At 39.7% G+C, this 57,671-nt stretch carries 58 protein-coding genes (2 of these 58 cut by a window edge); 46 read left to right on the top strand and 12 right to left on the bottom strand.

All coding sequences use genetic code 11. The features are described from left to right. Positions 1-455, bottom strand: the 5' end (the start) of a protein-coding gene (gene gltX / locus ACXAFK_RS01840) for a glutamate--tRNA ligase (RefSeq protein WP_474956607.1). It extends 1,042 nt beyond the left edge of the window; the window shows 455 of its 1,497 coding nt (coding positions 1-455); the start codon lies at positions 453-455; the stop codon falls past the left edge of the window. A 261-nt stretch (positions 456-716) separates the two neighbouring features. Between gltX and ACXAFK_RS01835 the strand changes: the two genes are divergently transcribed. From ACXAFK_RS01835 to ACXAFK_RS01810, 6 genes are all read left to right on the top strand, one after another. Then, the gene (locus ACXAFK_RS01835; protein ID WP_474956606.1) at positions 717-4,043 is read left to right on the top strand and encodes a hypothetical protein; all 3,327 of its coding nucleotides are present in this window, start codon (positions 717-719) and stop codon (positions 4,041-4,043) included. Beyond that, a complete protein-coding gene (ybeY, locus tag ACXAFK_RS01830) occupies positions 4,036-4,455 on the top strand; it encodes an rRNA maturation RNase YbeY (protein ID WP_474956605.1) in 420 nt (139 codons plus the stop codon). The genes ACXAFK_RS01835 and ybeY overlap by 8 nt, the downstream gene beginning before the upstream one ends. 2 nt (positions 4,456-4,457) lie before the next feature. After that, on the top strand, positions 4,458-6,326 hold the full coding sequence (gene mnmG / locus ACXAFK_RS01825; protein ID WP_474956604.1) for a tRNA uridine-5-carboxymethylaminomethyl(34) synthesis enzyme MnmG: 1,869 nt from the start codon (positions 4,458-4,460) through the stop codon (positions 6,324-6,326). Between the two features lie 94 nt (positions 6,327-6,420). Next, positions 6,421-6,966 (top strand): hypothetical protein, encoded by a 546-nt coding sequence (locus ACXAFK_RS01820; protein ID WP_224835968.1) that lies wholly within the window; start codon positions 6,421-6,423, stop codon positions 6,964-6,966. Next, entirely contained in the window at positions 6,944-7,774 is an 831-nt protein-coding gene (locus tag ACXAFK_RS01815) for a class I SAM-dependent methyltransferase (RefSeq protein WP_474956603.1), read from the top strand. The genes ACXAFK_RS01820 and ACXAFK_RS01815 overlap by 23 nt, the downstream gene beginning before the upstream one ends. 238 nt (positions 7,775-8,012) lie before the next feature. After that, on the top strand, positions 8,013-8,519 hold the full coding sequence (locus ACXAFK_RS01810) for an OmpH/Skp family outer membrane protein (RefSeq protein ID WP_224835966.1): 507 nt from the start codon (positions 8,013-8,015) through the stop codon (positions 8,517-8,519). Positions 8,520-8,550: 31 nt separating this feature from the next. On the opposite strand, the gene ACXAFK_RS01805 is transcribed toward ACXAFK_RS01810, so the two are convergent. The 4 genes from ACXAFK_RS01805 to ACXAFK_RS01790 all read right to left on the bottom strand — a co-directional run bounded on the left by ACXAFK_RS01805 (position 8,551) and on the right by ACXAFK_RS01790 (position 11,637). Further along, on the bottom strand, positions 8,551-9,147 hold the full coding sequence (locus ACXAFK_RS01805; protein WP_474956602.1) for a DUF7010 family protein: 597 nt from the start codon (positions 9,145-9,147) through the stop codon (positions 8,551-8,553). Between the two features lie 57 nt (positions 9,148-9,204). After that, positions 9,205-9,927 carry a nitroreductase family protein gene (locus ACXAFK_RS01800; protein WP_474956601.1) on the bottom strand — a complete coding sequence of 241 codons (723 nt, stop codon included), beginning with the start codon at positions 9,925-9,927 and terminating at the stop codon, positions 9,205-9,207. 147 nt (positions 9,928-10,074) lie between these two features. After that, positions 10,075-10,470: a DoxX family protein gene (locus tag ACXAFK_RS01795; RefSeq protein WP_293298036.1), complete on the bottom strand. Its 396-nt coding sequence runs from the start codon at positions 10,468-10,470 to the stop codon at positions 10,075-10,077. 15 nt (positions 10,471-10,485) lie between these two features. Next, the gene (locus tag ACXAFK_RS01790; protein ID WP_293298033.1) at positions 10,486-11,637 is read right to left on the bottom strand and encodes a DNA polymerase III subunit; all 1,152 of its coding nucleotides are present in this window, start codon (positions 11,635-11,637) and stop codon (positions 10,486-10,488) included. Positions 11,638-11,818: 181 nt separating this feature from the next. Between ACXAFK_RS01790 and ACXAFK_RS01785 the strand changes: the two genes are divergently transcribed. From ACXAFK_RS01785 to ACXAFK_RS01775, 3 genes are all read left to right on the top strand, one after another. Continuing rightward, a complete protein-coding gene (locus tag ACXAFK_RS01785; RefSeq protein ID WP_474956600.1) occupies positions 11,819-13,009 on the top strand; it encodes a phosphoglycerate kinase in 1,191 nt (396 codons plus the stop codon). 119 nt (positions 13,010-13,128) lie between these two features. After that, a complete protein-coding gene (locus ACXAFK_RS01780) occupies positions 13,129-14,730 on the top strand; it encodes a lytic transglycosylase domain-containing protein (protein ID WP_474956599.1) in 1,602 nt (533 codons plus the stop codon). Between the two features lie 12 nt (positions 14,731-14,742). After that, on the top strand, positions 14,743-15,741 hold the full coding sequence (locus ACXAFK_RS01775) for a DUF4837 family protein (RefSeq protein WP_252081016.1): 999 nt from the start codon (positions 14,743-14,745) through the stop codon (positions 15,739-15,741). A gap of 76 nt (positions 15,742-15,817) precedes the next feature. Here ACXAFK_RS01775 and ACXAFK_RS01770 read toward each other — a convergent pair whose 3' ends face one another. The 3 genes from ACXAFK_RS01770 to tatA all read right to left on the bottom strand — a co-directional run bounded on the left by ACXAFK_RS01770 (position 15,818) and on the right by tatA (position 18,713). Next, positions 15,818-15,988 carry a DUF6747 family protein gene (locus ACXAFK_RS01770; protein ID WP_224835958.1) on the bottom strand — a complete coding sequence of 57 codons (171 nt, stop codon included), beginning with the start codon at positions 15,986-15,988 and terminating at the stop codon, positions 15,818-15,820. 248 nt (positions 15,989-16,236) lie between these two features. Beyond that, on the bottom strand, positions 16,237-18,297 hold the full coding sequence (locus ACXAFK_RS01765; RefSeq protein ID WP_474956598.1) for an OmpA family protein: 2,061 nt from the start codon (positions 18,295-18,297) through the stop codon (positions 16,237-16,239). A 218-nt stretch (positions 18,298-18,515) separates the two neighbouring features. Beyond that, positions 18,516-18,713 carry a twin-arginine translocase TatA/TatE family subunit gene (gene tatA / locus ACXAFK_RS01760; RefSeq protein WP_286037776.1) on the bottom strand — a complete coding sequence of 66 codons (198 nt, stop codon included), beginning with the start codon at positions 18,711-18,713 and terminating at the stop codon, positions 18,516-18,518. Between the two features lie 168 nt (positions 18,714-18,881). On the opposite strand from tatA, the gene ACXAFK_RS01755 reads away from it, so the two are divergent. From ACXAFK_RS01755 to purD, 26 genes are all read left to right on the top strand, one after another. After that, the gene (locus ACXAFK_RS01755; RefSeq protein WP_224835957.1) at positions 18,882-19,751 is read left to right on the top strand and encodes a M23 family metallopeptidase; all 870 of its coding nucleotides are present in this window, start codon (positions 18,882-18,884) and stop codon (positions 19,749-19,751) included. Further along, positions 19,752-21,251, top strand: a complete 1,500-nt coding sequence (locus ACXAFK_RS01750) for a GH3 family acyl-acid amido synthetase (RefSeq protein ID WP_474956597.1) — start codon at positions 19,752-19,754, stop codon at positions 21,249-21,251. Positions 21,252-21,301: 50 nt separating this feature from the next. Then, positions 21,302-22,990 (top strand): DUF6909 family protein, encoded by a 1,689-nt coding sequence (locus ACXAFK_RS01745; RefSeq protein ID WP_474956596.1) that lies wholly within the window; start codon positions 21,302-21,304, stop codon positions 22,988-22,990. Positions 22,991-22,993: 3 nt separating this feature from the next. Further along, positions 22,994-24,043: a hypothetical protein gene (locus tag ACXAFK_RS01740; protein WP_474956595.1), complete on the top strand. Its 1,050-nt coding sequence runs from the start codon at positions 22,994-22,996 to the stop codon at positions 24,041-24,043. Positions 24,044-24,105: 62 nt separating this feature from the next. Next, on the top strand, positions 24,106-24,888 hold the full coding sequence (gene rfbD / locus ACXAFK_RS01735) for a dTDP-4-dehydrorhamnose reductase (RefSeq protein WP_474956594.1): 783 nt from the start codon (positions 24,106-24,108) through the stop codon (positions 24,886-24,888). A gap of 31 nt (positions 24,889-24,919) precedes the next feature. Beyond that, on the top strand, positions 24,920-25,981 hold the full coding sequence (rfbB, locus tag ACXAFK_RS01730; protein WP_474956593.1) for a dTDP-glucose 4,6-dehydratase: 1,062 nt from the start codon (positions 24,920-24,922) through the stop codon (positions 25,979-25,981). A gap of 5 nt (positions 25,982-25,986) precedes the next feature. Beyond that, positions 25,987-26,856, top strand: coding sequence for a glucose-1-phosphate thymidylyltransferase RfbA (gene rfbA, locus ACXAFK_RS01725; protein ID WP_474956592.1), 870 nt, complete (start codon positions 25,987-25,989; stop codon positions 26,854-26,856). Then, complete coding sequence (rfbC, locus tag ACXAFK_RS01720; RefSeq protein WP_474958147.1) at positions 26,856-27,395, top strand: dTDP-4-dehydrorhamnose 3,5-epimerase; 540 nt, start codon at positions 26,856-26,858, stop codon at positions 27,393-27,395. Before rfbA ends, rfbC begins: the two co-directional genes overlap by 1 nt. Positions 27,396-27,412: 17 nt before the next feature. Next, positions 27,413-28,222: a 3'(2'),5'-bisphosphate nucleotidase CysQ gene (gene cysQ / locus ACXAFK_RS01715; protein ID WP_474956591.1), complete on the top strand. Its 810-nt coding sequence runs from the start codon at positions 27,413-27,415 to the stop codon at positions 28,220-28,222. Next, entirely contained in the window at positions 28,223-28,657 is a 435-nt protein-coding gene (locus tag ACXAFK_RS01710) for a DUF2061 domain-containing protein (RefSeq protein ID WP_474956590.1), read from the top strand. Continuing rightward, a complete protein-coding gene (gene cysC / locus ACXAFK_RS01705; protein WP_474956589.1) occupies positions 28,639-29,229 on the top strand; it encodes an adenylyl-sulfate kinase in 591 nt (196 codons plus the stop codon). Before ACXAFK_RS01710 ends, cysC begins: the two co-directional genes overlap by 19 nt. Beyond that, entirely contained in the window at positions 29,229-30,134 is a 906-nt protein-coding gene (gene cysD, locus ACXAFK_RS01700; RefSeq protein WP_474956588.1) for a sulfate adenylyltransferase subunit CysD, read from the top strand. The genes cysC and cysD overlap by 1 nt, the downstream gene beginning before the upstream one ends. 8 nt (positions 30,135-30,142) lie before the next feature. After that, a complete protein-coding gene (cysN, locus tag ACXAFK_RS01695; RefSeq protein WP_293297983.1) occupies positions 30,143-31,396 on the top strand; it encodes a sulfate adenylyltransferase subunit CysN in 1,254 nt (417 codons plus the stop codon). 84 nt (positions 31,397-31,480) lie between these two features. Continuing rightward, positions 31,481-32,752: a flippase gene (locus tag ACXAFK_RS01690; protein ID WP_474956587.1), complete on the top strand. Its 1,272-nt coding sequence runs from the start codon at positions 31,481-31,483 to the stop codon at positions 32,750-32,752. Beyond that, the gene (locus ACXAFK_RS01685; protein ID WP_474956586.1) at positions 32,749-33,576 is read left to right on the top strand and encodes a sulfotransferase family protein; all 828 of its coding nucleotides are present in this window, start codon (positions 32,749-32,751) and stop codon (positions 33,574-33,576) included. The genes ACXAFK_RS01690 and ACXAFK_RS01685 overlap by 4 nt, the downstream gene beginning before the upstream one ends. A 103-nt stretch (positions 33,577-33,679) precedes the next feature. Continuing rightward, complete coding sequence (locus ACXAFK_RS01680; protein WP_474956585.1) at positions 33,680-34,438, top strand: polysaccharide deacetylase family protein; 759 nt, start codon at positions 33,680-33,682, stop codon at positions 34,436-34,438. Then, entirely contained in the window at positions 34,408-35,673 is a 1,266-nt protein-coding gene (locus ACXAFK_RS01675; RefSeq protein WP_474956584.1) for a hypothetical protein, read from the top strand. Before ACXAFK_RS01680 ends, ACXAFK_RS01675 begins: the two co-directional genes overlap by 31 nt. After that, positions 35,654-36,688 (top strand): glycosyltransferase family 4 protein, encoded by a 1,035-nt coding sequence (locus ACXAFK_RS01670; protein ID WP_474956583.1) that lies wholly within the window; start codon positions 35,654-35,656, stop codon positions 36,686-36,688. The genes ACXAFK_RS01675 and ACXAFK_RS01670 overlap by 20 nt, the downstream gene beginning before the upstream one ends. Next, positions 36,685-37,194 carry an acyltransferase gene (locus tag ACXAFK_RS01665; protein WP_474956582.1) on the top strand — a complete coding sequence of 170 codons (510 nt, stop codon included), beginning with the start codon at positions 36,685-36,687 and terminating at the stop codon, positions 37,192-37,194. Before ACXAFK_RS01670 ends, ACXAFK_RS01665 begins: the two co-directional genes overlap by 4 nt. Before the next feature lie 125 nt (positions 37,195-37,319). Then, positions 37,320-38,138, top strand: a complete 819-nt coding sequence (locus ACXAFK_RS01660) for a sulfotransferase (protein WP_474956581.1) — start codon at positions 37,320-37,322, stop codon at positions 38,136-38,138. Then, the gene (locus ACXAFK_RS01655) at positions 38,135-39,322 is read left to right on the top strand and encodes an O-antigen ligase family protein (protein WP_474956580.1); all 1,188 of its coding nucleotides are present in this window, start codon (positions 38,135-38,137) and stop codon (positions 39,320-39,322) included. The genes ACXAFK_RS01660 and ACXAFK_RS01655 overlap by 4 nt, the downstream gene beginning before the upstream one ends. Before the next feature lie 53 nt (positions 39,323-39,375). After that, positions 39,376-40,302: a polysaccharide deacetylase family protein gene (locus ACXAFK_RS01650; RefSeq protein ID WP_474956579.1), complete on the top strand. Its 927-nt coding sequence runs from the start codon at positions 39,376-39,378 to the stop codon at positions 40,300-40,302. After that, on the top strand, positions 40,302-41,039 hold the full coding sequence (locus ACXAFK_RS01645; protein ID WP_474956578.1) for a WecB/TagA/CpsF family glycosyltransferase: 738 nt from the start codon (positions 40,302-40,304) through the stop codon (positions 41,037-41,039). The genes ACXAFK_RS01650 and ACXAFK_RS01645 overlap by 1 nt, the downstream gene beginning before the upstream one ends. 80 nt (positions 41,040-41,119) lie before the next feature. Then, a complete protein-coding gene (locus ACXAFK_RS01640) occupies positions 41,120-42,430 on the top strand; it encodes an undecaprenyl-phosphate glucose phosphotransferase (protein ID WP_474956577.1) in 1,311 nt (436 codons plus the stop codon). Positions 42,431-42,436: 6 nt separating this feature from the next. Beyond that, positions 42,437-43,408, top strand: a complete 972-nt coding sequence (locus ACXAFK_RS01635; RefSeq protein WP_252081035.1) for a UDP-glucuronic acid decarboxylase family protein — start codon at positions 42,437-42,439, stop codon at positions 43,406-43,408. 63 nt (positions 43,409-43,471) lie between these two features. Then, positions 43,472-44,743, top strand: a complete 1,272-nt coding sequence (purD, locus tag ACXAFK_RS01630) for a phosphoribosylamine--glycine ligase (protein ID WP_474956576.1) — start codon at positions 43,472-43,474, stop codon at positions 44,741-44,743. On the opposite strand, the gene ACXAFK_RS01625 is transcribed toward purD, so the two are convergent. Beyond that, positions 44,738-44,959, bottom strand: coding sequence for a DUF6341 family protein (locus tag ACXAFK_RS01625; protein ID WP_224835937.1), 222 nt, complete (start codon positions 44,957-44,959; stop codon positions 44,738-44,740). The two genes, purD and ACXAFK_RS01625, sit on opposite strands and share 6 nt — an antisense overlap. 39 nt (positions 44,960-44,998) lie before the next feature. Between ACXAFK_RS01625 and ACXAFK_RS01620 the strand changes: the two genes are divergently transcribed. Genes ACXAFK_RS01620 through ACXAFK_RS01610 form a run of 3 tightly spaced genes read left to right on the top strand, consistent with a single transcriptional unit; the run spans position 44,999 to position 47,606 of the window. Further along, entirely contained in the window at positions 44,999-45,928 is a 930-nt protein-coding gene (locus ACXAFK_RS01620; protein ID WP_474956575.1) for a DUF6427 family protein, read from the top strand. A gap of 39 nt (positions 45,929-45,967) precedes the next feature. Then, a complete protein-coding gene (locus ACXAFK_RS01615) occupies positions 45,968-46,573 on the top strand; it encodes a DUF4254 domain-containing protein (protein WP_293297938.1) in 606 nt (201 codons plus the stop codon). Continuing rightward, positions 46,557-47,606, top strand: coding sequence for a glycosyltransferase family 9 protein (locus ACXAFK_RS01610; protein WP_474956574.1), 1,050 nt, complete (start codon positions 46,557-46,559; stop codon positions 47,604-47,606). Before ACXAFK_RS01615 ends, ACXAFK_RS01610 begins: the two co-directional genes overlap by 17 nt. Here the strand turns inward: ACXAFK_RS01610 and arsS are convergent. Continuing rightward, the gene (arsS, locus tag ACXAFK_RS01605) at positions 47,603-48,691 is read right to left on the bottom strand and encodes an arsenosugar biosynthesis radical SAM (seleno)protein ArsS (protein ID WP_474956573.1); all 1,089 of its coding nucleotides are present in this window, start codon (positions 48,689-48,691) and stop codon (positions 47,603-47,605) included. The genes ACXAFK_RS01610 and arsS overlap by 4 nt on opposite strands. A 102-nt stretch (positions 48,692-48,793) precedes the next feature. Next, on the bottom strand, positions 48,794-49,129 hold the full coding sequence (locus ACXAFK_RS01600) for an arsenosugar biosynthesis-associated peroxidase-like protein (protein ID WP_252081040.1): 336 nt from the start codon (positions 49,127-49,129) through the stop codon (positions 48,794-48,796). Positions 49,130-49,328: 199 nt separating this feature from the next. On the opposite strand from ACXAFK_RS01600, the gene ACXAFK_RS01595 reads away from it, so the two are divergent. Continuing rightward, positions 49,329-50,102 (top strand): patatin-like phospholipase family protein, encoded by a 774-nt coding sequence (locus ACXAFK_RS01595; protein WP_417370248.1) that lies wholly within the window; start codon positions 49,329-49,331, stop codon positions 50,100-50,102. A 6-nt stretch (positions 50,103-50,108) separates the two neighbouring features. Here the strand turns inward: ACXAFK_RS01595 and ACXAFK_RS01590 are convergent, their stop codons facing one another. Next, positions 50,109-51,155 (bottom strand): 2Fe-2S iron-sulfur cluster-binding protein, encoded by a 1,047-nt coding sequence (locus ACXAFK_RS01590; protein ID WP_474956572.1) that lies wholly within the window; start codon positions 51,153-51,155, stop codon positions 50,109-50,111. Between the two features lie 117 nt (positions 51,156-51,272). Between ACXAFK_RS01590 and ACXAFK_RS01585 the strand changes: the two genes are divergently transcribed. The 7 genes from ACXAFK_RS01585 to atpB form a co-directional block, all read left to right on the top strand. Continuing rightward, on the top strand, positions 51,273-52,742 hold the full coding sequence (locus tag ACXAFK_RS01585; RefSeq protein WP_338197555.1) for a DUF5687 family protein: 1,470 nt from the start codon (positions 51,273-51,275) through the stop codon (positions 52,740-52,742). An 18-nt stretch (positions 52,743-52,760) separates the two neighbouring features. Further along, positions 52,761-53,456, top strand: a complete 696-nt coding sequence (locus tag ACXAFK_RS01580; RefSeq protein WP_474956571.1) for an ABC transporter ATP-binding protein — start codon at positions 52,761-52,763, stop codon at positions 53,454-53,456. 100 nt (positions 53,457-53,556) lie between these two features. After that, on the top strand, positions 53,557-56,088 hold the full coding sequence (gene porW, locus ACXAFK_RS01575; RefSeq protein ID WP_474956570.1) for a type IX secretion system periplasmic lipoprotein PorW/SprE: 2,532 nt from the start codon (positions 53,557-53,559) through the stop codon (positions 56,086-56,088). A 21-nt stretch (positions 56,089-56,109) separates the two neighbouring features. Next, the gene (locus ACXAFK_RS01570) at positions 56,110-56,532 is read left to right on the top strand and encodes a bactofilin family protein (RefSeq protein WP_293297917.1); all 423 of its coding nucleotides are present in this window, start codon (positions 56,110-56,112) and stop codon (positions 56,530-56,532) included. Then, positions 56,510-56,743, top strand: coding sequence for an AtpZ/AtpI family protein (locus tag ACXAFK_RS01565; RefSeq protein ID WP_224835926.1), 234 nt, complete (start codon positions 56,510-56,512; stop codon positions 56,741-56,743). The genes ACXAFK_RS01570 and ACXAFK_RS01565 overlap by 23 nt, the downstream gene beginning before the upstream one ends. After that, positions 56,740-57,129, top strand: coding sequence for a hypothetical protein (locus tag ACXAFK_RS01560; protein ID WP_252081046.1), 390 nt, complete (start codon positions 56,740-56,742; stop codon positions 57,127-57,129). The genes ACXAFK_RS01565 and ACXAFK_RS01560 overlap by 4 nt, the downstream gene beginning before the upstream one ends. Positions 57,130-57,248: 119 nt before the next feature. Next, positions 57,249-57,671: the 5' end (the start) of a F0F1 ATP synthase subunit A gene (gene atpB / locus ACXAFK_RS01555; protein WP_252081047.1), read on the top strand. Its footprint extends 717 nt past the window's final position; 423 of the gene's 1,140 nt are visible here — the first part of the coding sequence; its start codon is at positions 57,249-57,251; its stop codon lies off the right edge, out of view.

Below are 57,671 nucleotides of genomic sequence, written 5' to 3'. Positions count from 1 at the left end.
GATTTTACTTCTTCCGGGGATAGAGATAGGGAATTGGTCAGTTTTAGACGGTTATGCCAATTATAAATAAATGTTTTGCCTTTGGCCTCATGGTCTTTTCTGTGATGATCTAAGGTTTCCGGGGTATCAAAAGCGTAATAGGCTTTATCTTTTGCAATAAGATCAAGAGCATATTGTTTGTAGAGATGTTTTCGTTCACTTTGACGATATGGACCAAAAGCACCTTCTTTGCCTGGACCCTCATCAAAGGGAATTCCGGACCAGTGTAAGGAGTCTATAATATACTGTTCGGCACCCTCTACGAACCTGTTCTGATCGGTATCTTCTATACGAAGTATAAAATCACCATTGTTTTTTTTGGCGAACAAATAATTGAACAATGCGGTTCGCAGGCCTCCTATGTGAAGGGGGCCGGTGGGACTAGGTGCAAAACGGACACGTACTTTCTGACTCATAACAGTGTTGGATTTGCTCGCAAAGATACGTTCCCCCACACGAATTGGAAAGATTTTGGATGTTTGCTTTCTGTAGTTGGGATAATTGGAAAAGAGTAAGGTTTAACAAAATTTTTCTGTTGGTTTACTAAGGATCAGGTAATTTGGTAAGACAAATGCATTATTGTGAATGGATATCAGCACATATTAGATAAGTTAGAGGACTTCACTAAACGATTTTATACTAAAGAATTGATTAAAGGTTTGTTCTTGTTTTTAAGCTTGGGAACAATTTTTTGGTTTGTTGTTGTTGGATTTGAATACTGGCTCTGGTTGGATAATGCTTGGAGAATGGTGCTGTTCTGTGTTTTTATTTTGGTGGAGCTGTATTTATTGTACCGTTATATAGTGGTTCCTTTGCTTTATCTTTTTAAAATCCGAAATGGAATTGATACAAAAGACGCCTCTAAACTTATTGGGTCACATTTTCCAGAGGTAGGAGATAAACTCTATAATTTATTGGAACTATCGGATAACAATGAAAAAACAGAATTGTTGTTGGCAAGTATTGATCAAAGAGCCGAACAACTAAAGCCGGTACCCTTTACAAAAGCAGTGGATTATAGAGAAAGCTATAGGTATGCAAAATATGTGGTAATACCCCTGATGCTTTTAGTTTTTATTTGGTTAACAGGAGATTTGGTATCGTTTTTCAACTCCCATAAAAGGGTTGTGCAATACGACACCGCCTTTGAGAGACCTGCACCTTTTTCATTTGTTTTATTGAACAACACATTAGAGGTTATGGACAGCCAAGCCTTACTAATCCAGGTTAGAACGGTTGGCGAAGTTCGTCCCGATCAAGTGGAGATCGTTGTTAATAATGAGCCGTTGTTAATGCAGAAAAAGAACGATTTTTATGAATATACTTTTCAAGCGCCAGTATTAAATTCAAAGTTCTATTTTTCCGCTAATGGATGGAATTCCAGAACATACACTGTAAATAGTTATAGGACTCCAACATTGGTGGATTTTACGTTGGAGTTGGATTTTCCAAAATATTTAAACCGGGTGTCTGAGAAGGTTAGTGGTACTGGGAATGCTGATATCCCGGAAGGCACCAAGGTGACATGGAATATTTTAGGAAACTATGTTGAAGACATAAAGATGATAGCTATGGATACAGTCCTTGCTTTTCAAAAAGATGGTGATCTATTTAATATTGATAGAAAAATATTTAACGATTATGATTATGAGCTGCGTACATCCAATGGGAGGGTTAAAGATTTTGAAAAACTCTCGTATCGTTTAAACGTGGTCAAAGATCAAAAAGCTACGGTACAAGTAGATCAAGTATTGGATTCATTGAACCCGAACGAATCATATTTTATTGGGGAAGCGGCCGATGATCATGGGATAAGTGATATTCGTTTGGTGGTTTACCCAACGGATGATTTAGAAAACCAGCAACGCTTGTCTTTGGAAAAGCCAAATAGCAATGTATATCAGTTTTACTACACTTTTCCTTCTGGATTGGCATTGGAAAGTGGTAAACAGTACAAGCTGTTTTTCGAAATTGTTGATAATGATGGAATTAGAGGCGGCAAGGTGACAAAAAGTGCTACGTTTAATGCCACTATATATAGTGATAAAGAGTTGATAGACAGGGAGATGGAGCATCAGAGCACTACTTTGAAAAAGTTGGATAATACATTGGAAGAATATAAGAAACAAGAAGATAAACTGTCCGAGATTTCCAATTTACAAAAGGAGGAAAAGGCGCTTAATTATGAAGAGAAAAACCATATAAAGAATTTTTTGAACAAGCAAAAACAACAGGAAGAGCTGATGCAAAAATTCAGCAATGATTTGAACAAAAGTATAGAGAGAAGTTCGCAGGATACTGAGCTTAAAAAAATGCTTCAGGAACGTTTGGAACGACAAGAGGCAGAGGCTAAGAAGAATGCCGAGCTTTTGGAAGAATTAAATAAAATCGTTGAAAAATTAGAAAAGGAAGAGTTTCAGAACAGGCTGGAGGAGCTAGGTAAAAATCAAAGTAAGAATACAAGGAACCTCGAACAGATCTTGGAATTGACCAAAAAGTACTACGTTACTGAGAAAGCCAATCAAATAGCCAATAATCTTGAACAACTAGCTAAGAAGCAAGAAATATTGTCGGAATTAAAATTGGGTCAGGATTTTAGTGACAATGAGCAGAACAAATTAAATGATGAATTTAAGGAGCTGGAAAACGAGATACGAGACCTGGAGAAGGACAATGATAAGCTTCAAAAACCATTGGACTTAGGTACGGATAAGAAAAAGACAGATGCTATAAAACAGGATCAAGAGGAGGCGCTAGATGAAATTAATAAGCATCAAGGCTTGGAAGAATCTTCTCAAACGGAAGAGAGACAACAAGCTGGAAGCAACGCTTCCAAAAAGCAAAAGTCCGCAGCCCAGAAAATGAATGAAATGAGCCAGTCCATGAAATCCAGCGCCAGTTCCGCCGGAGGTGAAACAGATGCTGAGGACGCAGAAATGATAAGGCAAATATTGGATAATTTGGTAACATTTTCTTTTCAACAAGAAAATTTATACGATAACATTCAGAATGCCGATGTTGACATTTCTCAATTTTCAAGAACAGTAAAAAACCAACAAAACTTACGTAGGTTGTTCGAACATGTGGATGATAGTCTATTTGCGCTTTCACTGCGCAGGGCTGAATTGTCTGAATTTGTCAATGAGCAAATAACCGAAGTGTATTATAACATAGACAAATCATTGGAAAGTATAGCCGAAAATCAGATTTATCAAGGAGCATCTTATCAGCAATATGTTATTAACGCCACAAATGCATTGGCTGATTTTTTGGCCAATGTGCTGGATAATATGCAACAAAACATGCAACCCGGACAGGGTAAGGGGTCTGGTCAGGATTTTCAATTACCGGATATCATTCAAGGGCAAAAGGATATCCAGGAAAAAATGAACGGGAGTGGTAAACAGGGACAACAATCCCAAGGTGAAGGCCAGGAGCCCGGTAAGAATAGTGGCGGTCAAGAAGAGGGGAATACTGGCGGCCAAGGTAGTGGAAACAAAGGAGAGAAAGGAGAATCTGGTTCTACGGGAAGTTCTGATAGGAAAGAGCAAAAAGGCGAGCAAGAGGGAGGCAATGGTATTGGTGAAATGGACTTGAACGAGGTTTACGAAATTTATAAGGAACAGCAATATTTAAGGGAAAAGTTGGAACAGCAATTAGAGGATATGTTACAAGAATCTGATAAAAATCTCGCTAAAAAGCTGGTTCAATTAATGGAAGAATTTGAAAATGACCTGCTGCAGAACGGTATTACGGAACGCACCCAGAGCAAGGCGAACAACATTCAACATCAATTGATGAAACTCGAAAATGCGGCTATGGAGCAAGGTAAGAAAAAAGAAAGGGAAAGTAGTACTAACATTAAAAGATTCGATAACCCCATTACTACACGACCGGAGCTCCTTCGGGATTATAGAAATAGCATTGAAATATTAAATAGACAAGCACTACCTTTGCGCCAAAATTTTGAAAAGAAGGTAAAGGTTTATTTCGATAATGATTGATTTTCATTTTAAAAGTGATTTTGTTTTAGAGAACGAACCCAAGTATTCAGATTGGATAACTAGGGTAGTTGATTCAGAAAATTATTCGGTGGGTCAGATCGATTATATTTTCTGCACAGATGATTACTTGTTACAATTGAACAAGGAGTACTTGAATCACGACACGTTAACGGACATCATTACTTTCGATTATACAGGTGGATCGGTTATTTCTGGCGATGTTTTTATTTCTACCGAGCGCGTTGAGGAGAACGCTAAAAAGTTTAAGGAAGATTTTTTGGATGAGCTACGCAGAATAATGAGCCATGGGGTGTTGCACCTTACTGGATATAAAGATAAAACGGTTGCCGAAAAAGAGTTGATGCGTAAAAAGGAAGATGAAAAAATTAAAATGTTCCACGTGGAACCATAGCTATGTTTGAAAAGGAATATGACGTAATTGTTGTTGGCGGAGGACACGCTGGGGCGGAGGCTACCGCTGCCGCCGCGAATATGGGCTCAAGCACTTTGTTGGTCACTATGAACCTACAAACGATTGGGCAAATGTCGTGCAACCCTGCAATGGGAGGAATTGCAAAAGGTCAAATTGTTCGAGAAATAGATGCATTGGGCGGATATAGCGGCATCATCACGGACAAGTCGGCCATTCAATTTAAAATGTTGAACAAATCCAAAGGCCCCGCTATGTGGAGTCCAAGGGCACAGAACGATAGAATGCGGTTTGCTGAGGAATGGCGCATGGCTTTGGAGAATACACCAAATGCCGATTTTTATCAGGAAATGGTAAATGGTTTGTTGATTGAAGGCGATAAAGTAGTGGGCGTAAAAACAAGTCTTGGGCTCGAAATTAGAGGCAAGGCGGTTGTCTTGACCAATGGAACTTTTTTAAATGGGTTGATTCACATCGGGGAAAAACAATTGGGAGGAGGAAGAGCTGGCGAGAAAGCAGCGACAGGTATTACTGAACAGTTAGTTGACCTTGGTTTCGATAGTGGACGAATGAAAACGGGAACACCGCCAAGAGTGGATGGCAGGACCTTGGATTATTCTAAAATGATTCCCCAGCCTGGAGATGCACAGCCAGAAAAATTCTCGTATTTAAACACACCGGTTCTTACTGAACAGAGAGATTGTTACATGACGCATACGAGTAAATTGGTTCACGATTTATTGCGAGAAGGGTTTGAAAGGTCTCCAATGTTCAATGGTAGGATTAAAAGTATAGGGCCCAGATATTGCCCCTCTATTGAGGACAAGATCAATCGTTTTGCAGATAAAGATTCTCATCAAATATTTGTTGAGCCCGAGGGTTGGAACACAGTGGAGGTTTATGTAAATGGCTTCTCAACCTCATTGCCAGAAGATGTTCAATATAAAGCTTTAAAATCCGTAAAGGGATTCGAGCATGTAAAGTTTTTTAGACCTGGTTACGCAATCGAGTACGATTATTTTCCTCCAACGCAATTAAAGCATACCCTAGAAACCAAGTTGGTGAACAACCTTTATTTTGCAGGACAAATTAATGGCACAACTGGCTATGAAGAGGCGGCTTCCCAAGGGTTAATGGCCGGTATAAATGCCCATCTTAAAATTAACGAAAAGGAACCTTTTGTACTTAAAAGAGATGAGGCATATATTGGGGTTTTAGTCGATGATTTGATTACCAAAGGGACGGAGGAACCTTATCGTATGTTCACATCAAGGGCGGAATATAGAACATTGCTACGCCAAGACAACGCAGATTTACGCTTAACACCAAAAGGATATCAAATCGGTTTAGTTAAAGAAGAACGGGTAAACAGGATGGAAGAAAAAATGAAAAAGTCTGAGGCTTTTGTTCATTTTTTTAAAAAAACCAGTTTCAATACGGAAGAAATCAACCCCATTTTAGAAGGGCTCGATTCATCCTTGGTAAAGCAGTCGGATAAACTATTCAAGGTGTTTTCAAGACCAAAGGTTACTATGGATCACATGCTTCAATTGGATGCTGTCGCACAATTTGTGAAGGAAAACGAGCTCGATTCCGAAGTGCTGGAGCAAGCAGAGATCCAAGTAAAATATTCCGGTTATATAGAGAAAGAAAAGACAAACGCTGATAAACTTCAGAGGTTGGAAAATGTCCGAATTCCGGATAATTTCGATTATTCAAAATTAAAATCACTTTCGTATGAGGCAAGAGAAAAGCTGGAGAATATTCGCCCGGCAACCATTTCACAAGCTTCACGTATAAGTGGTGTTTCTCCTTCCGATATAAGCGTACTTTTAGTCTTTTTGGGGCGATAAGGAGCCAAACTGTTCCACGTGGAACAACTATTATCTTTTTGGACGGATGTAATTGGCTCAATTTTTGATTTGTATTTGCAAATCAACTTGTAAAATGAAACAGCATCTACTTCTTGCGTTAGCGGTTATGTTTTTGCATTCATGTATACCACTGCGTATTGCCCCCACTATAAAAGACTATAAAATAACCCAAGGGAAAAAGTTTAAAAGGGGACTGCCCAAGAAAACAGTTTTTGTTTTCGAAGACCCAAAAGATGCCGACGAGTTTTACCATTATGTAAACACAAAATATCAACTGGACGATTATTACGTGGATGTGCAAGTACCATTTACAATCAATGACCAAACCTTTTATTTTTCATTTTACGAAGTCGAGATTCCGACCAAAACCATAAACCTGGTTCCTTTGGCGTTGGATGTGGCATTAAGCCGAGCGGCCGATATGGATCCCATGTTTGAGGATGTCCATGCTACACGAATAGGAAATTGGTACATAGCCATAGAAATATTCAGTGCAACAGAAGAAGATTGTTTATCGTTCGATTCAGTTTCAAGAGAATTGGTTTTGTCCTATCTTCGGGATTTGAAGAAAGAATATTTGGCCACCGATAATTATAATGAGCTTGTTTTTAAAAACTAAAGACTTTTCTGTTTCAGGCGAAGAATTTGAACTACATCATGATCAAGACCTGGATATGTTGGTTACTAAACCACAACCCGAAAGCCTTGACTTATATTACGAAAGTGAGGACTATATATCGCATACCGATGCCCAAAATACTTTTACAGATAGATTGTACCAGGTTGTTAAGCGCAGAAATTTACAAAGTAAAGTTCAAGTAATTGATAATCAGGTAAATAAACAAATAAATCTACTTGATATTGGTGCAGGAACAGGAGATTTTGTGCTTACGGCAAAGAAACATGGATTTGAAGCCTTTGGGGTGGAGCCTAACAACAAGGCTAGAGAACTAGCTCTAAAAAAAGGTGTGGGGCTAAGCGCCAAAATAGAAGAGATAAACACTAATAGTTTCCAAGCCATCACCCTTTGGCACGTACTAGAGCATTTACCGGATTTGGAAAAAGATATTAAAACTTTGGTGGGTCTTTTGGAAGAGGACGGCGTAATGGTAATCGCTGTCCCAAATTTTAAATCGTATGATGCAAACCATTATGGGTCGTTTTGGGCCGGTTACGATGTTCCCAGGCACCTTTGGCATTTTTCAAAAACAGCGATCGCCAAAATATTTGCTGCACATCAAATGGAAGTGGTAAAGATTAGACCCATGCTCTTCGATGCATTTTACGTTTCCATGCTTTCAGAAAAATACAAAGGCAACAAGCTTTATCTGATCAAAGCCTTTTTTATTGGACTATGGTCAAATTTAAGTGCCATCTTCACCAAAGAACACTCTTCACTGATTTATATTCTCAAAAAGAAGCAATAAGCCGTTTTAAGCCTTTTGGACAGCTCATTTCACACCAAATAGGGCAATTACATTGGCCAAAAAAGAAACGCTTTCAGAGAGCCGTTTCTGAACGCATAAAACATAAGGGAGGTCAATAGAAATCGAAACTATAAATAAGAAAAGCTTATAGTTCCAATTTTAACTTTTTAGAACGTTCCAACTTAATTATCCCTATTTGAAAACCTTTTCTATTTTTGCCATCTATAAAAACTTAATGATGAAAAAATTACTAGTGCTTGTAATTGCCATAACCGCCATGGCATGTCAGCAGAACAAAATCGCATTTGTGGATAGTGTACGAATCATGGACGAGTATCAAGAGAAAGTAGATGTTGAGGCCAGGTTCAAAACCAAAGCGGATGCCATGGGCAAAAAAAGAGATAGTATTTCACAAGCTTTTCAATTGGAATTGCAACAGTTTCAGACCAAGGCGCAGAAAATGTCACAGAAAAATGCACAAGAGGAATACGCACAACTACAACAGCGTGGGCAATTTGTTGGTCAACAGTTGCAACAAGAAGAGCAGCAGTTACAGCAATCCAGTCAGGCAGAGATGGACAGCTTGGTAAAAAAGGTGAAAAAAGAAATAAAAGCCTATGGCGAGGCAAATGGTTACACGTACATCCTTGGAGGTGGCGACGGGGGCTCCGTTATTTATGGGGACGAAACAAATGACGTTACCGATGCCATTCTAAAAATATTGAACGATAAATACGAAAAATAAAATTATAGTTCAGTTGTACACCAGCCCGCTTTTAAGAGCGGGCTTTTTGTTTTTGTGCGATTGATTTTTTAAATGATGTGAATAAAAAAGCACCGAACCCAAGTTCAACCACGGCACCACTAAGTGCTGAAAGGCCGGGAGATGCGTTTAGGAAAAACAACCCAAAGGCAATAGCTCCCAAAAGCCCGCCCAATATCCAATATATCTTAATCCCGTAAAGCGTGGTAAAGGTCAAATACCTTCCACCAATGATCAAAAGCATACCTTGAAAAAACCACGCATGCTCTTGTAGAGATAGCAACAATGCCAGAGGAATGCACATGAGCATAAAAAATGTACCCTCCATGGCCAGTTTTCCCAATGCATTTTGATTGGAATGTTTACCAGGAACACCGGTTAACCTAGCCAACAACAATCCTAAAGGATGAATAAGCATGCCGCCGAAAAAAAGCGTCCAAACCGCAGTTTGGCCATTGACCAAAAACGCCACTGATCCAGAAACAAGCCAAACCAATCCGGATGACAATACACCCAACGCCCCATAACCGTAACCCTTGCGAAGGTCGGATTGGGCAACATTAATATGGTTTAGGTCTTGCGTATTGGAATTGTTATTTGCTGTGTCCATATAAAAATGGGGTTAGTTTTTTAAAAAGATTAACCAAACAAAATAATGAAACTTAGGCTAAACACGCGTATAAACTTCTTCAAATGGAATACGCATGCGATCGCCCCATACTCCGCCTTCTGCACGAATGCCACATGAGATAATCATGTTGATCTGTGCTCCATGGGGCAATTTTAAAATGCGTTTTGCCCGTTTGCTATCAAAACCCTCCATGGGACAGGTATCATATCCTTTGGAAGACATGGCCAGCATAAAGGTTTGGGCGGCCAGTGCACATGTTTTATGTACAACTACATTCATATCGCTTTCGGATACTTGGTAAACCATAGGTCGGAACAACCCGACTATGTTTACCATAATTTTTCTGATAACTCCAAGCACACCAAAAAAACGAGCATATAAAAATGGCATTACCCTTCCATAATACAGCTGCCATCTCTTTATGCGGGCCTCCTGTTTCTCTCTTGGGCTATTCTTTTGGACATTTTTGGTTTCTAGTTTTAGCATATCTCTTTCCCTTGTCCGATGAAGATCTTGGCGTGTAACAAAAACCACTAATTGTTGGGCTGTTGTGGCCGCCTGTTGGTCCAAACAAGCCACCGAAAGTTTTTTAAGCACCTCGGGATTTGTGATATGGTAAAACTCCCAAAGCTGCATATTGGAACTATTGGGTGCCAAAGTGGCCATTTGGAGGCAATGTTTCACGACCTCTTCATCAATGGACTCTTCTTTATAATTTCTGACGGAGCGACGATGGATTACGGCTTCTTCAAATGTCATTGGGGTGGTGGATTAAGTAGAGTTGATTAAAATTAAAAACGAAAGTCAAACGATTTCGTATGGGGAACCAAAGAGTTCTTGCAGCCCATATGAATTTCCGTTTAGGGTCATTCTTAATCATATATGGGAGCGTGCTCCAAACGTGTCTTACTGCATTAAAAACACTAAAAATAGGGTAGGTATCAAGTACACAACAATAGTTTGGGCACCTACGTAATCTTTGGCGACCCTCTGACCCAATAACAACATCAGCAAGGTAATTCCCGACAGAATGGCGCCGTAAAAGCCATAACTGCTCTCACCATCAACAATAAATTGAAAAGCGCCGACACCGGCCAGTATTCCCGATAACATTTCCAATACCAAAACAATTCCCAGAAGTCCTGGGACCATTCCCCTAAAAATAGATTTGGAAAAATGACCGGTCAACCAATCCAAATTGCCTTTCCAATCTAAAATTTTATCTATTCCACTTTGCAAAAATGTAATTGTCAAAAACAATAATAAGAGGATTTCTGTGGCGTTCGCGAATACATTGTTCATAAACTATATTTTAAATTAGGCGGCCTTGGCGTGCAAAAGCCTTGTAAGTTTTATGGACAGGTCCGTAAAGATCAATTTGGAATTTCCGTTACGTTCCACGTGAAAAATAGCCTGTTCCAACTCCTTTACAATATCCAAAATATTGTTTTCATGTACAAAAGGAGCAAATTTGTTGAGGTCAAAGCCCTCCATATGTATTTTCGCATGTACCAGTTCCGTGGCGCTATAATTTAGCAAAAGTGCTTGGCGCATCATGGTGAGACAGTAATTCAAAAACTTCTTTTGCACCTCACGTCCCGTTTTGGCCACCTCGTCGCTCCACAAGATCAGTTCCTGTACCGCAGCTTTGTTACCTTTGGCCTTAAATGCGCTGCGCACCCATTGTACAAACCATCTTTCGAAAACCAAATCCTCGGAATCCTTGTTCAATAGATCCAAAGCTTTATTAAAATTCCCGTTTGCCTCCAAGGCAATGGTCAACGCTTCGGTCTGGTCCACACCTTTTAGGAGGAGCGCATCGGTAATCGCTTGTTCCGCAAGTGGGGGAAAATTCAAAATTTGACAACGGGATCTGATCGTGTTTATGATTTGTTCTTCATCTTCGGCCAAAAGGAGCAAAATGGTTTTGTTCGGAGGCTCCTCGATCAATTTTAGCAGTTTGTTCGCAGCGGAGACATTCATTTTTTCCGCCATCCAGACAATCAAGATCTTATATCCGCCCTCATAAGACTTTAACGATAGCTTTTTAACCATGTCCTGGGCTTCGTCCACCCCGATTTGGCCCTGTTTTTTTTCAATGCCGATATGCCGGTACCAGTCGAACAGGTTTCCATATGGTTGCTCTTTTACAAATTGGCGCCACTCTTCCAAATAATGGTCGCTTACCGCATGCGATTTTATCTTGTCCGAATTGGAAACGGGAAAAGCAAAATGAAGATCGGGATGCGACAATGAGTTGCATTTGGTATTGCAATCGGTATGTCCTCCTTCATTTTCGCCACCGATGTTGCCACACAACAGATACTGGGCATAGGCAATTGCCATGGGCAGAACGCCGGAACCCTCTGGCCCCACAAATAATTGAGCATGCGCCACCCTTCCGGTTTCAGCTGTGGTCACCAAATGGTTTTTGATGTGCTCTAAGCCTAAAACATTTTTAAAAAGCATATCCCAAAGATACATTTTTAACGGCTGAAGTTTCCCTAAGGAAAACAGGGTATCCCAAAGAAGGTTTAACAGAATTCAACGAAAAGGTTAAATCCACTGAAACTTTTAAATATTAGTCCGGATGAATAGCCGAAAAAGCAGGAAATCTTTACTTTTGAAATTCTCAAAAAAGGACACACAGATGAAAACGATAGACGATTTTAATTTTGAAGGAAAAAAAGCATTGATACGAGTAGATTTCAACGTGCCGTTGGATGGCGATTTCAATGTAACCGATACCAGCCGGATCGATGCTGCAAAACCCACCATACTAAAAGTTTTGGAAGATGGCGGGTCTGCGGTCTTAATGAGCCATTTGGGCCGGCCAAAAGGAAAAGCAAATCCGGATATGTCGCTATCGCATATCGCCGAAACCGTATCCGATATTATCGGGGTACAGGTGAAATTTGTGGAGGATTGTGTTGGAAACAAAGCGGATGAAGCCGTAGCAGGGTTAAAAAGCGGCGAGGTTCTTTTGCTGGAAAACCTAAGGTTTTATGCTGAGGAAGAAGCTGGAGACGAATCGTTTGCCGAACAGTTGTCCAAACACGGGGATGTTTATGTGAACGATGCTTTTGGAACAGCTCATAGAGCCCATGCCTCTACAACAATAGTAGCCAAGTTTTTCCCCGAAAACAAGTGTTTCGGATATTTGTTGGCCAAAGAAATAAAAGCAATAGACAAGGTGATGGAAACCGGGGAAAAACCAGTAACCGCAATCTTGGGCGGCGCTAAAGTTTCTTCCAAAATCACCATTATAGAGAATATTCTGGACAAGGTGGACAATTTGATCATCGGAGGGGGTATGACCTACACTTTTATAAAAGCCCAAGGGGGTAAAGTCGGGGACTCCATCTGCGAGGATGACAAAATGGATTTGGCGCTCGATATTCTAAAACAGGCAAAAGCCAAGAACGTTCAGGTATATTTACCGGTAGATGTTCTGGCCGCCAATGATTTTGATAATGCCGCCGACACCCAATTTGTGGAGGTAAACGAAATTCCGGATGGATGGCAAGGCTTGGATGCCGGACCTAAAACCCTTGAAATTTTCAAACAAGTAATTTTTGCTTCCAAAACAATTCTTTGGAACGGACCCGTTGGAGTTTTCGAAATGGAAAACTTCGCCAAAGGAACCATAGCCGTTGGCAACTATATAGACAAAGCCACTCAAAATGGAGCGTTCTCGCTAGTTGGCGGAGGTGATTCCGTAGCCGCCGTAAAACAGTTTGGTTTCGAGGACAAAGTGAGCTATGTTTCTACAGGTGGTGGGGCCATGTTGGAAAGCTTGGAGGGCAAGACCTTGCCCGGAATTGCTGCAATAATAGGCTAAGTCTCACGTTTTGAGATATTGGGGAAACGTTAAAAGAAAGAGAATTTTATCTCTTGGCTTTACTATTTCAGAAAAAAAAGCCAATTTAGTTCGCCCCAAAAAAATCAAACCTTGTCCAAATGAACCAGAAAATTAAAAAAGCTGTTTTTGCGGCCATTCTTTGCGCAGCTTCGAATATGGTGGCACAGCAAGTGGATGATCAGCAGAATGTTGATGGAGATTCAACTAAGGATCAGGAGAGTGAAAATGCCACTATTGCCGTATCAAACATCAAAATAGATGGGCAATTGATGGCTCTTGAAACGCAAGAGGACGGCAAATTTAGACTGCGCGATCTGGAAGAGGCATGGAGATACGATAGCCTTTGGCTCAAAGAGCTTCACAGTAACGCTGAGCTATTCAGTGATATGTTGTTGGAAATCCAAAGTGCACCGGAACAAGAGCCGGCTGTTTTACTGGATTTGCCCACCGATACACTAAAGGCCCGTTTAGCCCGAATGGATGAAAAAACACCCTTCAACATCTCATATAACCCATCGTTGGAAAGCGTTATCAAATCCTTTTTAACACGAAGGAGGGACTTAATGCAACGGATGATGACCGCCAGTCAATTTTATTTTCCACTGTTTGAACAAGAACTGGACAACCAGAACATTCCTTTGGAAATAAAATATTTGGCAATTGTTGAGTCCGCACTCAATCCCAAGGCAAGGTCCAGGGTTGGGGCAAAGGGCCTGTGGCAATTTATGTACAGCACCGGAAAAATGTACGGGCTGGATGTGAGCAGTTATGTTGATGAGAGGCATGATCCGATCATGGCCACCAAAGCGGCGAGCAAGTACTTGTCCAGATTGTATGATATTTTCGGGGATTGGGATTTGGCCCTTGCGGCCTATAACTCGGGACCCGGAAATGTAAATAAGGCCATAAGGCGCTCCGGGGGATATGAGAACTATTGGAACATCCGACCGTTTCTTCCACGTGAAACAGCAGGATACCTCCCTGCATTTTTGGCTACCATGTACATTTTTGAATATGCGGAGGAACATGGGCTACAATATAAAAGAGCAGAACGCGCTTATTTTGAAACCGACACGGTTCATGTAAAAAACCTGATTACGTTTGATCAAATATCCAAATTGGTGGATATAGGTAAAGAGGAGCTGGAAATGTTGAACCCGGCATATAAATTGAATATTATCCCAAAAATCGAAGGGAAGAATTATGCACTCCGTCTGCCGGTTTCAAAAATTGGAAAATTTGTCTCCAACGAGGAAGAAATCTATGCCTATGCCAAAAAGGAATTGGATTCCATGGAGAAACCATTGCCCAGTATGATCAAGGCACAGGATCAAATAAGATATCGTGTAAAAAGCGGGGATTATCTGGGCAAGATAGCGGAGCGCTATGGGGTTGGTGTAAGCCAAATAAAAAGATGGAACGGACTTAGGAGCAATAATTTAAGGGTCGGACAGCGCTTAACTATTTTTCCAAGAAAACCGTATATCGCTAAAAAAAGCAGCAATAGCAGTAGTTCCAAGTCAAATGGAAAGGTAGCGGACGGCTCAAAAATCCACACAGTAAGATCTGGGGATTCCCTTTGGACCATTTCGAAAAAATACCCCGGTGTTTCCATCGAAAATTTGCGAGAATGGAACGGTATTAGCGGTAATAATCTAAAACCGGGCACAAAACTAAAATTGTGCGATTGTTCTTCGTAAATTTAACACAAGATGAAAAAATTAGGAACACTATTTATTGTCACCGTATTGCTGGCATTGGGAGCTTGTAACAGCTCGGGATCAAAAGAAAGGTTTTTACCGCCATCCACAGGAGGGATCAACTCCTTAATGGTAGTTATGGATACTGAACTCTGGCGAGGCCCAGTAGGCGAAAAAATAAGGGAAGAGTTTGCGGCCCAGATTGTAGGATTACCGCAAATAGAACCAAAGTTCAGCCTAACCCAGATACCGCCAAAAGTGTTTAAGGGAACAACCACCCATTCCCGATCACTGTTGTATGTGGAGCAAGACTCTACCTCCTTGGCCCACATTAAAAACGATGCATATTCAAAACCTCAAAAAGTGGCCGTTGTAACCGGGCCTACAGAAGAGGTGTTGATTAAAAACCTGGATTCGTTGGCCGATAGGGCAATAAAAGAATTCAAAGCAAACGAGATTGCCGAGGCCCAGAAGCGCTTTGAGCGTTCCTTGAGCAAGGACAAAGCACTGGAAGAAGAGTTCGGAATACAACTTAACGTGCCCTCGCTTTACAAAGTGGGCAGAAGGGAAAACAAATTTGTTTGGATGGACATTCAAATCCCAAAAGGAACCATGAACATTATTGCTTATGAGATGCCATGGGACTATTTTAATAACGACTCTACCTTTGTGGAGGATATTGTAAGAATGAGGGATTCCATTGGAAAAAGCTTTATTCCCGGCCCGTATGAAAACACGTATATGATTACGGAAAAAGCTTTTGCCCCTTATGTTTTTCCTGCAGAAATAGGTGGCAAAAAAGCGGCTGAGGTAAAAGGCGTTTGGGAAATACACGGTTACCCAATGGCGGGTCCGTTCTTAACCTACATCATCAACGATAAGGAGAACGATAGAAAAATGATTATCGAGGGATTCACTTTTGCTCCGTCCGAAGCAAAAAGAGACTACATGTTCGAGCTGGAAGCCATTTTAAAGACCATAAAGTTTGATTCCGATCCTCCAAAAGGATAGGAACAACCAAATTCAAATATCAAAAAAGCCCAGTGCACATTGCCTGGGCTTTTTCGTTCTTTAAAACTTAGGTTGATTAATCAAACGCAAAGCCTGTTGCTATCCTGTAAATAAAGGCATAAAGCACAATAAAGAACATGACAAAGCTGAACCAGGCAAATATTTTAAAGTATTTTTCCACGATGATGTGCCCCAAGTTGCGGAACGCATCCATATAGATTTCTTTGACGAGTACTAATTTTTTCATAAGCTTGATTTTAAGATTTAAAGACATGTCAAAGATTCGACTACGAAGATGAGAACCGAAAACAAAGGGATGAAACGCAGGAAAAAAGGGGTGAATGCTGTTGTGAAAAGTGTTAAATCCGTAAGATTGTGTTTTTGATCGATAAACTACATATTGCCCTGATCGGTTATACGATCAATTTCACCGACAAACAGTAGAAGTTCTGTGTTTTTAAGTCGGATAAACACAGTTTTAAGGCCTGTAAGAGCTTATTCGGCAATTAGGATAAATTCCGACCTTCTGTTTAAACGGTGCTGACCAGGAGGACAGGATTGGCTATCTCCACAATTGTTCAATAAACGGTCTTCACCAAATCCAGAGGTGCTAATAATTCGGCTCGGGTCTATACCTTGCGAAACCATATAATCTTTGGTAGACTTGGCCCGCTTCTCGGAAAGATATTTATTGTAAGCCTTGGAACCAATAGCATCGGTATGGGATTCAATCTTTAAGGATAGCCCTTTGTTCGATTTTAGCACAGTAATCAGTTTATCTAATTCTTGTGCGGAACTCGGGGTTATTTCGTAGCTATCAAAGCTGAAATAAACATTGTTGGGTTCAAATGTTTTAACAATGGCCTCTGCAGCGGATTGTTTGATCTCTGCCTTCAGCTTTTGGGTCACCACTATATTTTTGTTATCGGCGGTTTGTATCGCAAGACTATCGTTTAGGTACCCCTCCTTTTTCGCCACCACCATATAATTGGTAGTTGGGTTTAGGTTGGGAAAAGAATAGTGACCCATTTCATCTACGGTTGTTTCATTTATCATTCTATTTCCTTGCAAAAGTAATACGGTAGCGCTAGGCAACGCTTCACCTGAATCCAGATCTTCCACAACCCCTGTGATTGCATTTAGGTTTGGAGTGTAGGCAAAGGAATAAATATCGTCATCACCTTTGCCTCCTTTTCGGTTAGATGCAAAATAGCCCTTCCCGCTAGAGGCGTCCACGATATACGAAAAATCGTCCCTATTACTGTTTATAGGCTCGCCCAAATTCATCGCGCCTGCAAAAGTCTCATCGGAACCATCGGATTTGTAAACATCTAGCCCGCCATATCCCATTGGTCTGTTGGACGAGAAATAAAGACTGTTTTCCGTTACGTACGGAAACATTTCCTTTGCATCTGAATTGATTGCCCTACCCAGGTTTTTGGGCTCGGAAAATGCACCATTTTCTAGAATATCCACCACATAGATGTCCGTTTCGCCAAAACCGCCGGGCATATCGGAAACAAAATACAGTTTTTTGCCATCAGGACTTACCGTAGGGTGTCCCGTTGAATAGTCCTCACTATTAAAGGGAAGTTCTTCTGCGCTGGTCCATTGGCCATCTATGTTTTGTGAGCGATAGATCTTGAGGTGGTTAATACCATTTTTACCTCGCTTCAATCGTTTACCATAGTTGTTTCTGGTAAAATAGATGGTTTTTTGGTCGGGAGAAAAGGCAGATGATGCCTCATGGTATTTTGTGTTGATTTTCTTGGAAAACTTTTTGGGCGGCAATAGATCACCATCATCATTTTTCTTTTTCGATACATATAGATCAAGAAAAGGCTGGTTGGTCCAGCGATAACGACGTGTGGTCAAAATGGAAGAATCTTTTGCGGAAGCATAAACGATATCCGAATCATTATGGAACATGGGCGAAAAATCGGAATACTTGGAGTTGATATCCAAATTCTTGATCGTCACTTGTGTTGCGCCTTTCCAAGTATTGGTGTTTAACGATTCCAGTTCGTTCAGGGGCTCGTCCCTTTTTTGCCTCAATATTTTGGTCAAAGCTGCCGCTCTACGATATTTTCCCGTTCCCTTTAGGGTTTGGGTATATTTATAAAAGGTGTCTGTATTTATTTCATCTTCGTATAATCTGTACAGCTCGTTGTACCACTTGTACGATTTTTCCAGATTACCGGTATAATAATGGGAATCGCCAGCTTTGGAAAGTATTTCGTAGGTGTGCTTTGTGTCGGTTTTTTCGAGGACAATATCAAAAATGTGGGCAGCTTCGGCATACCACATTTTATTAAAGTACGCATTGCCCCTTTGGACCAGTTTTTCGGCCACTCCCTTTTTACCAAGGTAATTATTGAGCTTTTTATTATTGAGCCCGTCGAGGTATTTTACAAACTCACTTTGGGATTCATCGCTATTGTTGCCCATCAGTTTATCGGACAACAAAGTATCCTCTCCAATATTGGAAAGGGCAAGCTCCTGGGCATTTGACCCTAGGAAGCATGAGAAGAAAAAAAGCAAGATCAATCTTTTCATTACCACTCCGTCTGCACAAATGAGCAAAAAAGGCTCGTTTGGAGGTTAAGCATGCAAGCCTAACAGTTTAGTTGTAACCGCTAAAATAGGATAAGGTAATTGGGGGGATAATTTTTTGTTGTGAAAGGCTGGAATATCGACATTGAAACCTTAAAATATGTGGTCGTTGGTCGAAAACCAATTAAAAACCAGTGCGTTTCAACGCCCAAAAAATCCGTTTAGGAATTAGATTCGTTTTTTCCGCCTTCCAGTTTCTCGTCTTCTTTGGTCGCGTCCTTAAATTCTTTGATGCCGCTACCAAGCCCTCTCATAAGTTCCGGAATTTTTCTGCCTCCGAAAAGCAAAACTACCACGGCAACAATCAGTACAATCTGCCAAGGGCCCAACATTCCAAGTAATATAGTTTGAGCAATCATATCTTTAAAAACCTTTAATTTAGAAAGGTAAAGGTACTAAAAAGAAGTGGAAGAGAATATTCGATTAACGAAATTTAGGATTTAAAACTGATTTTTAGACTTGTAAGCAGCGTAGCTTTTTAAAAAGCTTAACATCCATATTAAAATCTAAGACTATCTTTGTTGACCATGGCAAAGGACAAAAAGAAAAGAAAAGAGATAAAACGCAAGCTACTGCACAAGTATCGCCTGGTAATTCTTAATGAAAGCACCTTTGAGGAGAAAATTTCGTTTAAACTCAATCGGCTTAATGTTTTTGTTACCGGAACCTTATTTATAATTGTATTGATCGGGCTCACTACATTGATCATTGCCTTTACGCCCCTTCGAGAATATATTCCGGGATATTCCTCAACAAAATTAAAGAGACAGGCTACGGAACTTACCTATAAAACAGATTCTTTGGTCACTGTTCTTAACTATACAAATAAGTACTTGGACAATGTTAGAAAAGTACTGCGCGGCGATATCGAGAATAACCAGACGAATAGGGATTCCCTGTTCGAACAGTACAAATTGGACCCCTCCACAGTAGACCTGACACCCATACGTGAAGATTTGCTTTTGCGTGAAGAAGTGGAACTGGAAGACAAGTACAATCTTTTTGAAAGGGATGTGGAAAACCTTGGAACACTTTTCTTTTCTCCCGTTAACGGTACTTTGACCCAAGGGTTCGACCCAAAAACAAAGCACTATGCTGTGGATTTGGTAGCCCCAAGGGATACACCGGTCAAAGCAATTGCGGACGGCACCGTTCTTTTTGCGGAATGGACCACCGAAACAGGGTATGTGATCATCGTGGAACACCAAGAAGGCATTACATCGGTGTACAAACATAACGGCTCGTTGAGCAAAGCTCAAGGCGATATGGTAAAGGCAGGCGAGGTAATAGCTTCAATAGGAAATACAGGAGAGCTTACTACAGGACCACACCTACACTTTGAACTTTGGAGAAAAGGCAAACCAGTGGACCCACAAAATTATATTGATTTCAATTAAATGTCCTTAAAAGCATTTGCAGCTAAAATATTTGCGAATCGAATTGCAAAAAAGACCGATAAATGGGTAAAACAGCCCGTTAAGACCCAACAAAAGGTTTTTAACCAATTGATAACCGAAGCCAAGAACACTGTTTTTGGCAGGGACCATGGCTTTGACACCATTAAATCATATCAAGAATTTACGGAAAGAGTTCCTATTAGGGATTATGAGGAGCTCAAAGGCTATGTTCAGCAAATTCTTGATGGCAAAAGCGATGTGCTCTGGCCCGGGAAACCCATATATTTTGCCAAAACTTCCGGGACAACATCTGGCGCCAAATATATTCCCATCACCAAACCATCAATTAAAAATCAGGTAGAAGCCTCTCGAAATGCCATACTCAATTACATCCACGAAACCGGTAATGCGGATTTTGTGGACGGCAGAATGATTTTTCTTCAGGGCAGCCCCATGTTGGAGGAAAAGAACGGCATAAAATTGGGAAGATTATCGGGCATATCGGCACATTACGTTCCCAATTACCTTCAAAAAAACCGCTTGCCCAGTTGGGAGACCAATTGTATCGAGGATTGGGAAACAAAGGTGGACAAGATTGTAGAGGAAACCGAAGAGGAGAGAATGACCGTTATAGCGGGCATTCCCTCTTGGGTCCAAATGTATTTTGAAAAGCTGAATGCAAAAACGGGCAAAAAAGTAGGGGAGCTTTTTAAAGAATTCCAACTGTTTATTTACGGAGGCGTAAATTATGAACCATACCGCGCAAAATTCGAAAACCTGATCGGCAGAAAAGTGGACAGCATTGAACTGTTCCCCGCTAGCGAAGGTTTTTTTGCCTATCAGAATTCCCAAAGGGAAAAAGGAATGTTGCTGTTGTTGGATGCGGGTGTTTTTTATGAATTTGTTAGGGCCGATGAGTTTTTCGACGAAAACCCAAAACGGTTGACCATTGCCGAAGTTGAGCTGGATGTGGACTATGCCATGGTAATATCTACCAATGCGGGGCTTTGGGGCTATAACCTTGGAGATACCATTCGGTTTATTTCTAAAGACCCTTATAAAATTGTGGTCTCCGGTCGTATAAAACACTTTATCTCCGCGTTTGGTGAGCATGTAATTGCCAAAGAAGTGGAAGAAGCCCTTCGATTGGCAGTGGAACAGACCGATGCCCTAGTAAACGAATTTACCGTTGCCCCACAGACCAATCCGCCAGAAGGGGAACTCCCGTATCACGAATGGTTCATTGAATTTGAAAGGGAACCAACTGACCGAATAAAATTTGCCGGAATTATTGAGGCAAGTATGAAAAAGCAGAACAGTTACTATCTCGACTTGATCGATGGACATATCCTTCAACCCTTAAAAATCAGTAGTGTCAAAACAAATGGCTTTCAGGATTACATGAAATCCATCGGTAAACTGGGCGGGCAGAACAAGGTTCAGCGACTTGCGAACGACAGAAAAGTGGCGGACGGATTACAGTCCTTTAAAATTAGTTGACTCATAACAGTTTAACTTTCATAGGAATTCACTTATTTTTGCCAGAAGATATGATGGCAACAGAAGTAAAACAGACTACCAGGGCACAGGAATCTACCAATGCGATCGAACGCTTGTACATTACCATGCGCCATTTGCTCAATCGCGGTTTTTATAAACCATCGGGCGTTTCGGGAAACGCCCTCCGCAGTGCACTTTTGCTGCTCAGGCCCGAAATATATGGTACAATTGCCGAGGAAAAGGCAGAGCTCAACGGATTGATCTATGTATTGGAACGCCTTCCAGAAGGCATTGAGGAATGTCGATTTATTAACCTTACCTCGGATGAAGGCTTTGCCAAATCGCATTTAAAACCTATTGTTCCCCCAAAAAGAAGACGAAACTGTTACCGCATTGACGACGAACAGATGAACATAGAAATAACCCGGGGACGTAGTGATATTTACGATATTTTGACCCACCTCACCTTCTTGTTCATTGAGTCCGGAAAAATTTCCAAAAGAGTTTTGGTGGACGATGGGAATGCAACTATTAGAGATTGGGACAAACTTACCGAGTTTGTACTGAGCGAGGAAAAAGATAATGAAGAAAGAGAAGTGGCCCTGATACATTGTGCCAATATCTTGGGCAGAACTTTTGATGAGGTAGTTGATATTCAGAACAAGCTAAAAACCCACAAAGATCCAGACCGTTTTTTAAATGTGATGTACTGGTTGGGCAAATTGGCCATTGAGGAAGAAACAACAGGCAATAAAAGAACCATTACATTTAGTCCGTTGTTGCGCGAACGGTTAGGGCATCACATTCATGGGGAAAAGTGGGCCAACAAAATAAAGAACACCTTAAAGCAGAACAATTTAATACATAGGCCATTGCATATCATCAGTGCCAATATGCACAGTGTAATGAATTCCCTTTTTGCCAAAAAGGCATTGGCCGAAGAATTTCCGGATAACGATTCCCTGGACATTTATGTGGCATTGGGTTCCGAAAAACACAAATCGCTGAACCAAAAAGTAAAGGAACTGGCACAGAGCAATGGGATGATTTTCTTGGACGATGAATCCGGGGCCAATATCGATGTCCAAATATTTGATACTGCAAAATTTGGTGGGGAAAGCTGCTGTTATAATTTGCCGGAAGGTATCTCCGAGGACGAAAAGCCGGTTATATTCGTAATGGATTATGCCTTTGGGGAACAAGCATACGAAACCATAGATGAACTGTTGAAGCCCTTGGAAGAGGATGGTGAAAAGATTTTCTTGAATGTGGATTCTGTCTCCATTATGGGCAAGGCCGGAATTCTGGAAGGAGGCAAAGGAGATTTAATGATTCCATCCGCCCATATTTTCGAAGGAACTGCGGACAATTACCCCTTTAACAACGAACTCTGCGCCTCCGATTTTAAGGGACATGGATTAAAAGTAATGGAAGGAACCATGGTCACAGTCTTGGGAACCTCGCTTCAGAACAGGGACATACTCCAGTTTTTCCACGAGTCCACTTGGAACGTGATCGGATTGGAAATGGAGGGTGTACATTATCAAAAAGCTATACAATCGGCTTCTCAAATACGAAAAAGCATAAACAAAGAAGTTAAGGTGCGCTATGCCTATTACGCATCGGACAACCCCTTGGAAACTGGGAGCACCTTGGCTTCTGGCGGACTGGGCACTACAGGTGTTAAACCCACTTACTTGATTACGGACAGAATTCTTAAACAAATATTCAATACATAAAAAATGGCGGACCAACCAGTAAATCAGAATAGTTCAGACGAAATAGATTTGGGGCAATTGTTCCAAATGATTGGAAGAGGCATTCAAAAATTTTTCAACTTCATAGGGGGCATTTTTAAGGGCATTTTTCATTTGATCATCCTGTTTCTTCTGTTTGTACAGAAGAATATTATAATTATTGCGGCCGCAGTGATTATTGGTGGGGTCGGTGGTTTTATTTTGGACAGGGTGTCGGCGGAAAAATATATTTCCAGAATGGTAGTGGAACCCAATTTTAACAGTGTACAGCAGCTGTATAATAACATCGATTTTTATAATGATCTAGCAAAAGCAGAGGATTCCGTGGCTCTGGCCACAGCATTGAACATTACTGAACATGAGGCGTCGACAATCAAAGAAATTTTCACAGATTCGTATTCCGATGAAAATCAGAAAATAAAATTGTTCGATCAATTCATCAAAGAACTCGATACAACTACGATTAAAGCGATAGACTACGAGAATTATCTGGAGAATTTTAATTCTTTGGACGCAAGGTTTCATCAAATATCAGTAATCAGTACGGACAACAAGGTTGCGAAAAAAGCACAACCGGCGATTATCAACTCAATTTCGGTTAACGAGTATTTTAAACTCCAGAAAAAAATCAACGATGAGAACCTGGATTTGCAGGAAGAGATTTATCAAAAACAGTTGATTGAGCTAGATTCCCTTCAAAGTTTATACCGAACGGTACTGGTCAAGGAAGCAGATAAACCCATGCAGGGCACTAGCATAAATATGGCTCAGACTGGCGAATCTAGGAGCAGGGAACTTGCCTTGATCCAAGAAAAAGATATTTTAAAAGAAAAACTGGTAGAACTGAACGAAGAACGTGCCAATAAGTCTACGATCATCAATGTTATTAGCGATTTCCCAACACGGGGAGTAGAGCTAAGAGGAATTTGGAACAGCTACAAATTTAAACTTCCCATAGCGCTGTTGATTTTAGTGTTTGGAATATTGGCATTATTGGAAATCAACAAGTATTTGAAATCCTACAGCAAAAAATAGAATAACCTTTTCGATCGTTTGGATATTTCCTTCCACAAAAATCAAGAAAATATAAGGAATGTATGGTGCGAATCTTGGTAACTGGAGCAGGTGGGCAATTGGGCTTAACATTGCAAGAGCATGCCCAAGATTTTCCGCAATTTTGTTTTGATTTCAAGACAGCCGACCAACTTGATATTACCCAGCCGACCAAGTTGGACGATGTCTTCCTAAAATATCATTACGATTTTTGTATCAACTGCGCGGCATACACCCATGTGGAACAGGCCGAAAAACATCCTGATTTGGCATTTAAGATTAATGCCGAGGGAGCAAAAAATATAGCAGAGCTTTGTAATGGCCATAACGTTACATTGGTACATATTTCAACAGACTATGTTTTTGATGGAGAAAAGGAAGGCCCTTATCTGGTAGATGATAGGCCTAACCCGATCAATGTTTATGGAGCATCCAAATTAAAAGGAGAACAGTTTATTCAAAAAATAATACCCAACCATTTTATTGTTCGGACATCCTGGTTGTACAATAAAAAACATGGACATAACTTTTACCGTACCATTTTGAACAAGGCAAAGGCGGGAGAGGAATTGCGAATTACAGATGCTCAGAAAGGATGCCCGACCAATTCGGATGCCCTGGCCAACTATATTTTAAATGAAATTGTTTGTGGAGAAAGGCCATTTGGAACCTATCACTATACCGATGGGGAGCCTACAACTTGGTATGGTTTTGCACAACAAATACTCAAGGAAAACGGTTTGGAGGAAACGGCCAACCTTATTTTGGACAGGAATTATCGTACCTTAGCAAGGAGACCTAGGAATAGTGTTCTCGCTGCTACATAATTAGAACCTAAGGGGCTTTAAGCATATTTTAATGGAGCACAATATTTCCAAAAACATTCTTATTACCGGCGGTGCCGGGTTTATAGGCTCACATGTTGTTAGGCGATTTGTTTCCGAATACGAAAATTATCAAGTTTTCAATTTGGATGCCCTGACCTATGCAGGAAATTTGGAAAACCTTAAAGATATTGAAGACGCGGACAATTATACCTTCATCAAAGGAGATATTACCGATACGGACTTTGTAAACAAGCTTTTTTCCAAACATCATTTTGATGGTGTGATCCATTTGGCGGCAGAGTCCCATGTAGATCGTTCGATCACAGATCCGTTGTCGTTTGTAAGGACCAATGTTTTTGGAACCGTTAATTTGTTGAATGCATCCTTGGGGTTGTACCGGAATAATCCAAGGTTTGTATTTTATCACATCAGTACCGATGAGGTCTATGGTAGTTTGGGAAGTCATGGCTTTTTCAAGGAATCTACAGCATATGCTCCCAATTCCCCTTATTCGGCCTCTAAAGCAAGTTCGGACCATTTTGTAAGGGCATATGGCGAAACGTATGACCTTCCTTTTGTAATTTCCAATTGTTCCAATAACTATGGGCCAAACCAATTTCCAGAAAAGTTGGTTCCTCTCTTCATCAACAATATCATTCAAGAAAAACCATTGCCCGTTTATGGTGATGGCAACTATACTCGTGATTGGCTTTTTGTAAAAGATCACGCCCGGGCCATAGACTTGGTGTTCCATCAAGGAAAAAAGGGGGAAACATACAATATTGGCGGCTTTAATGAGTGGAAGAATATTGAACTGACCCAATTATTGTGCAGATTAATGGATAAAAAATTGGACAGGCAGGCAGGCACTTCGGCAAAGCTCATAAGCTTTGTAAAGGATCGTCCAGGACACGATCTAAGATATGCCATCGATGCCTCGAAAATCAATAAAGAATTAGGGTGGGAACCATCGGTAACATTTGAAGAAGGTTTGGAGCTAACAATAGAGTGGTATTTTGATAATAAGGAATGGCTAGACCATGTTACTTCGGGAGACTATTTGGAGTATTATAAAAAGCAATATCAAGCATAAATAGGATGAAGGGAATCGTATTGGCAGGAGGAACAGGCAGTAGATTGCACCCACTTACCTTATCGGTGAGCAAACAGTTGATGCCCATTTACGATAAGCCGATGATCTATTACCCCTTGTCTACCCTTATGTATGCAGGAATAAAGGAAATATTGATTATTTCCACACCCAAAGACCTTCCACTTTTTAAAGAACTGTTGGGGGATGGGAAAAAGTATGGCTGTACCTTTTCTTATGCGGCCCAAGATTCACCCAACGGGCTGGCGGAAGCATTTATTATAGGGGAAGAGTTCATAGGGGATGATAAGGTGGCACTTATTTTGGGCGATAATATTTTTTATGGCGCTGGATTGTCCAAGTTATTGCAGAGCAACAATAATCCCGAGGGTGGTATTGTTTATGCCTATCGCGTAAACGACCCACAAAGATATGGGGTTGTGGAGTTCGATGAGGATGGCAAGGCAATTAGTATCGAAGAAAAGCCCAAGCAACCCAAATCCAACTACGTAGTACCGGGCATTTATTTTTATGACAACGAAGTCGTGGACATTGCCAAAAACATTGAGCCCAGCAAAAGGGGCGAATTGGAAATCACCGATGTAAACAGGGCGTATCTAGAAAGAGGAAAACTGAGCGTAAGTATTTTGGACAGGGGCACTGCCTGGTTGGATACAGGGACCTTTCAGGCCCTAATGCAAGCTTCGCAGTTTATAGAAGTAATCGAGGAACGCCAAGGATTTGTGGTCGGATCTATAGAAGTGGCAGCATTTGAAATGGGATATATAGATGCAGATCAGTTTAAAGAATTGGCCAAGCCCTTAATAAAGAGCGGCTACGGTGAACGTTTATTGGGTATTTTGAAGAAAGAGGGATGATAAAGGCGACGGAGACCAAGTTAAAAGGATGTTTTGTAATCGAACCTACAATCTTTAAGGATGACCGAGGTTATTTTTTCGAGAGTTTTAATCATAGAGAATTTTGTAAAGCCATTGGGCAAGAGGTAAATTTTGTACAAGATAATCAGTCCTATTCCAAAAAGGGAGTGTTAAGAGGACTGCATTTTCAAAAAGGCGAACATGCCCAGGCCAAGTTGGTTTCCGTATTGGATGGAAGAATTCAGGATGTAGTGGTCGATTTACGTAAAAATTCCCCTACTTTTGGCGAGCATTTATCCATTGAACTGGACAATGAGAACAAAAGACAACTGTTTGTGCCAAGAGGATTTGCACATGGTTTTTTAACTTTGAGCGAATCCGCAAGAGTTTTGTATAAATGTGATAATTATTATGATAAAAGTGCAGAGGGAGGAATTCGATTTGATTGTCCAGAACTGAATATTATGTGGACATTGAATTCTAACGATTTGCAACTCTCTGAAAAAGATAAGAACTTGCCTAAATATTTTGAACACTAACCCAAAAGACAATAAAATTGAACCCCATTAATGTAGAACAGCAACTTTTACTTGCCATTAAAGCTTCAATTGATGCTGGCAGCGCAATTATGGACATATATGACTCGGTGGATTTTGGCACCGAGTATAAAAAAGATGATTCTCCGCTCACACGAGCAGATTTGGAATCCAATAGGGTGATAATGTCCTACTTGACCCAAACAACTATTCCTATTATTAGCGAAGAGAACAAGAATCTTGAATACAGTGAAAGAAAAGAATGGGATGTATGTTGGATGGTGGACCCTTTGGACGGAACAAAGGAATTTATAAAAAGAAATGGGGAGTTTACCGTAAACATAGCATTGATTAAGAAAGGAACTCCGATTCTCGGGGTTATCTATGTGCCCGTGACCAGGGAACTCTATTGTGCCAATGTTGAGGAAGGGAAATCCTTTAAAATTGAGTTGGGAGATGCAAAGGAGCTTCCCGTCAATCTTTTTGACGAGGTAAATCAATTACGCCCTTCAGAAAAAAGTGGGGCAAAAACCAAGGTCGTGGGGAGTCGTTCGCACATGAACGAGCAGACCGAAAATTTTATTGAAGAGCTAAAAAAAGAAGGAAAAGATGTGGAGATAGTGTCCAAAGGAAGCTCTTTGAAATTTTGTATCGTTGCGGAAGGAAAAGCCGATATGTATCCCCGAGTTGCACCTACCATGGAATGGGACACGGCAGCAGGCCATGCGATTTGTTCCGCTATGGGATTAAAGGTTACAAATTGGGAAACGGGCAAGGATCTGGTTTACAATAAAGAAAACCTATTGAACCCATTTTTCTTGGTAAAGTAAATGACGCAAAAAGTTTCCTATAAAAGACACTTGGCCAAGACCATAACATGGAGGTTGGTGGGCACGATGGATACTATACTTCTTTCGTGGATTATTACTGGCAACCCGTTTACCGGGCTTAAGATTGGTTTGGCGGAAGTGGTTACCAAAATGGCACTGTATTACTTTCACGAGAGATTATGGGTAAAGGTTGGCATAGGGGACAGTAGAAGAAGGCATTTGATAAAAACGGTAACCTGGAGGGTTCTGGGTACTTTGGACACCATAATTTTGTCTTGGATAATCTCTGGGGACCCCTTCACGGGACTAAAAATTGGATTTGCCGAGGTTGTTACCAAGATGATACTGTATTATTTTCACGAAAGGTCCTGGTATAAAATCAACTATGGTTTGGATAAAAGAAAACGAGCAAAGAAATGGAGGAGAACATCATAAGGCACGATTATAAAATTGGCGTGAATGAAAGAAGAAAGGCCAATGGCCACAATTCGTTCCTAATATTTTTTACAGGTCTTTCGGGTTCAGGAAAGTCCACAATAGCCAATGGCCTGGAACAAAAGCTGGTCAAGGAGAACATAAGAACCTATACCCTCGACGGTGATAATGTTAGGAAAGGAATTAACAAGGATCTAAGTTTTTCGGCTGAAGATCGCTCAGAGAACAATAGAAGAATTGGAGAAGTGGCAAATCTATTTGTAGATGCAGGAATGGTGGTGTTGGCTGCATTTGTTGCTCCCTTTGAAAAAGACCGAAACCTAATTAAAGAAACCGTGGGTGAACAAAATTATGTGGAGGTTTTTGTAAACACCAGTTTGGAAGAATGTGAAAAAAGAGACGTAAAAGGTCTCTATAAAAAGGCAAGAAAAGGAGAAATAAAGGATATGACAGGCATTTCCAGTCCGTATGAAGTACCTTTGCGCCCAAATATCACTTTAACGGAAAATGAGTCCGTTGATGAAGCAGTAAATAAAGTATACGAATTGATTCGACCCAAATTACAATTGTAATGAGTAAATATTATTTAAACTATTTAGACGAGCTGGAGTCAGAAGCCATTTTTGTGCTTCGAGAAGTTTGGGCCCAGTTCCAAAATCCAGTAATCTTATTTTCTGGAGGAAAGGATTCCATTGTGGTGACCCATTTGGCCAGAAAAGCATTTTATCCCAGCAAAATTCCATTTGCTTTGATGCATGTGGATACGGGTCATAATTTCCCGGAAACCATAAAATTCAGGGATGACCTTATCGAAAGTTTAGGGGTACGGCTCATTGTAGGCTCTGTTCAAGAGTCCATTGACCAAGGCAGGGTTGCCGAGGAAAAAGGGAAGAACGCCACTAGAAATGCTCTTCAAATAACAACATTATTGGATGCTATTGAATCCAATAAAGTGGATTGTGCAATTGGCGGTGGTAGAAGGGACGAAGAAAAGGCACGTGCCAAGGAACGTTTCTTTTCGCATAGGGATGATTTCGGGCAATGGGACCCCAAAAACCAAAGACCTGAGTTATGGAACCTGTTCAATGGAAAACAATTTGAAGGAGAACATTTCCGGGTTTTTCCAATAAGTAATTGGACCGAAATGGATGTTTGGAACTATATCAAACGTGAAAACATACAAATTCCATCCCTTTACTTTGCTCACGAAAGAGAAGTGGTTTGGAGAAGCAACTCATGGATTCCCAGCTCTGAATTCTTAAAGTTGGATGAAGGAGAGGAAGTGGTCACCAAGAAAATACGTTTTAGGACTTTAGGGGATATCACCATCACTGGCGGTATAGAGTCCGATGCAGATACTGTGGAGAAAATAGCTCAAGAAGTATCGGCAATGAGACAAACGGAGCGTGGAAACAGAAGTGATGACAAGCGCTCGGAAACAGCAATGGAAGACAGAAAGAAACAAGGATATTTTTAGACAAAGATATGTTGGACAACAATCAACTTTTACGATTTACTACGGCAGGAAGTGTGGATGATGGAAAAAGTACGCTGATAGGGCGCCTATTATACGATTCAAAATCCATTTTTGAAGACCAATTGGAAGCCATTGAAAGTACAAGTAAAAAGAAAGGGCACGACGGCGTCGACCTTGCACTTTTCACCGATGGCCTTCGCGATGAAAGGGAACAAGGTATTACTATCGATGTAGCGTATCGCTACTTCACCACACCAAAAAGAAAGTTCATTATTGCGGACACCCCAGGGCATATTCAATACACCCGAAATATGGTTACGGGAGCCTCAACGGCCAACGCGGCCATAATTTTGGTCGATGCAAGACACGGTGTTATTGAACAGACCAAAAGACATGCATTTATTGCTTCCTTGTTGCAAATACCACACGTAATCGTTTGTATCAACAAGATGGATCTGGTCGACTTTTCCGAAGAGGCCTATAACAAAGTAATTTCCCAATTCGAGGAATTTTCATCCAAACTATTGGTAAAGGATGTACGCTTTATTCCCATCAGTGCATTGTTGGGTGATAATGTGGTAAACCGATCTAAAAACATGGAATGGTACCAGGGAGCACCATTGTTGCACACATTGGAAACCATGCATATCAGTAGTGATATCAACAAGGTAGATGCTAGGTTTCCCGTGCAGACCGTTTTAAGGCCACAGAGTGAGGAATTTAGAGACTATCGCGGTTATGCTGGCAGAATGGCTAGCGGTGTGTTGAGAAAAGGGGATGAGGTCACTGTGATGCCATCTGGGTTTAACTCAAAAATCAAGAGCATAGACACATTCTCTGGTGAGGTTGAAGAAGCCTTCGCCCCAATGTCGGTATCCATTACACTGGAGGATGATATTGATATTAGCCGAGGCGACATGATTGTCCGCTCCAATAACAAACCTGAAGCCCAACAAGACCTGGAAGTGATGTTATGTTGGCTGAACAATTCCCCGGCCAAACCTAGGGCAAAATACACCATTAAACATACCTCCAACGAGCAAAAAGCCATGGTAAAAGAAGTATTGTATAAAATTGACATCAATACGTTGAACCGCAGTTCCGACGATACTGAGATGTCCATGAACGACATTTGCAAGGTAAAAATAAGAACCACCAAACCTTTGATGATAGATTCTTATCGGGAAAATAGGACTACAGGGAGTATCATTTTGATCGATGATGCGACTAATGAGACGGTAGCTGCGGGGATGGTGGTTTGAAAAAAGAAATTCAAATTAACTAGAAAAATATGTTTTATAGGAACAAAAATGTCAATCAAATCTTATAAATCCGACAAAAATATTATGGAACTTCTTTTGAAAGGAAGTTCTTTTTTTATAATGAAAACCATTGGTTTTTTGTCTGGTTATCTGTTTGTTATATTAATCTCAAGGTTGTTTGGTGCCAAGATAAACGGGTATGTTGCACTTAGCTTTTCAATTTTCCTCATCGGTTCTATAATTCCAAAATTGGGTTTTGATATAAATCTGGTAAAAATTTTTTCCTCGAAGAAAATTCAGGAGGCCAAACATATCTATCATCAATCATTATTGATTTCTTTTCTGGTTTCAATAGTTCTTGGTTCAATTGGAATTATTTTTAAATATGAGTTCGCAACTTTTTTGGGAATTGATGATGATACGTATGTTATCTTAGGATTTGTATCCATTCCATTGTGGACAACTATTTTAATAAACTCATCTGTTTTAAGAGGTTTACAGGCCACAAAAAAATATTCATTTTTATCTAATGCTGGAAGGTTTTTATTTGGACTGTTAATATTAATAACAATTTATTATGGGTTAAACAGGGATAATACAACAGTGCCAATTATTTCGCACACATTGGGATTGTTTGTATTGACATTGATTTCATTCTATATGGTCAACAAAAGAATCAGCGGAGTCAAACCTTCACGGGAAAAGTTTAACACAAAAAACTATATTGCTGATTCTATGCCTTTAATGTTTTCATCTGCATTGATATTATTACTAGGGTGGACCGACACGATTTTTCTGGGAGTATATGATACGGCTAATAATGTTGGGGTCTACCATGTAGTTTTAAAGTTGGCGGCGGTTATAGGGTTTTCTTTACAATCTCTCAACAGTATATTAGCTCCAAAAATATCAAAAGCCTATTACGAGGGTGACAAAGATGAATTTAACAAGTTGATCAATGTAGTGGTTCGAATAAATTTCTTTTTTTCCATAGCCATTATAGCCTTATTAATTCTCTTTAGAAAACCTATTTTGGCACTATTCGGCGAAGAATTTGTGACTGGTTCTACACTTTTGGTTATTCTGTGCCTTGGTCAGTTGACCAATGCTATATGTGGACCTGTCGGGGTCGTATTTCAGATGACTGGCGAACAAAAAAAGTTTCAGAATTTGGTTTTTCTAGCATTCATTGTTAATCTAGGGTTAAATTTGATTTTGGTTCCAAGGTACGGGTATTATGGAGCGGCAATTAGTAGTATAGTCAGCATGTCTTTATGGAATATAATAGGGGTATATATGATTTATAAGACACACAAGATAATGTTAGCATATGTTCCGTTTAATTCTTTGAAATGAAAAAGGTAAATACGTTTATTATAGGGGTACAAAAGGCGGGAACAACTTCATTATATGAGTGGTTGATTCAACACCCTGAGGTTTATGGGGAATCATTTCTGAAGGAATTTCCTTTTTTCATTGAAGAGAAGCTTTATAGTCAAGGGTATGAAAGTTTTGAAGAAAAATTCAGGCCTAAGCAAGATGAAAAGATTATAATTACCGGCTGTGTGGATTATATAGAGGATAAAGAAAGCCTTAAAAGAATCAAAAAATATAACCCAGAAGCGAAGATAATTTTACTTTTGAGAAATCCTGAGAAAAGAATAAACTCGGCATTCACATTTTTACGACAATTATCAGAAGAAGAGAATAGTGATGTTAATGAAGCCATTAAAAAAAGACCGGAATATTTGGAGAGAAGCCTTTATGGAGAGAAATTGGAATTTCTATATAGTATTTTCCCAAAAGAAAACATTAAGGTTATTTTGTTTGAGGCTATGACCAAGAATCCAAAAATGTTGATTTCAGACGTTTTCAGGTTTTTAAAAGTTAGCCACTATTCTAATATTGACTACTATAATGCAAATAAAACTGGGGTTGTGAAATTTGGCAGGCTCAATAAACTTATTTTTGATAAAAAATCGGACAATATATTTCGGCGTCTCGCAAGAAAGATGTTTTCTCCCAATTTTCGGATTAAAATAAGGAGATGGATAAAAAATCTGAACACCAAGAAAAACACACAAGACACAACTCCTGTTTTGGACCCTTCATTAAAAATGATAATTTATGAAGACCGGGATAAAGTGCAAAATTTTATCAATGTTGAGGAATACTGGTAATATGAAGAATTTTTTATGGTCCTTTGTATATTTTATAGGCTTATCACAGTTTTGGAGGTATGTTAAACAAAAAAAAGCGGTGTCAATTTTTTTGATACATGAGATGGAAGTTAACAAACTGGACAGTTTGTTAACAAGATTAAAAAAGAAGTATAATTTCTTGTCTTTAGAAGAGTTTGTTCGAAGTAAGAATAATCAAGAGGAATGGGGGAAACTACCAAACTATCCTGCTATGTTAACTTTTGATGATGGTCATAAATCCAATTATGAATTATTGCCACTGTTTAAAAAGCACAATATGCCCGTTGTAATTTTCTTATGTAGTTCTATTGTGGGTACGAGCAGACATTTTTGGAGTAAATATGACATTCCGAAGAACAAATTAGGACAAATTAAAAAATTACCGCATAAAGAAATGATGGCCTTCTTAAAGAGGTTAGGTTACGAAAGGGTAAAAAAATATAAGGATAGACATTCTTTGTCGATTTCAGAAATAGATGAAATGAGTTTAAGTGGCTTTGTTGATTTTCAATCCCACACAAAATTCCACCCAATTTTACCCAACATGGAAGCTGCCGAATGTAAAAATGAAATTGGAGAATCTAAAAAGGAGTTGGAAAAGCTATTGGGAAAAGAAATTGTCGCTTTTGCATATCCAAACGGAGATTATACTCAAAGGGAAATTGATTTTGTAAAGGAAACAGGTTATGATTATGGTTTTACGGTAGATTACGGATATAATGTCTTTGAGACCAATAATTTTCAATTAAAACGCATTTGCTTAAATGATTATGGTACATTGGAAGAAAACATGTTTAAAGCGACAGGGTTTTGGGAGATTATAAAGAAAATATTAAATTAAATAAGCTCTTAACCTGGCTGACGAAAAACACAGTTCTTTTTCTTGTAACTATTACCCTTTTTCAATATCCCATTGAAAATTTTGCAAAGAAAATTGACCTAAACATGGTCGGGTATGCGGATGAGCTTTTATTGTTGTTTATTATTGGTTGTGAATTATTTCGGACAATCATAGTTTCCAAGATATCCCGCTTTCAGTTATTCGTGTTATTAAGTTTTATATACCTTACTGTAATATCATTGATGTTCGGGTTCAATCGAAATCTTTCTCAAATACTATTTCAGAACTTGATTCATTTAAAGTTTTTTATTTTTTTTTATTTTTTTTTCCAAAGGAGGCAATACTATGCTCGAGGATTTGAGAAGATATTGAAAGGCATATTGTTTGTTTCTTTGTTAGGTATTCTGATGAGTTTAGTAATGCAACAGGATTTTTATCTTTATTTAGGAATCCCAATGGAATTGAGAAACGGTGTATTAAGGCATGGAGGGTTTTTTAGAACCAATTTTTTGGCAGTTTTTTATTTTTTGCTCTTTTTGAAAGTGGCAATGTACCATTATAGGAGGAACAACCATCTGCTAATTCTATCCAACTCTTTTATGTTTGCAATTTTATTGCTGTTTTTAGCAAGTCGAACCTCCCTTCTTCTTCTTATACTTTCATTGCTTGTGATTTATTGGACACAAGTGGTTAAAAATATTGGACTAAAAGGAATACTAAGTTTTTTTGTTATGGCTTTGGCCGTTTTGTTCGTTTTCACTGATTTTATTGAAAAAACTTACATTAATATTACCAGTGGGTTTGATTTAAATGGGAACTATATTCGCGGTATTATGTTACATCTAGCTACTTTGATAGGGATAGATGAGTTTCCTATTGGTACAGGAGCGGCAACATTTGGCACAATTTTTTCCGAATCTAGCAATGTATATGATATGTATGGAGTAGGCCATCGCTCTTATTTCGTAAAAATGGACGGTGTTTATGACAGTAACTTGGCGTCAATATTAGGAGAGTTTGGAGTTGTTGGTTTGATAATTTTCGGAGCACTTATATATTCCGTTTTTAAAAGAATAAAGAAAAGCGGGGTTGAGCATATATTTTTTATTATCTTATTTGGTCTATTTTTCCTAAATATCATAACCCGAAGTTTATTGATGAACACATCACTGGCCTTGATATATATAATTTTCACATTGTCAATTCTTGAAAAAAATGAAGGTCTTACTGGTTAGTAATATGTGGCCCGGCAAGGAAAAGGCCTATAGCGGGATATTTGTCAGGAATCAATTTATAGAATTAAAAAAATACTTGGGTCCTGACATTCAAGTTTTTTATTTAGAAAGAAAGTTCACCTCGAGAATTGGGAGTGTAATTAAGTATTTGAACTCGTTTCTTAGGTTTATCCCGTACTTGTTTAAAAAGTACGATATTGTCCATCTTCACTTTTTTTACCCATTTATTTATTTAGTTTGGTTATATAAGTTTTTTTATCCCAAATCAAAACTGGTTGTTACATTTCATGGTTCAGACATAAATTATGAAGTTAATGAGTCAAACTTGTTGTTAGCAAGAAAAGCAGCTAAAGCTGTTGATTTTGCAATCCCTGTGGGCAATGAACTCGCTAAAAGAGTGAAAACAAAACTTCAAATACCCATTGGTATGGTTTTGCCCGTTGGAGTAAATGACTCCGTTTTTTATAATATGAATATTGAAAAAAAATTTGACTTTCTTTTTGTTGGATCTTTTTTTAAGGTAAAAGGAATCGATATTCTTATAAAAACGATTACAAAATTACCTAAAAACACATCTTTTTGTTTAGTTGGAAAAGGAGATGAATTTGAACCCAGAATCAGGGAACTAATGGACCAAGGCTACAATATTGTCTTAAAACTTGATCAATCACAAGAAGACCTTAGAAAACTTTATAATGAATCACGATTTTTAGTACAGCCATCAAGAAATGAAGGTTTCCCGACAGTCACTATAGAAGCCATGTTTTGCGGTACACCAATTTTAACTTCAGATATACCACAATTCAAAGAACAGGTAAATCAAGGCGTCAATGGGTTTTATGTTTCTAATGAAGACACGCAGGCGTTTGTTGAAAAAATGATTTATTTAAAAAAAATCTCAGAGACAGAATACTCAAAACTTCAAAAAGGAGCCCTTCAATCCTTTAAAGAATTATCTTTAACTGAGGTATGTCTAAAAATTATGAATACGTATAAAAATTTAGTAAAAATTTGAAAAAAATCCTTTTTGCCATATATCTTATTTTTTTCAAAAACACTCCTGAGGATTACAGGCCCTATGCTTTATTTTTTCCTTGGATAAGGAGTAAATTGGTTAAGGCTTATTTAAAGGAGTGTGGAAAAAAACCCAGAGTAAAAAGCGGGGCGGAAATTTCACCGAATGCCACAATGGGGGATTTTTCCGAACTTGGAACACGATGTATGGTACAGGCCAATGTACATATTGGCAACAATGTTATTATGGGCCCAGACGTTAAAATATATTCAAGAAACCATAAATATGACAGGTTGGATTTACCGATACAAAAACAAGGAAAAAATTATTATGAGACCACTATCGGGGATGATGTATGGTTGGGGGCTAATGTTGTTATTACTGCAGGATGTAACATAGGTAATCATGTAATAGTTGCAGCTGGGGCAGTGGTAACCAAAAATGTGCCGGATTATGCGATGGTCGGTGGGGTTCCGGCGAAAATTATTGGTGACAGAAAAAAATGAATTAGAGAGTTAACCAATACTATATGGGCTTTGACTATTGTTTATTTTCAATTAAGATTCGGGTATATAAATTCTTTTTCAAAACCAATAAATAGTTTATTATAAAAACAACTGTAATTTATTTAATGGGAGCCGGTCGAAGCGGCACAACATTGTTAGCGACAATTCTTAATGCTCAGGAAGACATAGTTACCATTGGGGAAATGCACCAATTCAAGGAGCATTTGAATGGAGACAAGGCATGTTCCTGTGGTGAAAATCTTCAAGATTGCCAATTTTGGTCTGGAATAGTGCAAACTTTGCCCTCTACAACTATTGCCGGACTTACTTATTGCGAAAAATGTGAAAATCATAAAAACATACCCAAGCTTCTCTTTACCAAAAAAACCGACCAGGCTTATTTAAAGGTACAAGAAGAAATTTTTGAAAGGATTTCGACATACAGCCCTAATGTAGCTCTATTGGACTCTTCCAAATATATTGCCCGCTATTTGTTGTTGTCGAAAAGTAGAAAACTAAATATAAGAGGAATTTATGTGGTGAGAGATGTTCGGGGGGTGATAAATTCCTTTGGCAAAAATGTGCAGACGCCTAAATCTCCTGCATCTACTTTATTGTACTATGGTCTTATTAATTTTTTTGGACAATTGGTTTGTTGGATGGATCGAAGAGTGGTTAAGGTTAAATATGAAGATTTTGTTGAAAACCCGGTCAAGGAGATCAAAAGGATTAACCATCATATTTTTTTGGGGCGGGAGAAAAAAGTAACTTTACCAGAGTTCTTGCAAATACCACATATAATTGGCGGTAACCGGATGAAAAGCGAGAAGCAGATCCACATAAAACCTGATTTTAAATGGAAGACAAATATTAAACGTAGTCGACAAATAATCTATTATCTCGCTCTTTTGCCATTTATGCTCATAAATAACTATAAGATTTGAAAAAAGTATTGGAACTTAGATTTTGGGCACTTTACCTGACCGTATTTACATTGCCGATGTATATGCGATTGAACAATATTTTTCTTGGCATATTCCTTTTGTTGGGCATCGTTTCTATAATCGTTGAATACAAATCTCAGGACGTTTCAAATTTTTGGAAATCATGGCCGGTATTTTCCTTTTTTATTTTGGCCGTCATGGGTTCTTTTTGCGGATCAGGATTCTGGGAAGGATTTAAATATTTGGAAAGATATTGGTCTTTTCTGTTGGTGCCATTTGTGATTATGGCCCAGAAAGACAAATATGGTCAAAGAAGGAACCGAATTTTCACGGCACTGGTATGGGGTTGTGTGGCCACTTTGATCATATGTTATGGGAATGTAGTTTATGAAATGATTAGTGGAAGGGAACCATTGCACTATTTGTTCCGTTGGAGACATGTCAACCATCGATTTACACAAATTGCGGATATTCATCCAACATACCTAGGGGTGTTTATTGTAACAGCCATAATATTTTTAATTCATCGTAAAGAGGGTAAGCCCTACATCAGACATGCAGTCATACTATTTTTGCTCATAGGCTTATTCCAATTGGCCAGTAGGGTAGCCTTGATAATGATACTGGTGCTTGTCGGGTATTTTTTATTAATGAGGATTTCTAAATATAGATTCCAGTCCATTTGGATTTTATTGGGTTTGGTATTGTGTTTGGTAGTCTTCAACAAGATAGGCAGCGGTTATTTAAAACAAAGATTATTTACAATAGAAGCTATCGTGGGAGACAAACGTTTTGAACGCTGGGATGCTTCCTATCAGATATTTAAGGAAAATCCTTTAACAGGAGTTGGTTTTGCAAAGATTGAAGAGATGAGAAACCGAAAATATATCGACTTTGGTTTTGATGAAGCGGCAAGAAATGATCTAAATGCACATAATCAGTTTTTGGAGTTGTTGAGCAGAAATGGTGCCTTAGGTGGATTTGTTTATGCATGCTCATTGGGTTTTTTATTGTTGTTGTCCATGTACAGGAAGGATTATCTGTTCTCACTCATGTTTTTTGCATTCATAATGGCCAATGTTACAGAGTCAATGCTTGTAAGGATAAAAGGAATAGAGTTCTTTGCTGTTTTTGCCACATTATTCTTATGTGGAATCCAACAAAATAAATTGGAAAAGGAATGAACATCTATATCACATTGGATTACGAACTGTTTTTTGGACCCGATAGTGGAACTGTGGAAAAGTGTATTATTGAACCCACAGAGCAGTTGTTAAATATAGTGGACCCACTTGGCGTCAAATTTGTTTGCTTTGTTGATTCCGGATATTTGTTGGCCTTGGAAAAACAAATGAGAGAGTATCCTGTATTAAGAAATGACTATGAAAAGATTGTAGGTCAAATAAAAAAATTATCCGATCAAGGGCATGGTATTGAACTTCATATTCACCCACATTGGGAAGACTCGCTTTTTGATGGCACCAAATGGAATTTTGATACCACTAGGTACCGACTACATGACTTTAGTGCAAATGAGGTGTATGATATTGTAACCAGATATACCAAGGTGTTAGAAAAGATAACAGGGACACCCCCCAAGGCCTATCGTGCCGGAGGATGGAGTGCTCAACCATTTCATCATATTAAAGACGCTCTAAAAAAAAATGGTGTGTTTGTTGATAGTACTGTTTATCCAAAGGGATATTATCACTCGGAAAATCAAAAATTTGATTTTTCATCTGTTCCTGAGTTCAAAACTTTTTATAGATTTTCCAATGAACTTACATTAGAAGATAAAAATGGGGAATTTGTAGAGATTCCAATCAGCTCATATCGAGTATCACCTATTTTCTTTTGGAGATTTACTTTGATAAAGCTCCTAAAACAAAAAAATCACATGGCGTTTGGCGATGGGAGTGCAATACCAATGGCTAAAAAGAATGTGTTTAAACTACTTTTAAGTTTTAGCCATAGTGTAGTTTCCATGGATGGATTTAAGGCTATTTTGTTAAAAAGGTCTTTTAAGGCCTATTTAAAGAAGACAACCAACAATGACAATTTTGTAATAATTGGTCACCCCAAAGCTTTCTCACCCTATTCTTTAAAGCAAATGACTAAGTTTTTAAAGGAAACGTATACACAACATAATTATAAAACATTTTAGTGGATAGAATACAATTTCTTGGAATACCGATTGATAACCTGACCATGTCAGAAACCTTGACGGAAATTAGTGCTGCTATTGACCAAGGAAGGCAATTGCACCATGTTGTTGTGAATGCTGGAAAAGTGGTTGCAATGCAGAACGATGAACAACTCAAGGAAAGCGTAGTTAACAGTAACTTGATCAATGCTGATGGACAAGCTGTTGTGTGGGCATCCAGATTCTTGGGCACACCCTTAAAGGAAAGGGTTGCCGGTATTGACCTGATGGAGAATCTAGTAGAATTGTCGAGTAAAAAGAACTATAAGATTTTTTTCCTGGGAGCAACCGAAGAAATCGTTGAAAGTGTTGTAAACAAATATTCCAGAAAGTACGGAAAGGAAATAATTGCCGGTTATAGGAACGGCTATTTTAACAAAAGTGAAGAGGAACAAATAGCAGTGCAAATTTCAAAAAGTAAGGCACAACTCTTATTTGTTGCCATTAGCTCACCAAAGAAAGAAAAATTCTTGTACCAATACCGCGATCAACTTGCAAATGTAAACTTGATTATGGGGGTTGGAGGAAGTTTTGACGTAGTAGCGGGAAAAGTGAAAAGAGCACCATTATGGATGCAAAAGGCCGGTCTTGAATGGTTCTTTAGATTTATCCAAGAGCCCAAAAGAATGTGGAAAAGATATTTGGTGGGGAACACGAAATTTATTCTATTGGTCTTAAAGGATCGTGTTAAATTTTAATACATTTAACCGCAATATTATTTCTAGTTTAGACCAGCATGTTTTTTAGGCTTACTAAGTATTCAGATTTGTTTAAGCCCATGACGTTCATCATTGATGTTTTGGTCATAAACCTGTTTGTCTATTTTCTCCCCATTAAAATTAACGAACCAATATTGTTCCATGCCTATTTACTTATAGGGTGGACTATACTTTCACATAAAAATGAGTTTTATGGCATTCACCGTTACACCAAGGTTCCAAGTGTCCTGAGAAAAATATTTACTCAATTTGTTCTATTCTTTCTGATACTCTTTGCCTATATAGGGTTTTTTAAACAGCCAGACATGGGGCGTATTGCTTTGGCCCAATATTTTGTGCTGATTTTTTGCACCATTTCCATCACAAAACTTTTACTGTTTTTAATAATGGTGAATTATGGTGTAAGTTTAAAAGGAAGTATAAGAAATGTTGTGGTTATTGGGAAAAACAAAAAAACAGAACAACTGATCAGGGTTTTTAATGAGAGGGGAGAATATGGTTATAAGTTTCTAAAACAATTTTCGCTGAAAACACCAGATTTTGATATAAATGAATGTTTCGATTTTATCATTGAAAAGAATGTTGAAGAGATTTACTGTTCCATATCAGAATTAAAAAACAGTGAATTGACCACCTTCATAAATTTTGCTGACAATAATCTTAAAACATTAAAGTTTATACCTGACAACAAGAATATCTTCGCCAAAAAACTCAAATTTGAATATTACGACTATATTCCTGTATTGTCTTTAAGAGACATACCTCTTCATACTCCTGTAAATGCGCTTCTTAAAAGAAGTTTTGATGTTGTTTTTTCCCTTTTTGTCATTATCGGCATACTATCCTGGTTGACACCAATTTTGGCCCTGTTGATTACGCTCGAATCTAAAGGCCCAGTATTCTTTAGGCAAACAAGGAATGGGATAGACAATAGGGAGTTTTATTGTTATAAGTTCCGATCAATGGCCCCGAATAATAATGCCGACCATATCCAGGCCACAAAAAACGATATGCGAATAACCAAAATCGGAAAATTTATAAGGAAAACCAGTATAGATGAGCTTCCACAGTTTTACAACGTGCTATTTGGAACCATGTCCGTAGTAGGACCACGGCCCCATATGGTAAAGCATACCAACGAGTATGCAACAAGTGTGGACAAATATATGGTGCGCCATTTCGTTAAACCCGGAATTACGGGATTGGCACAAGTACGGGGGTATAGAGGGGAAATAGAACAAGAGGCAGACATACAGAATAGAATTAAATTCGATATTTTTTACATAGAAAACTGGTCGTTGTTTCTCGATTTAAAAATTATAGTTCAGACAGTACTCAACGCAATCAAGGGAGAGGCGAAAGCATATTAAAATCAAATGAAAAAAACACTCATCACCGGGGCAGCCGGATTTTTAGGTTCGCACCTTTGCGATAGGTTCATTGCCGAGGGCCACCATGTTATCGGAATGGACAACCTGATCACAGGCGATATCAAAAACATAGAGCATCTATTTCACTTAAAACGTTTCGAGTTCTTTCACCACGATGTCACCAAATTTGTCCATGTACCCGGAAAAATGGACTATATCCTCCACTTTGCCTCACCGGCAAGCCCTATCGACTATCTTAAAATTCCGATAGATACCCTTAAAGTGGGCTCCTTGGGAACCTTGAACTTATTGGGCTTGGCCCGTGACCATGGAGCAAGAATTCTTGTGGCATCCACATCCGAAGTATATGGCGACCCCTTGGTGCACCCACAAAATGAGGATTATTTCGGCAATGTTAGCCCTATTGGTCCAAGAGGGGTGTATGATGAGGCCAAGCGCTTTATGGAATCCATCACCATGGCCTACCATAGGCATCATGGATTGGACACCCGAATAGTTAGAATATTCAACACTTACGGTTCTCGAATGCGATTGAACGATGGACGTGTAGTCCCTGCTTTTATGGGGCAGGCACTTCGTGGCGAAGACTTAACGGTTTTTGGGGATGGCTCACAATCACGCTCCTTTACCTACATCGATGATCAAATCGAAGGAATCTACCGTTTATTGATGAGCGATTATGTAGAGCCCATCAATATTGGTAATCCCGATGAGACTACCATTCTGGAATTTGCGGAAGAAATAATAAAACTTACAGGAACCGATCAGAAAATCGTATTTAAACCATTGCCGCAAGACGATCCTATGCAACGCCAGCCCGATATTTCAAGGGCAAAAGAAATACTCGACTGGGAACCCAAGGTACACCGCTCCGATGGGCTCAAAAAAGTGTTCGAATATTTCAAGTCGTTATCACATGATCAGTTGTGGGAGGCCCATAGAGAATTTTCACAATAGATCATTTGCAAATAACTCTTAAATTAAAATACAATTGAGTTATTTTTGCCAAAACTTTAATACATGAACATTCTGGTCCTAGGTTCAGGTGGTCGCGAGCACGCCATTTCCCTTAAAATATCCCAAAGCCCTAAAACTTCTAAACTTTTTGTTGCGCCCGGTAACGCAGGCACTTCTCAAATAGCAACAAATGTCGAAGTCGGCGTAAACGATTTTGAAGCCATTAAACAATTGGTGTTGAAAGAAAGCATTGATTTGGTGGTAGTAGGGCCGGAAGACCCTTTGGTAAAAGGGGTGCACGATTTTTTCTTAAACGATACCGAGCTAAGGGCAGTTTCTGTAATTGGGCCGGAAAAAGCGGCCGCAGAGCTGGAAGGGAGCAAGGAATTCGCCAAAGAGTTTATGATGAGGCACAATATTCCCACTGCGGCATATCAGAGTTTTACGGCAGATACGTTAGAAGAGGGCTATGCCTTCTTGGAAACCCTGTCCCCCCCATATGTTTTAAAGGCAGATGGCCTGGCGGCAGGTAAAGGAGTACTTATTCTTCAAAACATTCAAGAAGCCAAGGATGAGCTTAAATCCATGTTGCTCGATTCCAAATTCGGAAACGCAAGTGCAACGGTCGTTATCGAAGAGTTTCTGGACGGCATAGAGTTGAGCTGTTTTGTGCTTACCGATGGCGCTAATTATAAAATACTCCCTACAGCAAAAGATTATAAACGTATAGGAGAGGGAGACACTGGACTCAACACAGGGGGAATGGGGGCTATTTCCCCTGTTCCATTTGCCGATTCCGAATTTATGGACAAGATAGAGCGCCAGATTGTAAAACCGACCGTAGATGGCCTTAAAAAAGACAATTTGCCTTACATAGGTTTTATCTTCATCGGCCTGATCAAAGTTGGCAACGAGCCTAAAGTGATCGAATACAATGTTCGAATGGGCGATCCTGAGACCGAGGTGGTGATCCCAAGGCTTAAAAGTGATTTGGTAGAGGTGCTTATGGCCATGGCCAACGGGACATTAGACCAAGTAGAACTGGATATTGACAATAGAGCGGCCACTACGGTAATGGCAGTTTCTGGTGGCTATCCAGAGGCTTATGAAAAAGGCAAGGTAATTACGGGTACGGAAAACATTAGGGATTCCATTGTGTTCCACGCCGGAACCAAAGTGTCGAACGGGCAAGTAGTTACCAATGGAGGGCGCGTAATCGCCATCACTTCTTTCGGAAAAGATTTTAAGGAAGCGTTACAGCAATCCTATCAAAATATGGAAAAGCTTCATTTTGATGGAATGTACTACAGAAAAGATCTTGGTTTTGACCTATAGATAAGAATGGGAGCTGATCTCCTTGTTCTCTTCGTTATTGTCATTAAAGATCTTTAATTGTTTCATCCAATAGACCATTGCGATAAAACCAATGATCATAAAGATCCAGTTGATCGTGTTGGCACCCCACCAGCTGTGCATAAAGCGTAGAAAATCCAAAGGTGCGAATAGGTAATTTACAAATAAGTCCTCTATACCGTAAAAAAACTTGCTCATGTTGGCTATATTTACTTTACAAAAGTAGCAAAAGATAGGATGATTTCAAGCTTTTTCGGAAAAACAAAGCCCATAAACTATATTGTGCTGGGAGTGTTCTTGTTCCTTTTTTATTTTGCCAATATTTTTTTTGGGCCTAGCGGGCAAAAGTTTAGCCAGATTATCCCTTTTGAACTGCTGATGTTCACCGCATTGCTACTCTCCGTTTTTATCACAAATCAGATCGTGAGAAAGGAAAAGGCGACCGAGTCCAATTCCTATACCATGGTGTTTTTTGTGCTTTTGGCCATTTCCTTTTCCGACCATTTGGGGCACCAGAACATTATTTTTGCCAATTTTTTCCTGCTTATGGCATTTTGGAGGGTGTTGTCCATTAAATCCATTAGGAACGTAAAGCACAAGATTTTTGATGCTTCCATGTTAATAGCCACCGCAAGCTTATTCTACGATTGGTCTTTGGCGTTTATGCTCTTGATCTTTTATGTGATAGGGGTTTACGACCGTAAAACCTTTAAAAATTGGCTAGTGCCTGTTTTGGGAACGGCCACTGTTTTTGTTTTAACGTTTACCGTGCTCAAGCTAAAGGGATCTCTTCATTTTTTTGCGGAACACTATCAATTTTCTTTAGGATTGTTTACCGATAAATCCTTTTTTCAAGTGTTGGATTTCAAAATATTGATTTATCTAATTTTGATCACCATTGTTTCCATCACCGTATTTGTGCGCCTGCGAAATGTGAGCGGGGGAAAATTGTTGCTCCTGCGAATTGTGTTTTTTACCTTTTTGCTGGCCACGGTATTGATTCTGTTTAACCCTGTGGATCGTTCGCCGGTAATGATCACGTTTTTTCCCGCATCAATTTTCCTTACCAATTATTTTGAAGAAATAAAAAAACAAAACCTTCAAGAAGTGGTTTTGATCGGGGGTTTGGTATTGGCCTCCACTCTTTTTGTGGTCCATCTAAACTAAGTACGCCATAAAGCAATATCTTTGAACAAAACTACTATTATGTTCAGCGATTTTGCCTTCAACATATTTGAGGAAAGTATAGAAAAGTACCATATCAAGGATGATGTCTATCAAGAATTTTCCAACCCTTATCCAAAGGATAAAGTGGAGCACCTGTTGTATAGAAAAAATTGGATAGACACCGTTCAATGGCATTATGAAGATATTATACGTGACCCGGAAATTGACCCTGTTGCAGCCTTGGATCTTAAACGTAAAATTGATGCAAGTAACCAAGACCGTACCGATTTGGTGGAATATATAGACAGTTACTTTTTAAATAAATACCAATCGGTACAGGTAAAGCAAAATGCCAAGATCAATACGGAGAGCCCGGCATGGGCCATTGACAGGCTTTCTATTTTGGCCCTGAAGATCTATCATATGCAAGAAGAGGTAAACCGAACGGATGCTTCTTCCGAGCATATTAAAAAATGTAGCGATAAACTCGCCGTATTGCTCGAGCAAAAGAAAGACCTGTCCACGGCCATAGATCAATTATTAATGGATATTGAATCCGGGGACAAGTACATGAAAGTGTATAAGCAAATGAAAATGTACAACGATGATGAACTAAACCCGGTTTTACGTGGACAAAAAGGGTAAACATACCCATATATTGGTTATCCGCTTGTCTGCAATGGGTGACGTGGCCATGACTGTGCCCGTACTACGAACTATTACAGAAAAATACCCCCAAATGCGGATTACGGTGCTTACCAAAAAATCGTTTGCGCCTATTTTTAATGGGATGGCCAATGTGGAAGTTGTAGCAGCGGAGGTAAAAAAACAACACAAGGGCCTTATTGGGCTTTGGCGGCTATTTAAAGAGCTTAAATCATTAAAGGTTGATGCAGTGGCCGATCTTCACAATGTACTGCGCAGCAGGGTTCTCAAAAAATATTTTGCTTTGGAGCGGGTGCCCGTTGTACAATTGGACAAGGGACGAAGGGACAAAAAAGCACTCACCCGGCCCAAAAACAAAGTTTTTGAACAACTAAAGACAACCCACCAACGCTATGCCGATGTGTTTGCCGGACTTGGTTTCCCCATTGACTTAACCAAAGCAAAACCAGTGGAAAGGATCCAGCTATCTGAAAAAGTGCTGGGTCTGGTGCAACAAGATACCAAGAAATGGGTTGGAATTGCACCTTTTGCAGCTCATGATGGAAAAATGTATCCTTTGGATTCTACAGAGGAAGTTATTAAGCAGTTAAACAATACCAATAAGTATAAAATTTTATTGTTCGGGGGTGGTGCCAAAGAGGTTGATGTGTTGGAAAAGGTAGCAGGAACGTATGAAAACGCCTTGTGCATGGCGGGCAAGCTCGATCTTTCCGAAGAACTACAATTAATTTCAAATTTGGATGCCATGTTGTCCATGGATAGTGGAAATGCACATTTAGCAGCAAACTATGGTATCCCGGTGGTGACACTCTGGGGGGTTACCCACCCATATGCTGGATTCTATCCCTTTGGGCAGCCCATGGACAATGCCCTATTGGCGGATAGAAAAAAATATCCTTTGATTCCGACCTCTGTGTATGGCAACAAAGTGCCAGAGGGGTATGAAAATGTTATGAGCACCATCAAACCCCAAGAGGTGCTGGATAAGCTAGTGGAAATATTGGACTATTAAGCCACCGTTCCTTGGCAACTGCTCCCAGCCCCTGCCGTACAGCCGTAGCAATGTTGTGAAATGACAATGTTTCGATTGCTGAGTACATCATCATTATAATCCTTGATGTGTTTTACCTTACTTGCCACTTTAAGGTCCAACATTTGGTTAAAATCGCAATCGTACAACCATCCATCCCAGCTTACTGAGATGGTGTTGGTGCACATTACATTTTCTACCGCAGCAGGGTTGTATGCATCTACCAAAGAATACATATAATCCTCGTAATTGTCCGAAGCGATGAGGTAGTCCAAAAACCGTGAAATAGGCAAGTTGGTAATGGCAAAAAGATTATGAAAATCGATATCAAAATCAGCTTTCAACGCTTTTTTAAAGTCATGCTCCATGGCAGCTTGATCAGTGGGCAAAAATGCTCCGGAAGGATTGTACACCAGATCTAAACGTAAATCGCTATCTGGCATACCATAACCCACTTGGTTGAGCATTTGCAAAGCCTTTATGGATTTATCAAAAACCCCATCGCCACGTTGTTTGTCCGTTTTGCCACGGGTATAGTGGGGCATGGATGAAACTACATGAACATTGTGTTTTTTAAAGAATTCCGGCAGATCGTGGTATTTCTTGTTGGCCAATATAATGGTCAAGTTGGAACGTACGATAAAATCCTTGATACCGGCCTTGGAAGCCTCTTCCACAAACCACCGAAAATCAGGGTTCATTTCGGGGGCACCACCAGTAAGGTCCAACGTATGGGCGCCGGTATTCCGGATTACGGACAAACACTGTTCCATGGTCTCTCGGGTCATAATTTCCTTTCGGTCGGGGCCCGCATCTACATGGCAATGTCCGCAAACTTGGTTGCACATATATCCGACGTTGATTTGTAGCACCTCTAATTTTTTTGGTCTTAAGGGAAACTGACCCGTTTCGGCAATTTTATCCTTAAAGTAAGGGAGCTCACCATCCTCAAAAAGTTCCCCGTTCAATATTTCCAGTTGCTTTTGCGTACTGGCAAGTGCGTTTTGGTTGGCTTTTAAGGATTTTTTAGCTGTTTTTTTTAGGTCTGTCAATATGCTTTGTTCCATTTAATGCTTTTATAGGATTTATAGCAATCCAATTCAATTGAGGTTATTGCTAACATCTACAAGGGTAGCGGTCTTGTTTCTATGGGCAAGGCGCTCTAGAAACTACATGGAAAGTTTCTCGTACTTGTTCATCATCTGAACACCATGAACCAAAGTGGCACCACTTTCGATCGCTGCACCTGCGTGCACGGCTTCCATCATTTCCTCTTTGGTGATGCCTCTTTGCAAACCATCTTTGGTATAGGCATCAATACAATAAGGACACTTTACTACATGCGCAACAGCCAGGGCGATCAATGATTTTTCTCGAGCGCTCAAAGCACCTTCTTCGAACACTTTGCCGTAATAATCAAAAAATTTATTGCCAAGCTCTTCACTCCACTCTGTAATATTACCAAATTTTCTCAGGTCTGCCGGGTCGTAATAGGATTTGGACATGCTTCAAATTTTTATGTTACACCTAAACTTACAACAAATATCACGATTGTATTTTGCTGTAACCTTCAAAAATCCATTTCTATCTACAATAGACTAGTAATGTAGCCTGTTTATCAACTTAATATTAAGATGAAGATTCGGTTGATATATTTACACTATGGAACCATCCAAAAATGTACATTTGTTATAAAAGGAATAGATGTTTAAGAATAAAAGAATAGGGCTTGTGCTATCCGGTGGGGGTATTCGGGGAATGGCTCACATAGGTTTGATCAAAGCCATGCGCGAACACGGGATCGAGGCCAATGTTGTTTCCGGGACCAGTATCGGGGCATTGGTGGGCGCACTTTATGCCAACGGAAATTCCGCTGAAGAAATGCTCTCTTTTTTTAAAGAAACACCATTGTTCCAGTATAGTTTTTTTACCATAAACAAACCCGGTTTTATAGATACTGAACGGTATGCCAATGTGTTTGAGCACTTTTTCCCATCCAACTCCTTTGAAAGTTTGGGAAGGCCACTTTATATTGTTGCCACCGATTTAATGAGGGGCAAGGAAACTGTTTTTAACACAGGCGAACTTATAAAGCCCTTATTGGCTTCCGCCGCGCTTCCTCCAGTTTTTAGTCCTGTTGAAATCAATGATGTCCTGTATGCCGATGGAGGAATTATGAACAACTTTCCAACGGAATATGTGGAGGATAAAACCGATTTTATGATCGGGAGCAATGTGTCCGTCACCGTGCCGCTGCAAAAAAAGGACCTTCGAAATTCGTTTCAATTGACCGGGAGAGTCACCAGTTTGATGATACATGCTTCCAACGACGAAAAATTGCAGAGGTGCGACCTTTTTATTGAGCCCCAAGGACTTGAAAAAATAGGCGTGTTGGACAAGAAAGGCATTGAAAATGCTTATAACATCGGCTACGAACATGGGCGCAAGGCCTTGGACAACATACTTTCCAAGGCCTGACCCAGTTTATACATTATCGAAATCCACGGTAATTTTTGATGTAATTGGGTGTGATTGGCAAGTCAGGACAAAACCATCATTGATTTCGCCATCGGTTAGAATTTGGTTTTTCACCATTTCCGCCTTGCCTTCGGTTAGCCGAGCTATACAACTACTGCAGACCCCACCCTGACAGGAATATGGCGCGTCTATATCTTGTTTTAGAACAGCATCTAGGACAAGTTCTTTTTTATCCATTACAAAATTGTAGCTCTCATCGTCCAAAATTACGGTTACTTGGGTTTTCCCGTCCAAATCTTCGGCCAAGGAATCCTCGGCATCCCCACTTGTGAAAAGTTCAAAATGAATTGTACCCTCATCAACACCGTTATCTTTTAAAGTGTCCGTTACCAAGTGGATCATGTCCTCTGGCCCGCACAGATAAAATCCATCAAAAGCAGTTTCCTTGAACTTGTTTTTTAGTACAAAGTTTACGGTGGATTTTTCTATTCTCCCAAAAAGAGCGTCCTTTTCTGTAGATCTGCTATACACATATTGTACAAAAAAACGATCACCATATTGTTCTTTAATAGCCTGTATTTCCTTAAAATACATGGTCTCTTCTGGCGATTGATTGCCAAATACCAAAACAAAAACATTCTCGGGATTGCTTTCCAATACGGTTTGGGCAATGCTCATTATCGGGGTAATACCACTACCTGCGGCAAAAGCAGCAATGTTTTTGGGCGAATCGTCTTCAAAGATAAACCGGCCTTCGGGGGGCATAATTTCAAAGGTGTCGCCAACTTTGATATGTTCATTGGCAAAAACGGAAAAAGTACCATTTTCCACCTTTTTAATGCCCACTGTAAGTTTACCAGATGAAGGGGGGGATGAAATGGAATAGGCTCTCCGGAGTTCTTTTCCGTCCATCTCGTGTTTTATAGTGATGTATTGTCCTGCTTTAAAGGCAAAAGCGTTTGTAAGGTTTTCAGGAATGTTAAAAGTAAGGGCCACAGCGTTTGGAGTTAGTTGGTCCACTGCAGCTATTTTTAAAGCATGGGATGCGCTCATGTACAAAATTTTGTTACAAAATTAAGCATTACGCTTGTTTTGAACAGTCATTTTAAGAAAAAGCATGGGTTTTGTAACAAAACCGATAAATTAGACACCAACAAAAAAAAGCCAGCCATGCTCAAACATTTTATGGGACTTCAATGGAAGTCATTTTTTAGGTCTGCCAGTTTTAAAACAGAGATTTGGTTTAAAATATTGATGGCCTTGGGTGCCCTTTACTTTATTGTTGTTTTCTTGGGAATGGGGGTCGGGGCCTTTTATTTGATCGAGAAAATGGAGATAGGCGACCCCTTGCGCGTTGTCAACCAGTTTATGGTCTATTACATGGCCCTTGATCTTGTTTTTAGGTACATGCTGCAAAAAATGCCGGTGACCAATATAAAACCATTGCTCTATTTGCCCATAAATAAGAGCAAGGTGGTAAACTTTTCATTGGGGAAAACGGTAATCTCTTTTTTTAATATTGCCCATGCCTTCTTTTTTGTGCCGTTCAGTATTGTTTTACTGATAGAGGGCTATCCTCCCGTGCAGGTTATTGGATGGCACTTGGCATTGATGGCCCTGTTTTACTGTAACAACTTTATCAATGTTATGGTGAACAATCAAAATGGGGTTTTCTATGTATTTGCGGCCATATTTATATTGGCCGGGGCATCGCAGTATTACCAATGGTTTGATATTACAGTTTACACCCAACCTGTTTTCGACCTATTTTACGATATGCCCTGGTCGGCCATAATACCATGGGCAGCTTTAGCTGGCATGTATTATGGAGCCTATGCTTATTTTAAAAAACATATGTATTTGGATGGTGGTCTGGCCAAAAAGCAATCGGTGGCCAAAACAGAAAATTTGGAGTGGTTGGACCGCTTTGGCAATTTGGGAACATTCCTCAAGAACGACATCAAACTGATAAAAAGGAACAAGAGATCACGTTCGGCCGTAATAGCAGGAGCCTTCTTTATTTTTTACGGACTTCTATTTTTTACCGGAGCTTTGGAAGTTTATGAAGGCCCTTTCTGGAAAGTATTCGCAGGCATATTTGTTACCGGAGGTTTTCTCTTCAGTTTTGGGCAGTATGTGCCCAGCTGGGACAGTAGCTATTATCCTTTAATGATGAGCCAGAACATTAAATATCGTGAGTACCTTTCCTCAAAATGGTACTTGGTGATCATTGCAACCATTATTTCCACCATTTTGGCTTCATTTTATATCTATTTTGGTTGGGAGGCCTATGCCGCAGTATTGGTAGGCGCCATCTATAATATCGGTATTAACAGTTACCTTGTGCTTTGGGGAGGGGCCTATGTAAAAACACCGATAGATCTAACCTCTAACAAAAAGGCCTTTGGCGATAAACAGGCATTTAATGCCAAAACACTATTGCTCACGCTGCCAAAGTTGGCCTTGCCCATGGGCATTTATGCCATTGGGCACTTTTTAATTTCTCCTATGGCCGGATACATTTTTGTGGCAGTTTTTGGATTGCTCGGATTTGTTTTTAAAAACAAAGTGTTTACCATGATCGAGGGCATCTATAAAAAGGAGAAGTACAAAACATTACAAGCATACAAACAGAAATAACCAACATAAAAAACACAGATGATAACAGTTCATAATTTAACCAAGACCTACGGACAAAACACCGTTTTGAACATTGATCAATTGGAAATACCAAAAGGACAGAGCTTTGGCCTTGTTGGGAACAACGGAGCAGGAAAAACCACTCTATTTAGTTTGTTGTTGGATTTGATTCAACCTTCTACAGGCCATATAATAAACAACGAGGTACAAGTGGATCAAAGCGAAGCATGGAAACCCTTTACCTCCGCATTTATCGATGAGACTTTTTTGATCGGCTACCTGACCCCGGAAGAGTATTTTTACTTTATCGGCGAACTGCGTGGTAGGAACAAGGCGGATGTAGATGCACTCTTGTCCAATTTTGAAGATTTTTTCCATGGAGAGATCTTGGGTCAAAAAAAGTATCTGCGGGACCTTTCCAAAGGAAACCAAAAGAAGGTAGGTTTAGTGGCCAGCTTTATCGGTAACCCCGAAGTGGTTATTTTGGACGAGCCATTTGCCAATTTGGACCCCACCACGCAAATTCGATTAAAAGGAATTATAAAAGATCTGGCCGCAAAAGAGGGAGTTACCGTTTTGGTGTCCAGTCATGATCTGATTCATGTAACCGAAGTCTGCGAACGTATCGTGGTGCTCAACAAAGGCGAAATTGTAAAGGACATCCACACCTCGGCAGAAACCATGAAAGAGCTTGAAGCTTTCTTTGCGGGTTGATGTTTTAAAACGACCTGAAGAAATTCTTGCACTTTATCGATAAGGCTTATAATAATCCGATCATTTTTGAGTTAATGGTTACACAAGATTATCGATAATTTTGAAGCTTCATCACACATTTATAGGCGCCATGGTTTTGGGAGGACTGGTTTTTAATGCCTGTTCCACCAAAAAGGACAAATTCGTCAACCGAAATTGGCATGCACTCAACACAAAGTACAACACCTTGTACAACGGAAATTTGGCCTTTCAACAAGGGCTGGAAGAAATCAACGCCAATTATCGGGACGACTATTGGGAAATTTTGCCCGTGGAACGCCTTAAGGTCACCGACGAGGTAAAACTCGACTCAGAAGATAACAATCCCAATTTTATTATTGCTGAGGAAAAGGCCACCAAGGCCATCCAAAAGCACAGCATGGACATTAAGGATGAAGAAAGAAACCCACAAACAGACGAAGCCTTTCTTTTGCTGGGGAAGTCCCGATACTTCGATCAGCGCTATATCCCTGCCTTGGAATCTTTCAACTACATCCTGAGAAAATATAGTTCCAGCGATAAACTTAACGAGGCAACCATCTGGCGAGAAAAAACCAATATGCGATTGGACAACCCAGAGGTGGCCATAAAAAATCTAAAACGCCTTTTTAAGTACGAAAGGCTCAAGGATCAGGAATATGCCGACGCCAATGCCGTTTTGGCCCAATGCTACATCAACCTTAATGCCCCGGATACAGCTATCCAAAAACTTAAAATATCGCAGGCCTACACCAAAAAGAATCCGGAAAAAGGTAGATACCTGTTCATAATTGGGCAGTTGTACGATCAACTGGGACATAAGGACAGTGCCAATTTTGCCTACGATAAGGTAATAGCACTCAACCGCAAATCGCCGAGAGTGTATATGATCAACGCGCATCTGAAAAAAATCCAAAATACCCAACTTACCGAGGACAACAGGGAAGAAATGTTGGAATACCTTACCAAACTGGAAGAAAACAGGGAAAACCGACCTTTCTTGGATAAAATTTATCGACAAGTGGCCGAATACCACATGGCATTTGAATCCGACAGTTTGGCATTGGCCTATTATAACAAATCCATCCAAGCCACACAGGGAGAACAAAAGTTAAATGCGCTCAATTATCAGAGCTTGGCCGATTATTATTTTGATGAAGACCAGTATAGGATTGCGGGGTCATACTATGATAGTACTTTGACCAACCTGAATGAAAATACCAGAAAACACCGCGATATTACAAAGAAGTTGGACAACCTTGAAGATGTAATCAAATACGAAGATATTGTTCAGCATGCCGACAGTGTTATTACCCTATATCAAATGCCCGTTGCCGAGCGTAAGGCCTATTTTGATGACTATATTGCCGAATTAAAACGAAAAGAGGAGGCAGAGGCAGAAAAGCAACTGCAAAAAACAGTGGCCGGATTCGCTACTTTTGCGGACAGTAAAGGCGGAAAGGAGAACAAAGGCAAGTTCTATTTTTACAATATTACCAGTTTGGGCTACGGAAAAAACGATTTTAAGACCCGATGGGGCAACAGAGCGCTCGAAGACGATTGGAGATGGAGCAACAAGGCCAGGGTCTCCGTTTCCGAAGCCACAGGTGAAATTATCGCCAACAAAGAGGATAATTTAACAGAGGACCAAAAGTATTCCACGGAGTACTATTTGGCCCAGATACCTACCGATGTGGCCGTAATCGATAGTTTAAAGGGCGAGCGCAACTTTGCCAATTATCAGTTAGGCCTTATTTATAAAGAAAAATTCAAGGACAATATGCTAGCTGCCGCCAAATTGGAGCGCGTACTATCTTCTAATCCCGAGGAGCGATTAATATTGCCATCAAAATATAACCTTTACAAAATCTACGAAGAATCAGGAAGTCCATTGGCGAACAATATAAGGCAGGACATTATTTCCAATCACCCCGATACACGATATGCGGAGATCTTGCTAAACCCACAGGCGGTATTGGATGGCAATACCGATAGCCCAGATGCCAGGTACGCAGCATTGTTCAAACAATACCAACAACAGGAATTTTTAAATGTAATTACCCGATCCGAAGAATATATAAGCAAGTTTACGGGAGATCCCATTGTGCCCAAGTTCGAAATGCTGAAGGCCAATGCGATTGGCCGCCTACAGGGATTTGAGCCTTTTAAAGAAGCTTTGAACTATGTGGCGCTGACCTACCCCAATAATCCAGAAGGTAAAAAAGCGGAACAGATCGTGGAGGAACAATTGCCAAAATTGGAGAACAAAGAGTTTTCTCCAGAAACGGGTTCAACAGGAGCCGGTAATTGGAAGGTAGTATTCCAGTTTAAGATCAGGAACGACGAAAAGGCGAACGAACTGAAAAAGAGACTCGAGGAGGTAATAAAAGAACTGCGGTACAACAACCGGATATCCAAGGACATCTATAATTTGGAAGATCAGTTTGTGGTGGTACATGGTTTCCGTTCCAAAGACTTTGCCTTGGGCTTTGCAGAACTTATAAAAAACAACAGGGACTACCTTATTAAAGATGAGAATTTTGTAGTTTTATCAGAGAATTACAAAATAATACAAGTCCACAAAAACCTAGAATCGTACAAAGCACAATTTTAAACCCCAAAACCCCAGAACACCATGTTTTCCGACAACAAAAAACCACGACCTATGAATGAATTTGGCGGCCAGCCCAATAGAATTGAAAAGAACACGACAATAAAAGGCGACATTACTTCCGAGGCCGACTTTAGGATAGACGGTAAACTGGAAGGAAATGTAACCACTTCCGGCAAGGTAGTCATTGGGAAAGATGGTTACATCAACGGAAAGGTAGAGTGTGTAAACGCGGATATAGAAGGGAAGTTCAATGGAGAACTTATGGTAAAAGATCTACTCTCTTTAAAATCTTCTGCAACGATAGAAGGAACCGTGAGCGTGGCCAAATTGGCCGTAGAACCCGGAGCTACCTTTAACGCCGCCTGTACCATGGGCAAAGGAGCTGTTGCAACGGCCACTAAAATGCAGTCATCCAAAAAAGATGAGCCAGCAAAAGCCTCCTAAAAAAAAGTATAACAAAGCAATTAATACAGCTGCCCGTTTGTCTGGTTCTGCCATTCAAATGGGCATTGTTATTTATTTGGGCGTATGGGGAGGCAAGTGGCTGGACGCCCATTACGGTACCGAAAAAATATTCCTTCCCATTTGTACCCTGCTAGCGGTTGCCATTTCCATATATTTGGTGATTCAACAACTAAAAAAAATCAACGATTGAAATTTAGGTATTACCCGGCCCTTTTTGTTTCCTCCTTGTTATTGGGTCTAGTTGTGCTGTTTTTTGCCCAGATTTGGCTGCTTGAAAATAAAGGGCATCAACTTTCCGGCCTTCAAATTGTGAAAAGCTATGTGCTGAACGGCATAATGGCATTGATCGTGTTTTTTGCCATTTATATTTTTCGAAATAAACATCGTGATCTGCTGGGCTTTTTTTTCTTGGGGGGAAGTCTTATAAAATTTACTCTATTCTTCATTTTTTTATATCCAGGATTTAATCAAGACGGCAATATGGAACGTTTGGAGTTCCTTGTGTTTTTTGTGCCCTACGGATTTGCATCGGTGCTCGAAACATTCTTTTTGGTGAAACTGCTTAATACTGTGTAGCAAAGCCCTGAAAATCACCTAAAAAAACAATAAAAAAAATAATACTGTAAAAAGCTTTTTTCTTTTGATTGGGGAATGTATTTTTGCACCAATTTTTGAGGACCCATTAGTTGGATCATATGCGAAATTCTTTTTTCAGTAAAAAAATAGTTGCCGTAATCTTTTTGATTGCGGGATTTGTGTCGGCCCAAAACCATGAGGGAGAAGAAGTTGAAACCGGCGGCCATGATTTAAAAACAGAGATTAAGGAATACATCGACCATCACCTTTTGGATTCGCATGATTTCAACCTTTATTCTTACACTACGGATACAGGGGAACATAAATACGTTGGCTTTCCGCTTCCTGTAATTCTTTGGGACAACGGTCTTAAGGTTTTTTCCTCATCTAAATTAAAGCACGGAGAAGGCGTGGCTGAGGTTGATGGGAACTACTACAAGCTATACCATAATAAAATTTATAAGACCGACGCCGAGGGTACCATTAATTACGGAGGGCACCATGGTGAGGAAACACATACCGAGGATGCTTTTGGTGAGAAC

Source organism: Flagellimonas sp. ABD4_174 (genome assembly GCF_056160185.1).
The sequence above is the reverse complement of the archived record's forward strand: the minus strand, read 5'-3'. Positions and strand labels throughout refer to the sequence as shown.

What these genes read in the sequence shown, in the direction of transcription:
- ACXAFK_RS01615 (WP_293297938.1), top strand. Translation starts at nt 45,968, where the DNA reads ATGTTCAGCGATTTTGCCTTCAACATATTTGAGGAAAGTATAGAAAAG.
- ACXAFK_RS01785 (WP_474956600.1), top strand. Translation starts at nt 11,819, where the DNA reads ATGAAAACGATAGACGATTTTAATTTTGAAGGAAAAAAAGCATTGATA.
- ACXAFK_RS01685 (WP_474956586.1), top strand. Translation starts at nt 32,749, where the DNA reads ATGAAAAAGGTAAATACGTTTATTATAGGGGTACAAAAGGCGGGAACA.
- ACXAFK_RS01750 (WP_474956597.1), top strand. Translation starts at nt 19,752, where the DNA reads ATGTCCTTAAAAGCATTTGCAGCTAAAATATTTGCGAATCGAATTGCA.
- ACXAFK_RS01660 (WP_474956581.1), top strand. Translation starts at nt 37,320, where the DNA reads ATGGGAGCCGGTCGAAGCGGCACAACATTGTTAGCGACAATTCTTAAT.
- ACXAFK_RS01595 (WP_417370248.1), top strand. Translation starts at nt 49,329, where the DNA reads ATGTTTAAGAATAAAAGAATAGGGCTTGTGCTATCCGGTGGGGGTATT.
- ACXAFK_RS01620 (WP_474956575.1), top strand. Translation starts at nt 44,999, where the DNA reads ATGATTTCAAGCTTTTTCGGAAAAACAAAGCCCATAAACTATATTGTG.
- ACXAFK_RS01680 (WP_474956585.1), top strand. Translation starts at nt 33,680, where the DNA reads ATGGAAGTTAACAAACTGGACAGTTTGTTAACAAGATTAAAAAAGAAG.
- ACXAFK_RS01815 (WP_474956603.1), top strand. Translation starts at nt 6,944, where the DNA reads ATGAGCTTGTTTTTAAAAACTAAAGACTTTTCTGTTTCAGGCGAAGAA.
- ACXAFK_RS01820 (WP_224835968.1), top strand. Translation starts at nt 6,421, where the DNA reads ATGAAACAGCATCTACTTCTTGCGTTAGCGGTTATGTTTTTGCATTCA.
- ACXAFK_RS01810 (WP_224835966.1), top strand. Translation starts at nt 8,013, where the DNA reads ATGAAAAAATTACTAGTGCTTGTAATTGCCATAACCGCCATGGCATGT.
- ACXAFK_RS01670 (WP_474956583.1), top strand. Translation starts at nt 35,654, where the DNA reads ATGAAGGTCTTACTGGTTAGTAATATGTGGCCCGGCAAGGAAAAGGCC.
- ACXAFK_RS01805 (WP_474956602.1), bottom strand. Translation starts at nt 9,147, where the DNA reads ATGGACACAGCAAATAACAATTCCAATACGCAAGACCTAAACCATATT.
- cysD (WP_474956588.1), top strand. Translation starts at nt 29,229, where the DNA reads ATGAGTAAATATTATTTAAACTATTTAGACGAGCTGGAGTCAGAAGCC.
- ACXAFK_RS01585 (WP_338197555.1), top strand. Translation starts at nt 51,273, where the DNA reads ATGCTCAAACATTTTATGGGACTTCAATGGAAGTCATTTTTTAGGTCT.
- ACXAFK_RS01740 (WP_474956595.1), top strand. Translation starts at nt 22,994, where the DNA reads ATGGCGGACCAACCAGTAAATCAGAATAGTTCAGACGAAATAGATTTG.
- ACXAFK_RS01765 (WP_474956598.1), bottom strand. Translation starts at nt 18,297, where the DNA reads ATGAAAAGATTGATCTTGCTTTTTTTCTTCTCATGCTTCCTAGGGTCA.
- ACXAFK_RS01640 (WP_474956577.1), top strand. Translation starts at nt 41,120, where the DNA reads ATGACGTTCATCATTGATGTTTTGGTCATAAACCTGTTTGTCTATTTT.
- rfbB (WP_474956593.1), top strand. Translation starts at nt 24,920, where the DNA reads ATGGAGCACAATATTTCCAAAAACATTCTTATTACCGGCGGTGCCGGG.
- ACXAFK_RS01710 (WP_474956590.1), top strand. Translation starts at nt 28,223, where the DNA reads ATGACGCAAAAAGTTTCCTATAAAAGACACTTGGCCAAGACCATAACA.
- ACXAFK_RS01800 (WP_474956601.1), bottom strand. Translation starts at nt 9,927, where the DNA reads ATGACATTTGAAGAAGCCGTAATCCATCGTCGCTCCGTCAGAAATTAT.
- cysC (WP_474956589.1), top strand. Translation starts at nt 28,639, where the DNA reads ATGGAGGAGAACATCATAAGGCACGATTATAAAATTGGCGTGAATGAA.
- ACXAFK_RS01775 (WP_252081016.1), top strand. Translation starts at nt 14,743, where the DNA reads ATGAAAAAATTAGGAACACTATTTATTGTCACCGTATTGCTGGCATTG.
- ACXAFK_RS01635 (WP_252081035.1), top strand. Translation starts at nt 42,437, where the DNA reads ATGAAAAAAACACTCATCACCGGGGCAGCCGGATTTTTAGGTTCGCAC.
- rfbA (WP_474956592.1), top strand. Translation starts at nt 25,987, where the DNA reads ATGAAGGGAATCGTATTGGCAGGAGGAACAGGCAGTAGATTGCACCCA.
- ACXAFK_RS01580 (WP_474956571.1), top strand. Translation starts at nt 52,761, where the DNA reads ATGATAACAGTTCATAATTTAACCAAGACCTACGGACAAAACACCGTT.
- cysN (WP_293297983.1), top strand. Translation starts at nt 30,143, where the DNA reads ATGTTGGACAACAATCAACTTTTACGATTTACTACGGCAGGAAGTGTG.
- mnmG (WP_474956604.1), top strand. Translation starts at nt 4,458, where the DNA reads ATGTTTGAAAAGGAATATGACGTAATTGTTGTTGGCGGAGGACACGCT.
- ACXAFK_RS01755 (WP_224835957.1), top strand. Translation starts at nt 18,882, where the DNA reads ATGGCAAAGGACAAAAAGAAAAGAAAAGAGATAAAACGCAAGCTACTG.
- tatA (WP_286037776.1), bottom strand. Translation starts at nt 18,713, where the DNA reads ATGATTGCTCAAACTATATTACTTGGAATGTTGGGCCCTTGGCAGATT.
- ACXAFK_RS01790 (WP_293298033.1), bottom strand. Translation starts at nt 11,637, where the DNA reads ATGCTTTTTAAAAATGTTTTAGGCTTAGAGCACATCAAAAACCATTTG.
- ACXAFK_RS01770 (WP_224835958.1), bottom strand. Translation starts at nt 15,988, where the DNA reads ATGAAAAAATTAGTACTCGTCAAAGAAATCTATATGGATGCGTTCCGC.
- ACXAFK_RS01590 (WP_474956572.1), bottom strand. Translation starts at nt 51,155, where the DNA reads ATGAGCGCATCCCATGCTTTAAAAATAGCTGCAGTGGACCAACTAACT.
- ACXAFK_RS01690 (WP_474956587.1), top strand. Translation starts at nt 31,481, where the DNA reads ATGGAACTTCTTTTGAAAGGAAGTTCTTTTTTTATAATGAAAACCATT.
- ACXAFK_RS01565 (WP_224835926.1), top strand. Translation starts at nt 56,510, where the DNA reads ATGAGCCAGCAAAAGCCTCCTAAAAAAAAGTATAACAAAGCAATTAAT.
- ACXAFK_RS01745 (WP_474956596.1), top strand. Translation starts at nt 21,302, where the DNA reads ATGATGGCAACAGAAGTAAAACAGACTACCAGGGCACAGGAATCTACC.
- ybeY (WP_474956605.1), top strand. Translation starts at nt 4,036, where the DNA reads ATGATTGATTTTCATTTTAAAAGTGATTTTGTTTTAGAGAACGAACCC.
- arsS (WP_474956573.1), bottom strand. Translation starts at nt 48,691, where the DNA reads ATGGAACAAAGCATATTGACAGACCTAAAAAAAACAGCTAAAAAATCC.
- ACXAFK_RS01795 (WP_293298036.1), bottom strand. Translation starts at nt 10,470, where the DNA reads ATGAACAATGTATTCGCGAACGCCACAGAAATCCTCTTATTATTGTTT.
- purD (WP_474956576.1), top strand. Translation starts at nt 43,472, where the DNA reads ATGAACATTCTGGTCCTAGGTTCAGGTGGTCGCGAGCACGCCATTTCC.
- ACXAFK_RS01780 (WP_474956599.1), top strand. Translation starts at nt 13,129, where the DNA reads ATGAACCAGAAAATTAAAAAAGCTGTTTTTGCGGCCATTCTTTGCGCA.
- rfbD (WP_474956594.1), top strand. Translation starts at nt 24,106, where the DNA reads ATGGTGCGAATCTTGGTAACTGGAGCAGGTGGGCAATTGGGCTTAACA.
- ACXAFK_RS01600 (WP_252081040.1), bottom strand. Translation starts at nt 49,129, where the DNA reads ATGTCCAAATCCTATTACGACCCGGCAGACCTGAGAAAATTTGGTAAT.
- ACXAFK_RS01625 (WP_224835937.1), bottom strand. Translation starts at nt 44,959, where the DNA reads ATGAGCAAGTTTTTTTACGGTATAGAGGACTTATTTGTAAATTACCTA.
- ACXAFK_RS01570 (WP_293297917.1), top strand. Translation starts at nt 56,110, where the DNA reads ATGTTTTCCGACAACAAAAAACCACGACCTATGAATGAATTTGGCGGC.